The sequence below is a fragment of the Ruegeria sp. HKCCD7181 genome (assembly GCF_057221055.1).
Map to the genome: position 1 here is coordinate 1 of NZ_JBWVBC010000010.1, position 56,705 is coordinate 56,705.

At 57.4% G+C, this 56,705-nt stretch carries 54 protein-coding genes, 1 other RNA gene and 1 riboswitch (1 of these 56 running past the window's edge); of the genes, 17 read left to right on the forward strand and 38 right to left on the reverse strand.

The window, feature by feature from the left end; genetic code table 11:
• Positions 1 to 115: 115 nt before the first annotated feature.
• From fusA to rpsL, 3 genes are read right to left on the reverse strand one after another with little or no spacing between them, the layout of a single operon-like run.
• Entirely contained in the window at positions 116 to 2,233 is a 2,118-nt protein-coding gene (fusA, locus tag AC2TCY_RS17620; protein ID WP_480849330.1) for an elongation factor G, read from the reverse strand.
• A gap of 18 nt (positions 2,234 to 2,251) precedes the next feature.
• The gene (gene rpsG, locus AC2TCY_RS17625) at positions 2,252 to 2,722 is read right to left on the reverse strand and encodes a 30S ribosomal protein S7 (RefSeq protein WP_008756926.1); all 471 of its coding nucleotides are present in this window, start codon (positions 2,720 to 2,722) and stop codon (positions 2,252 to 2,254) included.
• 15 nt (positions 2,723 to 2,737) lie between these two features.
• The gene (rpsL, locus tag AC2TCY_RS17630) at positions 2,738 to 3,109 is read right to left on the reverse strand and encodes a 30S ribosomal protein S12 (protein ID WP_005621086.1); all 372 of its coding nucleotides are present in this window, start codon (positions 3,107 to 3,109) and stop codon (positions 2,738 to 2,740) included.
• A gap of 396 nt (positions 3,110 to 3,505) precedes the next feature.
• Here rpsL and AC2TCY_RS17635 point away from each other — a divergent pair, with 396 nt between their 5' ends.
• A complete protein-coding gene (locus AC2TCY_RS17635) occupies positions 3,506 to 4,312 on the forward strand; it encodes a putative rhamnosyl transferase (RefSeq protein WP_480849332.1) in 807 nt (268 codons plus the stop codon).
• On the opposite strand, the gene AC2TCY_RS17640 is transcribed toward AC2TCY_RS17635, so the two are convergent.
• From AC2TCY_RS17640 to rplJ, 7 genes are all read right to left on the reverse strand, one after another.
• Entirely contained in the window at positions 4,297 to 5,166 is an 870-nt protein-coding gene (locus AC2TCY_RS17640) for a DMT family transporter (protein ID WP_480849636.1), read from the reverse strand. The two genes, AC2TCY_RS17635 and AC2TCY_RS17640, sit on opposite strands and share 16 nt — an antisense overlap.
• Before the next feature lie 114 nt (positions 5,167 to 5,280).
• Positions 5,281 to 5,736 (reverse strand): macro domain-containing protein, encoded by a 456-nt coding sequence (locus AC2TCY_RS17645; RefSeq protein ID WP_480849333.1) that lies wholly within the window; start codon positions 5,734 to 5,736, stop codon positions 5,281 to 5,283.
• On the reverse strand, positions 5,717 to 6,205 hold the full coding sequence (gene ybiA, locus AC2TCY_RS17650) for a riboflavin biosynthesis intermediates N-glycosidase (protein WP_480849334.1): 489 nt from the start codon (positions 6,203 to 6,205) through the stop codon (positions 5,717 to 5,719). Before ybiA ends, AC2TCY_RS17645 begins: the two co-directional genes overlap by 20 nt.
• Positions 6,206 to 6,324: 119 nt before the next feature.
• Positions 6,325 to 10,566 carry a DNA-directed RNA polymerase subunit beta' gene (gene rpoC / locus AC2TCY_RS17655; RefSeq protein WP_480849336.1) on the reverse strand — a complete coding sequence of 1,414 codons (4,242 nt, stop codon included), beginning with the start codon at positions 10,564 to 10,566 and terminating at the stop codon, positions 6,325 to 6,327.
• Between the two features lie 50 nt (positions 10,567 to 10,616).
• A complete protein-coding gene (rpoB, locus tag AC2TCY_RS17660; RefSeq protein ID WP_480849337.1) occupies positions 10,617 to 14,753 on the reverse strand; it encodes a DNA-directed RNA polymerase subunit beta in 4,137 nt (1,378 codons plus the stop codon).
• Positions 14,754 to 15,004: 251 nt separating this feature from the next.
• The gene (rplL, locus tag AC2TCY_RS17665; RefSeq protein ID WP_170350962.1) at positions 15,005 to 15,379 is read right to left on the reverse strand and encodes a 50S ribosomal protein L7/L12; all 375 of its coding nucleotides are present in this window, start codon (positions 15,377 to 15,379) and stop codon (positions 15,005 to 15,007) included.
• Positions 15,380 to 15,458: 79 nt separating this feature from the next.
• Entirely contained in the window at positions 15,459 to 15,977 is a 519-nt protein-coding gene (gene rplJ / locus AC2TCY_RS17670; protein ID WP_074737768.1) for a 50S ribosomal protein L10, read from the reverse strand.
• Positions 15,978 to 16,478: 501 nt separating this feature from the next.
• Here rplJ and AC2TCY_RS17675 point away from each other — a divergent pair.
• A complete protein-coding gene (locus AC2TCY_RS17675) occupies positions 16,479 to 17,249 on the forward strand; it encodes a class II glutamine amidotransferase (RefSeq protein ID WP_480849339.1) in 771 nt (256 codons plus the stop codon).
• Positions 17,250 to 17,307: 58 nt separating this feature from the next.
• Here AC2TCY_RS17675 and rplA read toward each other — a convergent pair whose 3' ends face one another.
• The 10 genes from rplA to AC2TCY_RS17725 form a co-directional block, all read right to left on the reverse strand.
• On the reverse strand, positions 17,308 to 18,006 hold the full coding sequence (gene rplA, locus AC2TCY_RS17680; protein ID WP_480849341.1) for a 50S ribosomal protein L1: 699 nt from the start codon (positions 18,004 to 18,006) through the stop codon (positions 17,308 to 17,310).
• A gap of 1 nt (position 18,007) precedes the next feature.
• Positions 18,008 to 18,457, reverse strand: coding sequence for a 50S ribosomal protein L11 (gene rplK / locus AC2TCY_RS17685; protein WP_480849343.1), 450 nt, complete (start codon positions 18,455 to 18,457; stop codon positions 18,008 to 18,010).
• A gap of 213 nt (positions 18,458 to 18,670) precedes the next feature.
• Positions 18,671 to 19,375, reverse strand: a complete 705-nt coding sequence (locus AC2TCY_RS17690) for a hypothetical protein (protein ID WP_480849344.1) — start codon at positions 19,373 to 19,375, stop codon at positions 18,671 to 18,673.
• A gap of 169 nt (positions 19,376 to 19,544) precedes the next feature.
• On the reverse strand, positions 19,545 to 20,078 hold the full coding sequence (nusG, locus tag AC2TCY_RS17695) for a transcription termination/antitermination protein NusG (protein ID WP_170385962.1): 534 nt from the start codon (positions 20,076 to 20,078) through the stop codon (positions 19,545 to 19,547).
• Between the two features lie 213 nt (positions 20,079 to 20,291).
• Complete coding sequence (secE, locus tag AC2TCY_RS17700; RefSeq protein ID WP_170350969.1) at positions 20,292 to 20,489, reverse strand: preprotein translocase subunit SecE; 198 nt, start codon at positions 20,487 to 20,489, stop codon at positions 20,292 to 20,294.
• 80 nt (positions 20,490 to 20,569) lie between these two features.
• Complete coding sequence (ccoS, locus tag AC2TCY_RS17705) at positions 20,570 to 20,728, reverse strand: cbb3-type cytochrome oxidase assembly protein CcoS (RefSeq protein ID WP_480849346.1); 159 nt, start codon at positions 20,726 to 20,728, stop codon at positions 20,570 to 20,572.
• A gap of 5 nt (positions 20,729 to 20,733) precedes the next feature.
• The gene (locus AC2TCY_RS17710; RefSeq protein WP_480849347.1) at positions 20,734 to 22,911 is read right to left on the reverse strand and encodes a heavy metal translocating P-type ATPase; all 2,178 of its coding nucleotides are present in this window, start codon (positions 22,909 to 22,911) and stop codon (positions 20,734 to 20,736) included.
• Between the two features lie 4 nt (positions 22,912 to 22,915).
• Entirely contained in the window at positions 22,916 to 23,374 is a 459-nt protein-coding gene (locus AC2TCY_RS17715; protein ID WP_480849349.1) for a FixH family protein, read from the reverse strand.
• A gap of 2 nt (positions 23,375 to 23,376) precedes the next feature.
• A complete protein-coding gene (gene ccoG, locus AC2TCY_RS17720) occupies positions 23,377 to 24,804 on the reverse strand; it encodes a cytochrome c oxidase accessory protein CcoG (RefSeq protein WP_480849351.1) in 1,428 nt (475 codons plus the stop codon).
• 103 nt (positions 24,805 to 24,907) lie between these two features.
• Entirely contained in the window at positions 24,908 to 25,783 is an 876-nt protein-coding gene (locus AC2TCY_RS17725; protein WP_480849352.1) for a LysR family transcriptional regulator, read from the reverse strand.
• A gap of 100 nt (positions 25,784 to 25,883) precedes the next feature.
• Between AC2TCY_RS17725 and AC2TCY_RS17730 the strand changes: the two genes are divergently transcribed.
• Positions 25,884 to 26,042, forward strand: coding sequence for a hypothetical protein (locus AC2TCY_RS17730; RefSeq protein ID WP_480849353.1), 159 nt, complete (start codon positions 25,884 to 25,886; stop codon positions 26,040 to 26,042).
• A gap of 151 nt (positions 26,043 to 26,193) precedes the next feature.
• On the opposite strand, the gene ccoP is transcribed toward AC2TCY_RS17730, so the two are convergent.
• The 4 genes from ccoP to ccoN are packed head-to-tail and all read right to left on the reverse strand — an operon-like array spanning position 26,194 to position 29,600.
• Entirely contained in the window at positions 26,194 to 27,057 is an 864-nt protein-coding gene (gene ccoP, locus AC2TCY_RS17735) for a cytochrome-c oxidase, cbb3-type subunit III (protein WP_480849354.1), read from the reverse strand.
• Complete coding sequence (locus AC2TCY_RS17740) at positions 27,054 to 27,239, reverse strand: cbb3-type cytochrome c oxidase subunit 3 (protein ID WP_480849355.1); 186 nt, start codon at positions 27,237 to 27,239, stop codon at positions 27,054 to 27,056. Before AC2TCY_RS17740 ends, ccoP begins: the two co-directional genes overlap by 4 nt.
• Before the next feature lie 10 nt (positions 27,240 to 27,249).
• Positions 27,250 to 27,978, reverse strand: a complete 729-nt coding sequence (gene ccoO / locus AC2TCY_RS17745) for a cytochrome-c oxidase, cbb3-type subunit II (RefSeq protein ID WP_480849357.1) — start codon at positions 27,976 to 27,978, stop codon at positions 27,250 to 27,252.
• Positions 27,979 to 27,992: 14 nt separating this feature from the next.
• A complete protein-coding gene (gene ccoN / locus AC2TCY_RS17750) occupies positions 27,993 to 29,600 on the reverse strand; it encodes a cytochrome-c oxidase, cbb3-type subunit I (protein WP_480849358.1) in 1,608 nt (535 codons plus the stop codon).
• A 192-nt stretch (positions 29,601 to 29,792) separates the two neighbouring features.
• Between ccoN and AC2TCY_RS17755 the strand changes: the two genes are divergently transcribed.
• Positions 29,793 to 30,632: a universal stress protein gene (locus AC2TCY_RS17755; RefSeq protein ID WP_480849638.1), complete on the forward strand. Its 840-nt coding sequence runs from the start codon at positions 29,793 to 29,795 to the stop codon at positions 30,630 to 30,632.
• Between the two features lie 44 nt (positions 30,633 to 30,676).
• On the opposite strand, the gene AC2TCY_RS17760 is transcribed toward AC2TCY_RS17755, so the two are convergent.
• Both AC2TCY_RS17760 and fnrL read right to left on the reverse strand, forming a co-directional pair.
• Positions 30,677 to 30,931, reverse strand: a complete 255-nt coding sequence (locus AC2TCY_RS17760; protein ID WP_480849360.1) for a GlsB/YeaQ/YmgE family stress response membrane protein — start codon at positions 30,929 to 30,931, stop codon at positions 30,677 to 30,679.
• Between the two features lie 45 nt (positions 30,932 to 30,976).
• On the reverse strand, positions 30,977 to 31,720 hold the full coding sequence (gene fnrL / locus AC2TCY_RS17765; RefSeq protein ID WP_480849361.1) for a transcriptional regulator FnrL: 744 nt from the start codon (positions 31,718 to 31,720) through the stop codon (positions 30,977 to 30,979).
• Between the two features lie 61 nt (positions 31,721 to 31,781).
• Between fnrL and hemN the strand changes: the two genes are divergently transcribed.
• Both hemN and AC2TCY_RS17775 read left to right on the forward strand, forming a co-directional pair.
• Complete coding sequence (gene hemN / locus AC2TCY_RS17770; protein WP_480849363.1) at positions 31,782 to 33,137, forward strand: oxygen-independent coproporphyrinogen III oxidase; 1,356 nt, start codon at positions 31,782 to 31,784, stop codon at positions 33,135 to 33,137.
• Positions 33,138 to 33,350: 213 nt separating this feature from the next.
• Positions 33,351 to 35,276 carry an elongation factor G gene (locus AC2TCY_RS17775; RefSeq protein ID WP_480849364.1) on the forward strand — a complete coding sequence of 642 codons (1,926 nt, stop codon included), beginning with the start codon at positions 33,351 to 33,353 and terminating at the stop codon, positions 35,274 to 35,276.
• 24 nt (positions 35,277 to 35,300) lie between these two features.
• On the opposite strand, the gene AC2TCY_RS17780 is transcribed toward AC2TCY_RS17775, so the two are convergent.
• The 5 genes from AC2TCY_RS17780 to AC2TCY_RS17800 form a co-directional block, all read right to left on the reverse strand.
• Entirely contained in the window at positions 35,301 to 36,878 is a 1,578-nt protein-coding gene (locus tag AC2TCY_RS17780; RefSeq protein ID WP_480849366.1) for an ABC transporter ATP-binding protein, read from the reverse strand.
• The gene (locus AC2TCY_RS17785; protein ID WP_480849367.1) at positions 36,875 to 37,981 is read right to left on the reverse strand and encodes an ABC transporter permease; all 1,107 of its coding nucleotides are present in this window, start codon (positions 37,979 to 37,981) and stop codon (positions 36,875 to 36,877) included. The genes AC2TCY_RS17780 and AC2TCY_RS17785 overlap by 4 nt, the downstream gene beginning before the upstream one ends.
• Positions 37,982 to 39,076, reverse strand: coding sequence for a microcin C ABC transporter permease YejB (locus AC2TCY_RS17790; protein ID WP_480849369.1), 1,095 nt, complete (start codon positions 39,074 to 39,076; stop codon positions 37,982 to 37,984). It abuts the gene before it with no gap.
• Position 39,077: 1 nt separating this feature from the next.
• Complete coding sequence (locus tag AC2TCY_RS17795; protein ID WP_480849371.1) at positions 39,078 to 40,988, reverse strand: extracellular solute-binding protein; 1,911 nt, start codon at positions 40,986 to 40,988, stop codon at positions 39,078 to 39,080.
• Positions 40,989 to 41,161: 173 nt separating this feature from the next.
• Positions 41,162 to 41,671 carry a c-type cytochrome gene (locus AC2TCY_RS17800; protein ID WP_480849640.1) on the reverse strand — a complete coding sequence of 170 codons (510 nt, stop codon included), beginning with the start codon at positions 41,669 to 41,671 and terminating at the stop codon, positions 41,162 to 41,164.
• 119 nt (positions 41,672 to 41,790) lie between these two features.
• On the opposite strand from AC2TCY_RS17800, the gene AC2TCY_RS17805 reads away from it, so the two are divergent.
• Positions 41,791 to 42,624, forward strand: a complete 834-nt coding sequence (locus tag AC2TCY_RS17805; RefSeq protein WP_480849372.1) for a prephenate dehydratase — start codon at positions 41,791 to 41,793, stop codon at positions 42,622 to 42,624.
• A gap of 9 nt (positions 42,625 to 42,633) precedes the next feature.
• Here AC2TCY_RS17805 and AC2TCY_RS17810 read toward each other — a convergent pair whose 3' ends face one another.
• From AC2TCY_RS17810 to nudC, 3 genes are read right to left on the reverse strand one after another with little or no spacing between them, the layout of a single operon-like run.
• On the reverse strand, positions 42,634 to 43,101 hold the full coding sequence (locus AC2TCY_RS17810; protein WP_480849374.1) for an N-acetyltransferase family protein: 468 nt from the start codon (positions 43,099 to 43,101) through the stop codon (positions 42,634 to 42,636).
• 32 nt (positions 43,102 to 43,133) lie between these two features.
• Entirely contained in the window at positions 43,134 to 43,601 is a 468-nt protein-coding gene (locus AC2TCY_RS17815) for an SRPBCC family protein (protein ID WP_480849375.1), read from the reverse strand.
• A gap of 41 nt (positions 43,602 to 43,642) precedes the next feature.
• Positions 43,643 to 44,626, reverse strand: coding sequence for an NAD(+) diphosphatase (nudC, locus tag AC2TCY_RS17820; protein ID WP_480849376.1), 984 nt, complete (start codon positions 44,624 to 44,626; stop codon positions 43,643 to 43,645).
• A gap of 138 nt (positions 44,627 to 44,764) precedes the next feature.
• On the opposite strand from nudC, the gene AC2TCY_RS17825 reads away from it, so the two are divergent.
• From AC2TCY_RS17825 to rsgA, 3 genes are all read left to right on the forward strand, one after another.
• A complete protein-coding gene (locus AC2TCY_RS17825; protein WP_480849378.1) occupies positions 44,765 to 46,684 on the forward strand; it encodes a bifunctional 2',3'-cyclic-nucleotide 2'-phosphodiesterase/3'-nucleotidase in 1,920 nt (639 codons plus the stop codon).
• Positions 46,685 to 46,723: 39 nt separating this feature from the next.
• An RNA gene (gene ffs / locus AC2TCY_RS17830) (signal recognition particle sRNA small type) lies at positions 46,724 to 46,822 on the forward strand.
• Positions 46,823 to 47,003: 181 nt separating this feature from the next.
• Entirely contained in the window at positions 47,004 to 48,032 is a 1,029-nt protein-coding gene (gene rsgA / locus AC2TCY_RS17835) for a ribosome small subunit-dependent GTPase A (RefSeq protein ID WP_480849380.1), read from the forward strand.
• A gap of 29 nt (positions 48,033 to 48,061) precedes the next feature.
• Here the strand turns inward: rsgA and AC2TCY_RS17840 are convergent, their stop codons facing one another.
• Positions 48,062 to 48,922, reverse strand: a complete 861-nt coding sequence (locus AC2TCY_RS17840; protein ID WP_480849381.1) for an alpha/beta hydrolase family protein — start codon at positions 48,920 to 48,922, stop codon at positions 48,062 to 48,064.
• A gap of 165 nt (positions 48,923 to 49,087) precedes the next feature.
• A riboswitch (cobalamin riboswitch) is annotated at positions 49,088 to 49,310 on the forward strand.
• 92 nt (positions 49,311 to 49,402) lie between these two features.
• Here AC2TCY_RS17840 and AC2TCY_RS17845 point away from each other — a divergent pair.
• Positions 49,403 to 49,810 (forward strand): hypothetical protein, encoded by a 408-nt coding sequence (locus AC2TCY_RS17845; protein WP_480849383.1) that lies wholly within the window; start codon positions 49,403 to 49,405, stop codon positions 49,808 to 49,810.
• A gap of 1 nt (position 49,811) precedes the next feature.
• Here AC2TCY_RS17845 and AC2TCY_RS17850 read toward each other — a convergent pair whose 3' ends face one another.
• Positions 49,812 to 50,315, reverse strand: coding sequence for a protein-tyrosine phosphatase family protein (locus AC2TCY_RS17850; protein ID WP_480849385.1), 504 nt, complete (start codon positions 50,313 to 50,315; stop codon positions 49,812 to 49,814).
• A 138-nt stretch (positions 50,316 to 50,453) separates the two neighbouring features.
• On the opposite strand from AC2TCY_RS17850, the gene AC2TCY_RS17855 reads away from it, so the two are divergent.
• From AC2TCY_RS17855 to recR, 3 genes are all read left to right on the forward strand, one after another.
• The gene (locus AC2TCY_RS17855) at positions 50,454 to 52,211 is read left to right on the forward strand and encodes a DNA polymerase III subunit gamma/tau (protein WP_480849386.1); all 1,758 of its coding nucleotides are present in this window, start codon (positions 50,454 to 50,456) and stop codon (positions 52,209 to 52,211) included.
• 153 nt (positions 52,212 to 52,364) lie between these two features.
• Entirely contained in the window at positions 52,365 to 52,709 is a 345-nt protein-coding gene (locus tag AC2TCY_RS17860) for a YbaB/EbfC family nucleoid-associated protein (RefSeq protein ID WP_480849388.1), read from the forward strand.
• 64 nt (positions 52,710 to 52,773) lie between these two features.
• Positions 52,774 to 53,367: a recombination mediator RecR gene (gene recR, locus AC2TCY_RS17865; protein WP_480849389.1), complete on the forward strand. Its 594-nt coding sequence runs from the start codon at positions 52,774 to 52,776 to the stop codon at positions 53,365 to 53,367.
• 85 nt (positions 53,368 to 53,452) lie between these two features.
• On the opposite strand, the gene AC2TCY_RS17870 is transcribed toward recR, so the two are convergent.
• Positions 53,453 to 53,785, reverse strand: coding sequence for a hypothetical protein (locus AC2TCY_RS17870; protein WP_480849390.1), 333 nt, complete (start codon positions 53,783 to 53,785; stop codon positions 53,453 to 53,455).
• Positions 53,786 to 54,245: 460 nt separating this feature from the next.
• On the opposite strand from AC2TCY_RS17870, the gene AC2TCY_RS17875 reads away from it, so the two are divergent.
• The gene (locus AC2TCY_RS17875) at positions 54,246 to 54,734 is read left to right on the forward strand and encodes a hypothetical protein (protein ID WP_480849391.1); all 489 of its coding nucleotides are present in this window, start codon (positions 54,246 to 54,248) and stop codon (positions 54,732 to 54,734) included.
• Here AC2TCY_RS17875 and AC2TCY_RS17880 read toward each other — a convergent pair.
• Positions 54,731 to 55,372: a ribonuclease T2 family protein gene (locus tag AC2TCY_RS17880; protein ID WP_480849393.1), complete on the reverse strand. Its 642-nt coding sequence runs from the start codon at positions 55,370 to 55,372 to the stop codon at positions 54,731 to 54,733. The genes AC2TCY_RS17875 and AC2TCY_RS17880 overlap by 4 nt on opposite strands.
• Before the next feature lie 130 nt (positions 55,373 to 55,502).
• Between AC2TCY_RS17880 and AC2TCY_RS17885 the strand changes: the two genes are divergently transcribed.
• Both AC2TCY_RS17885 and AC2TCY_RS17890 read left to right on the forward strand, forming a co-directional pair.
• The gene (locus AC2TCY_RS17885; protein ID WP_480849394.1) at positions 55,503 to 56,264 is read left to right on the forward strand and encodes a DUF1013 domain-containing protein; all 762 of its coding nucleotides are present in this window, start codon (positions 55,503 to 55,505) and stop codon (positions 56,262 to 56,264) included.
• A gap of 52 nt (positions 56,265 to 56,316) precedes the next feature.
• Positions 56,317 to 56,705 carry the 5' portion of a hypothetical protein gene (locus AC2TCY_RS17890; RefSeq protein WP_480849395.1) on the forward strand. Its footprint extends 1 nt past the window's final position, so 389 of the gene's 390 nt are visible here — the first part of the coding sequence; it begins with the start codon at positions 56,317 to 56,319; only part of the stop codon is in view: it crosses the right edge, with 2 bases visible at positions 56,704 to 56,705.

A 56,705-nucleotide genomic window follows, 5' to 3' on the forward strand; every position in this document is an offset into this window, starting at 1 on the left:
CAATCGTGCCGATGTTGACGTGCGGTTTTGTACGCTCAAACTTTTCCTTTGCCATGATGGCCTCCTTTTTCGGTAATGAAGGGAGCCCGTTACCCGAGCTCCCTCAAATCTTCGCTTATGCGTATTTCGCCTGGATCTCGTCCGAGATGTTCTGCGGAACCGGATCGTAGTGGTCGAACTGCATGGTGAACTGGGCACGGCCCGACGACATCGAACGCAGAGTGTTGATGTAGCCAAACATGTTCGCCAGCGGAACGAACGCGTCGATCGCGATCGCGTTGCCGCGCGGCTCTTGTCCAGATACCTGGCCCCGACGCGAGGTCAGGTCGCCGATGATACCGCCGGTGTATTCTTCCGGGGTGATCACTTCGACCTTCATGATCGGTTCCAGCAGCTTCGCGCCAGCTTTGCGCATGCCTTCACGCATACACATCCGCGATGCGATTTCGAACGCCAGAACGCTCGAGTCAACGTCGTGGAACTTACCGTCCAGCAGGGCAACCTTGAAGTCGATCACAGGGAAGCCAGCCAGCGGGCCGCTATCCATGACCGAGTTGATGCCTTTTTCAACACCCGGGATGTATTCCTTCGGAACGGCACCACCAACGATGCGGCTTTCGAACGAATAGCCTTCGCCCGCTTCGGTCGGCTGGATCTCCAGCTTGACTTCCGCGAACTGACCCGACCCACCCGACTGTTTCTTGTGGGTGTAGGTGTGCTCGACCGGCATCGAGATGGTTTCGCGATAGGCCACCTGCGGTGCACCGATGTTCGCCTCGACTTTGAACTCGCGCTTCAGACGGTCCACCAGGATGTCCAGATGAAGTTCGCCCATGCCCTTCATGATGGTCTGACCAGATTCCAGGTCGGTTTCCACGCGGAAGGACGGGTCTTCGGCGGCCAAACGGGCCAGACCCTGAGACATCTTCTCTTGGTCGCCCTTGGTCTTGGGCTCAACCGCGATCTCGATCACCGGATCGGGGAAGGTCATGGTTTCCAGAACCACCGGGTCTTTCGCATCACACAAGGTGTCACCGGTCGTCGTGTCTTTCAGACCCGCCAGCGCGATGATGTCGCCTGCAAACGCTTCTTCGATCTCTTCCCGGTTGTTCGAGTGCATCATCATCATACGACCGATGCGCTCTTTTTTACCTTTGGTCGAGTTCAGGATCGAGTCACCCTTGTTCATGGTGCCCGAGTAGATCCGAGTGAAGGTCAGCGAGCCAACAAAGGGGTCGTTCATGATTTTGAACGCCAGACCCGAGAAGGCCATGTTGTCGTCCGCACGACGTGCGATGTCACGAACTTCTTCTTCGTCGCCGGGTTTGAAGCCCATGTAATCGACAACGTCCAGCGGGCTGGGCAGATAGTCGATCACAGCGTTGAGCAGCGGTTGAACGCCTTTGTTCTTGAACGCCGAACCACCCAGAACCGGAACGAACGCGATTTCCAGAGTACCTTTGCGCAGCAGGGCGCGCAGGGTCGGAACGTCGGGCTCATTGCCTTCCAGGTATTCCATCATCGCGTCGTCGTCCATTTCGACGGCCGCTTCGATCATTTTACCGCGCCATTCGTCAGCCATGTCTTTCAGGCTGTCACGGATCGGAGCTTTGACCCAGCTTGCGCCCAGATCTTCGCCCTGCCACAGCCATTCTTCCATGGTGACCAGGTCAACCAGGCCTTCCAGCTCGGTCTCTGCGCCGATCGGGATACCAACCGGAACAGCACGTGCACCGGTGCGGTCTTCGATCATGCGAACGCAGTTGAAGAAGTCGGCGCCGATCTTGTCCATCTTGTTGACGAACACCATACGCGGAACCTTGTAGCGGTCAGCCTGACGCCACACGGTTTCGGTCTGGGGCTCAACACCAGCGTTTGCGTCCAGAACGCAGACTGCACCGTCGAGAACCGCCAGCGAACGTTCGACTTCGATCGTGAAGTCAACGTGGCCGGGGGTGTCGATGATGTTCAGGCGGTGCTTGGGCGAGTCAGCAGTCTGACCGTCCTCGGTGCGTTCCCAGAAAGTGGTGGTCGCAGCCGAAGTGATGGTGATGCCGCGTTCCTGCTCCTGCTCCATCCAGTCCATGGTGGCTGCACCGTCGTGCACCTCACCAATGTTGTGGGATTTGCCAGTGTAATACAGGATGCGCTCCGAGCAGGTGGTTTTACCTGCATCGATGTGCGCCATGATACCGAAGTTACGGTAGTGATTGAGTGTATATTCGCGTGCCATTTTGATAAGCCTCTGGAATTACCAACGGTAATGGCTGAAGGCTTTGTTCGCCTCGGCCATCTTGTGGGTGTCTTCGCGCTTTTTCACGGCAGTACCGCGGGACTGTACGGCGTCCAGCAGTTCGCCGGCAAGGCGTTCTTCCATGGTGTTTTCGTTGCGGCCGCGTGCAGCAGTGATCAGCCAGCGGATGGCCAGTGCTTCACGGCGCTCGGGGCGCACTTCGACCGGAACCTGATAGGTTGCACCACCAACCCGGCGCGAGCGAACCTCGACCGACGGTTTGATGTTGTCGAGTGCTTCGTGGAACACTTCGACAGGAGCGCGTTTGATCTTGCCTTCAACGCGGTCAAAGGCGTTGTAGACGATGCGCTCTGCGACCGACTTCTTGCCGTCGATCATCAGGTTGTTCATGAATTTGGTCAGTACCTTGTCGCCAAATTTGGCGTCAGGCAGGACTTCGCGTTTTTCGGCGGCGTGACGACGTGACATATCAGCCTCTCCTTCTTACTTGGGACGCTTCGCGCCGTATTTCGAACGACGTTGCTTACGGTCTTTGACGCCCTGGGTATCCAGAACACCACGCAGGATGTGGTAACGGACACCGGGAAGGTCTTTTACACGGCCGCCACGGATCAGAACAACCGAGTGTTCCTGCAGGTTGTGGCTTTCACCGGGGATGTACGAGATGACCTCGAACCCGTTGGTCAGGCGCACTTTGGCAACCTTACGCATAGCCGAGTTCGGCTTTTTCGGTGTGGTTGTGTAAACACGTGTGCAGACACCGCGTTTCTGCGGGCACTGCTCCAGGTGCATGGACTTCGAGCGTTTTACTTTCGGCTGCCGCGGCTTGCGGATCAGCTGTTGGATCGTTGGCATTCCGGTTATATCCCCGTTTTGCAACACACATGACATGCACGCGCGATGCGTGCGGTTAAATTCGCTGCACTCATGCGTCCACAAGCGCAAAACCCGCGAACGTTCCCATTCCGAGGTGAACGTCGCGGTTTGTTATCAGAGGGCGCGAACGGCAAAATTGTCCGGGCCTTGACCAGTTCATTACTGGAATCGGTTGCGGGGCGGCCCCCGGCACCGAGATGACGCGCGTATAGGGGGAGTCGGCCTGACTGTCAACAGCACGCCAGGCTTGGGTATCGTCAGGCTGGATCGCGTTGGGTTATAAAAGCCGGTTACGCACATTCAAGACCCTTGATCGGTTGCGGGGCGGGTAGCACGCGGGCATAGTCTGATGGTGCCAAAATCCAGGGATGAACTATGCAAGTCATCGGTCTGTGCCGCTTTTCCTATCCAGCCATTGGCGGTTTTCAAATCGAACACGACACGATCGATGATCGTCGGGACTATCTTTATGCCCCCAAGCGCCTAGACGAACGGTTCCGCTTGTTCGAAGCCATCACCTTGCCCGGGCTGCGGGCGCAAACGGATGAAGATTTCGATTTTGTCATCGTGATTGGGGATTGCCTGCCCAAAGATGCGTCCGACAAGTTGCGTGATCTGACCGCAGAAATAAAGCAAGTCCGCATCATCGCGCAGCCTCCCGATGAGCATCGCAAGGTCATGAAGCGTATCTTGAACCGCGCACGCTCCAGTCCAGAGAAACCGTGCATTCAATTCCGGTTGGATGACGACGACGCAGTCGCCGTGGATTTCGTTGAAAGGCTACGGCACGCGGCACGCGATTGCACGGGGCTTATTCAGGCCAATCACACCGTCGCCATCGATTTCAGTTGTGGATATCTGGCGGAGTTAAGGGCGGACGGCATTCATGCTATGCACCTCTATCGTGGCCTGATTTCGGCTGGTTTGGGGATGTATGTCGGCGCAGGATGCGATTTGACGATCATGAACTTTGCGCATCAGCGCATGGGCCGCTTCATGCCCGTTGTCAGCTATCCGGATGCACCGATGTGGATCCGATCTCTGAACGGGTTCAACGATTCCCCAAACGCGCGCAAAGGCAAACTTAAATTGGAACCTTTGGACGAAGATCATAAGGGCACGTTTGCAAATCGCTTTGGCGTGCAAGCGGATGCCGTGCCACAGGTTTACTCCGACGCCTGAACGGCGCGTTCCCGGAACAGGGTGAATAAGCCCGCCCCGACGACCAAGGTCGCGCCAATCATCGTCACCTTGTCTGGCCAATCACCAAAAACCAGCCAACCCAAACCCAGCGCCCAAAGCAAACTGGAGTAACGAAACGGCGCAACGAACCCAACCTCTCCTACCCTCATAACCAAGACGCTGAAGACGTATCCCATCAGAACGAAAATCGCCGCCGAAGCCACGAGGCTTCCAGTTACAAGAGGAACTGGCGCCCAACCCTCGAACGCCGAAACTACGGCCGCTGTTACGGTTATCGACAGCGATGTCGCCAGAGTGACCACCATCGAGGGAACGTCCGCAGACATGCGACGGGTGATCAGATCTCGGGCGGTGACGGACATCATGGCGATCAACGCATAGATCGCATAGAGGCTGAACCCGTCCGGGCCGGGTCTGACGATTAGCAACATACCCGCAAAACCCATTCCTATCGCCACCATTCGCCGCCAGCCTATGCTCTCCTGGAAAAAAAGCGCCGCGCCCAGAGTTACCGTCAGGGGCAAGGCCTGCAGTACCGCCGTCACATTCGCCAACGGCATGTTCTTCAGAGCGGTCAGGAAAAAGAATGTGGCCGACAGCTCGGTCAGGCAACGAAGTATAACCAGCCATTTATCATGTCTCGAAAAGCTCAGATGCAGGGTGCCCAGGTGTCGCGCCAGCAAATACACGAGGATCGTTGCCAGAACTCCACGCATGGCGATCAGTTGAAATAGCGGCAAGTCCTGCAACGCCGATTTCACCAGTGTATCATTGACGGTAAAAGCCGCCATGCTGCCCATCATCAGCAGCGCGCCTTTGACATTTGGAGTCATACTGGTGGAATCCGCCATTCAAATTTCCGGCTCATTGGCCGAAAACCGAAGCGGGTTGTCAACTGGCATCGTCCAGCGGTCTGCAATTTCGGATACTTACCAGTCGCAAGCGTGTCAAAATGAAAACTCGACCAGCGTGTGAGGCAGACCAGACAGAGCCTTTTCTATTCGCGGCGCAATCTCGGACCAATCGCCGCCTGCGAGGCCGGCGCCAATCAGTGGATACCCGATACGCGCGGTTGAGAAACAGCGCGCAATTTCGTCGAAACATCCTGAGATGGCTTCGTAATCGGCCTTTCTACCCCGCCCTCTCCAATCAAATTGAGTGTAGGCGTTCACGATCACGAAACTGGCCGCCTCTCGGTTAACAGAGGCCGTTGAAATGGTGCCAAGTTTTGATCTGACCCCATATTCGGTCAGTTTATCAGCCTCGTAGGCTTCCGGGAAATCTGCAGCAATGGTTTTTGCTATTCCCGCGCCCATCATGTGAAAGCAATTGCAGCCGTGGACGATGACGTCGAACTCACCATCCAAGGCCAGCTGAATAAGATCACCCTTTACCTTTTTCATCGCATTCTTCTCCCTCCAGCCGCAGCTCGTCCCGTACTTGCATCAATATCTTACCAAGCGTGTTCAACCCCTGCCCGTCTGGGCCACACCCCCAGTAGGAATCCATTGGTGCGTTTTCCACGATCTGTGCATAACCGGTTGATTGCAGAAGCTGCCTGAGATGTTCATGCGTCCTGAATTTGACCTGCACCGCATCCAGCATGATCTGGTCTTTCACTTCTTCCCAATCTTCCCGGAGCGGTACTTTCCGCGTCATGCCAAGCGCTTTGGCATCTTTTGGCCTGCTACACGCTCTGATGCGTTCACGGTAAACTACGTCTCGAAACTTCTGGGCCTGAAAGAAGTGTTCTACCGTGCGCCACCACTGGTCGTCGATGGCCACGCCATAAGCCGCAAAGTTTGAAAACTCCGCATATGGATCGGATTGAGCATAAAAGTAGATGACGGGATCAATATCGTTTTCAGCCATGTGGTACTAGCACCGGAAAACCCTGGAAACGCAATATCCGGTTCGCAGGCTGAACGTTATGCAGCAAAAGAAAAGGCCCCGCGAAATCGCAGGGCCTGATCTTTGCAATGTACAGTCGCTTACTCGCGGCTTTCCGGTGTTTCTACCAGAACGTCCAGCTCGTCTCCGACCATATCGTCGTCGATCATCGGAGCAGCCAGAGCAGCGGCCGCTTCGGCCTCTTCCCGACGGGCTTCGATAACCACATTGTCGCGTGATTGGGCGATGTGGCGGACACTTTGAGTGGCCCCACCGGTACCGGCCGGGATCAAGCGACCAACGATGACGTTCTCTTTCAGGCCAACTAGCTTGTCCTTTTTGCCCTGAACCGAAGCTTCAGTCAGAACACGCGTGGTTTCCTGGAACGACGCCGCCGAGATGAACGAACGTGTCTGCAGCGAGGCCTTAGTGATACCCAGCAGGATCGGTTCGCCCTGAGCCGGACGGCCACCACGCGAGATCGTCTTCTCGTTGGCTGCGTCAAACTCCTGCTTGTCGACATGCTCGCCTTTCAGCAGGGTGGTGTCACCTGAATCCAGGATCTCCCACTTCTGCAGCATCTGGCGCACGATAACCTCGATGTGCTTGTCGTTGATCTTCACGCCCTGCAGACGGTAGACGTCCTGCACTTCGTCGATCATGTAGTTTGCCAATGCCTCGACACCCATGATGGACAGGATGTCATGCGGTGCAGGATTGCCGTCCATGATGTAATCACCCTTCTGAACGAAGTCACCTTCCACGACGGGAATGTGCTTGCCCTTGGGCACCATGTACTCGATCGTTTCCATCGACTCGTCAGCTGGTTCGATGCTGATGCGGCGCTTGTTCTTGTAGTCGCGGCCAAAGCGCACGTAACCATCGGCTTCTGCGATGATCGCGTGATCTTTCGGACGGCGGGCTTCGAACAGTTCGGCCACACGCGGCAGACCACCGGTGATGTCCTTGGTTTTGGCGCCTTCACGCGGGATACGCGCGACAACGTCACCGGCTTCGATGGTCTGGCCATCTTCAACCGACAGGATCGCATCCACCGACATCGGATAGTGAACCGGGTTGCCCGCATCGTTGCGGACCGGCTCGCCATCTTCGCCAACCAGAATGATCTCGGGCTTCAGGTCGCTGCCTTTGGGGGCGGCGCGCCAGTCAACCACGATCTTCTGGGTCATGCCGGTTGCTTCGTCGGTCTCATCACGAACCGCGAGGCCCGAAACAAGGTCAACGTATTTAGCGGTACCGGCTTTCTCGGCGATGATCGGCAGGGTGTAGGGGTCCCATTCGAACAGCTTGTCGCCACGCGCCACCTTGGTGCCATCCTTGACGAATAGCTTGGAACCGTAACCCAGCTTGTGGCTGGCACGTTCCTCACCGTGCTCATCGTTGATCACCAGCTTCATATTCCGGCCCATGACCAGGCTTTCACCTGCGGCATTGACCAGTATCTGCGGGTTCTCGAACGAAACAACGCCGTCCTGGCTGGCTTCCTGGAACGACTGTTGACCACCCTGGGCAACACCACCGATGTGGAAGGTCCGCATTGTCAGCTGTGTTCCGGGTTCACCGATCGACTGAGCGGCGATGATGCCGACAGCCTCACCCGTGTTGACCATGGTACCGCGCGCAAGGTCACGACCGTAGCAGGTGGCACAGACGCCTTCCTCAGACTCACAGGTCAGGGGCGAACGGATGCGCATCGACGCAACAGCGGCCTCATCAATAGTGTCCGCCATGCGCTCGTCAATCAGCTGACCAGCGGCAACGATCACTTCATCCGTTCCCGGACGCAGAACATCGTCGGCAGCTACACGACCCAGCACACGTTCGGCCAACGATGCAACAACCTCGCCATCGTTAACGGCTGCTTCTGCAGTGATCGCGCGCTCGGTTCCGCAGTCAATATCGCGAACGATGCAGTCCTGCGCCACGTCCACCAGACGACGGGTCAGATAACCCGAGTTCGCCGTCTTCAGAGCGGTATCCGACAGACCCTTACGGGCGCCGTGGGTCGAGTTGAAGTATTCAAGAACGGTCAGACCTTCCTTGAAGTTCGAGATGATCGGCGTTTCGATGATGTCGCCATTCGGCTTCGCCATCAGGCCGCGCATCCCGCCCAGCTGCTTCATCTGCGTGACCGAGCCACGCGCACCCGAGTGGGCCATCATGTAGACCGAGTTCGGTTCCTGTTCAGACCCGTCCGCTGCCCGATCCGAAGACGAGATCGTGCCCATCATCGCGTCGGTGACGCGGTCGTTACACTTCGACCAGGCATCAACGACCTTGTTGTACTTCTCGCCCTGAGTGATCAGGCCGTCCATGTACTGCTGTTCAAAGTCCTTCACCTGACTGCGGGTTTCGTCCACGATGCCCCACTTGTCATCCGGGATCACCATATCGTCCTTGCCGAAGGAAATACCGGCTTTGAACGCCTCTTTGAAACCCATCGACATGATCTGGTCACAGAAGATCACCGACTCTTTCTGACCGCAGTAACGGTAGACGGTGTCGATCACCTGCTGCACTTCTTTCTTCCGCAGCAGACGGTTGACCAGCTCGAACGGAGCTTTGTTATTCATAGGCAGCAAGGCACCCAGACGCAGACGGCCTGGGGTGGTCTCGAAACGCTTCTGAACTTCATTGCCTTCGTCGTCGATCTGCGCGATCCGCGCAGTGATCTTGGTGTGCAAGTGCACTTCGCCGGAATCCAACGCGTGCTGAACTTCGTCGATCGAACCAAACACCTTGCCTTCGCCCGGCATGCCTTCACGTTCCAGGGTCACGTAGTACAGACCCAGGATCATGTCCTGAGACGGAACGATGATCGGCGCGCCGTTTGCAGGCGACAGAACGTTGTTCGTCGACATCATCAGAACACGCGCTTCCAGCTGCGCCTCAAGGCTCAGCGGGACGTGAACGGCCATCTGGTCCCCGTCGAAGTCAGCGTTGAAGGCCGAACAGACCAGCGGGTGCAGCTGGATGGCTTTACCTTCGATCAGAACCGGCTCGAACGCCTGAATGCCAAGACGGTGCAGCGTCGGCGCACGGTTCAGCATGACAGGGTGTTCGCGGATCACCTCGTCGAGGATATCCCACACTTCGGGACGCTCTTTCTCGACCAGTTTCTTCGCCTGTTTCACGGTCGAAGACAGACCCTTGGCTTCAAGGCGCGAGTAGATAAACGGCTTGAACAGCTCCAGCGCCATCTTCTTGGGCAGACCACACTGGTGTAGCTTCAACTCCGGACCGGTCACGATGACCGAACGGCCCGAGAAGTCGACGCGTTTACCCAAAAGGTTCTGACGGAAGCGGCCCTGCTTACCTTTCAGCATGTCCGACAGCGATTTCAGCGGACGCTTGTTGGCGCCGGTGATCACGCGGCCACGGCGGCCATTGTCGAACAGAGCATCCACGGATTCCTGCAGCATCCGCTTTTCGTTGCGGACGATGATGTCAGGCGCGCGCAGTTCGATCAGACGCTTCAGACGGTTGTTCCGGTTGATGACGCGGCGATAGAGATCGTTCAGATCCGAAGTCGCGAAACGGCCGCCATCCAGCGGAACCAGCGGACGCAGTTCCGGCGGGATGACCGGGATCACGGTCATCACCATCCACTCGGGCCGGTTGCCCGACTCGAGGAAGGATTCAACAACCTTCAGGCGCTTGATGATCTTCTTGGGCTTCAGTTCGCCGGTCGCTTCGGCCAGATCAGCGCGCAATTGCTCGGCTTCGGCTTCCAAGTCGATCTGGGCCAGCATCTCACGGATGGCTTCGGCACCGATATTCGCTGTGAACGCGTCCATGCCGTAGGCATCCTGAGCGTCCATGTACTCTTCTTCGGTCAGCATCTGGCCATAGGTCAGGTCAGTCAGACCGGGCTCGATAACGACATAGTTTTCAAAGTACAGAACACGTTCCAGATCGCGCAGCGTCATGTCCAGCATCAGACCGATGCGGGACGGCAGCGATTTCAGGAACCAGATGTGTGCGACGGGCGCGGCCAGTTCGATGTGACCCATACGCTCGCGGCGGACTTTCTGCAGGGTGACTTCCACACCACATTTCTCGCAGACAACGCCGCGATATTTCATCCGTTTATATTTGCCGCACAGGCATTCGTAATCTTTGATCGGGCCAAAGATACGCGCGCAGAACAGACCGTCACGTTCAGGCTTGAACGTCCGGTAGTTGATGGTTTCGGGTTTCTTGATCTCGCCATAGGACCAAGACAGAATCCGCTCGGGCGACGCCAGCGAGACCTTGATCTCGTCAAAGACCTTCGGGGGCGTCAGCGGGTTGAACGGGTTGTTGGTGATTTCCTGGTTCATTTGTTACCTCAAATCTTGCGGAAGGGGGGACGGGAGAAAGGGCAGCGCCCTTACTCCTCAACCTCCGCATCCAGGAGTTCCATATTCAGGCCGAGGCCACGGACTTCTTTCACCAGAACGTTGAACGATTCCGGTACGCCCGCTTCAAAGTTATCCTCGCCCTTGACGATCGACTCATAGACCTTGGTCCGGCCGGCGACGTCATCCGATTTCACGGTGAGCATCTCCTGCAGGGTGTAGGCGGCGCCGTAAGCTTCCAGAGCCCAGACTTCCATCTCACCAAAGCGCTGACCACCGAACTGCGCCTTACCACCCAGCGGCTGCTGGGTAACAAGGCTGTAGGGCCCGGTCGAACGCGCGTGGATTTTGTCGTCCACCAGGTGGTGCAGTTTCAGCAGGTACTTGATGCCCACGGTCACCGGACGCGCGAATTGCTCACCGGTACGACCGTCGAACAGAACCGACTGACCGCTTTCCGAGAAACCCGCACGCACCAGCGCGTCGTTGACGTCGGCCTCTTTGGCACCGTCAAAAACCGGGGTCGCGATCGGAACACCGCGGGTCACATTGCCCGCAGCCTCGATCAGGTGATCCTCGTCCATGCCAACAATGCCTTCTTCATAGACATTCTCGCCATAGGCCAGCTTCATCGCTTCGCGAACCGGGGTCAGGTCGCCGGAACGGCGGTATTCGCCAAGTGCGTCGTCGATGTTCAGACCCAGACCGCGCGCGGCCCAACCCATGTGGGTTTCAAGAATCTGACCAACGTTCATACGCGAAGGCACGCCCAGCGGGTTCAGACAGAAGTCAACCGGAGTACCATCGGCCAGGAACGGCATGTCTTCCATCGGAACAACCTTGGAGATCACACCCTTGTTCCCGTGACGACCGGCCATCTTGTCGCCCGGCTGAAGCTTACGCTTCACGGCGATGAAGACTTTGACCATCTTCATCACACCCGGCGGCAGGTCGTCGCCACGACGGACCTTCTCGACCTTGTCTTCGAAACGAGCGTCCAGAGCGCGCTTTTGCACTTCGTACTGCTCGTTCAGAGCTTCGACGATCTGGGCGTCCTGCTCGTCTTCCAGCGCCAGCTGCCACCACTGACCACGGGTCAGCATGTCCAGCAGTTCCTCGGTGATCACCGAGCCCGGCTTGACGCCTTTTGGGCCTTTGACAGCGGTTTTCCCAAGGATCAGGCCCTGCAGACGCGCATAGATGTTGCGGTCAAGGATGGCCAACTCGTCGTCCCGGTCACGGGCCAGACGTTCGACTTCCTCACGCTCGATCTGCAGCGCACGCTCGTCTTTCTCGACACCGTGACGGTTAAAGACGCGGACTTCCACGACCGTACCGTAATCGCCCGGCTTCACGCGCAGCGAGGTGTCACGCACGTCAGATGCTTTTTCACCAAAGATGGCGCGCAGCAGCTTTTCTTCCGGGGTCATCGGGCTTTCGCCCTTCGGAGTGATCTTGCCGACCAGAATATCGCCCGGTTCAACATCCGCGCCGATGTAAACGATGCCCGCCTCGTCGAGGTTGCGCAGCGCTTCTTCACCGACGTTTGGAATGTCGCGGGTGATCTCTTCCGGACCCAGTTTCGTGTCACGAGCGGCGACTTCGAATTCCTCGATATGGACCGAGGTAAAGACGTCATCACGCGCAATACGTTCCGAGATCAGGATCGAGTCTTCGTAGTTGTAGCCGTTCCACGGCATAAACGCGACGACCACGTTCTTACCCAGAGCCAGCTCACCGATATCGGTGGACGGACCATCGGCAATCACTTCGCCTTTGCCAACCGTGTCACCCACTTTGACTAGCGGACGCTGGTTGATGCAGGTGTTCTGGTTCGAACGCTGGAACTTGCGAAGACGATAGATGTCAACGCCAGCGTCGCCCAGTTCCAGATCTTCGGTGGCGCGGATAACGATACGCTGGGCATCGACCTGGTCGATGATACCGGCGCGTTTCGCCTGAATCGCAGCACCCGAGTCGATCGCAACTTTTTCCTCGATCCCGGTGCCGACCAGCGGCGCCTCGGCCCGCAGCAGCGGAACCGCCTGACGTTGCATGTTCGAGCCCATCAGAGCGCGGTTGGCGTCGTCATTTTCGAGGAACGGGATCAGCGAAGCAGCGACCGAAACCAACTGCTTCGGGCTCACGTCGATCAGGTCCACATTCTCGCGCGGGGCGAGAGTGTAGTCGCCCGACTGACGGGTCGAAACCAGATCGTTGATGAACTTGCCATCCGCATCCAGTGTCGCGTTCGCCTGCGCCACGGTGTGACGCATTTCCTCGGTCGCGGACATGTAGTGAACCTCATCGGTCACCTCAGCGTCTTTGACGACGCGGTAAGGTGTTTCGATGAAGCCATACTTGTTCACGCGGGCAAAGGTGGCCAGCGAGTTGATCAGACCGATGTTCGGACCTTCCGGCGTTTCGATCGGGCACATCCGACCATAGTGGGTCGGGTGCACGTCGCGAACCTCAAAGCCCGCACGCTCACGTGTCAGACCACCGGGGCCAAGCGCCGAGAGGCGGCGTTTGTGGGTGACTTCCGACAGCGGGTTGGTCTGGTCCATGAACTGCGACAGCTGCGACGAGCCGAAGAATTCGCGGACAGCAGCGGCGGCAGGTTTCGCGTTGATCAGGTCCTGCGGCATGACGGTGTCAATCTCGACCGACGACATACGCTCTTTGATCGCGCGCTCCATGCGCAGCAGACCGACGCGGTACTGGTTTTCCATCAGTTCGCCGACCGAACGCACACGACGGTTGCCGAGGTGGTCGATATCGTCGATGTCACCTTTGCCGTCACGTAGTTCAACCAGCGCCTTGATGCAGGCCACGATGTCTTCGCGGTCCAGCGTGCGCTGTGTGTCTGGCTTTTCCAGCGCCAGACGCATGTTCATTTTCACGCGACCAACGGCAGACAGGTCATAGCGCTCGCTGTCGAAGAACAGCGTGTCGAACAAGGCCGAGGCCGCTTCGACGGTGGGCGGCTCACCCGGACGCATGACGCGGTAGATGTCCATCAGCGCGCTTTCACGGCCCATGTTCTTGTCTGCGGCCATTGTGTTGCGCATGTAGGGGCCGACATTTATGTTGTCGATGTCCAGAACCGGGATGTCGGTGACGCCGGCATCTATCAGTTCTTTCGCAGTACCGCCGATCAGCTCACCGTCTTTGTCGTATTCCAGCGTCAACTCATCACCTGCCTCGACGTAGATCGCACCGGTTTCTTCGTTGATGATGTCCTTGGCGACAAATTTGCCAACGATGTGATCGAAGGGAACCAATAGGTTTGTAACGCTGCCTTCATCGATCAGTTTCTTGACCGCGCGCGGGGTGACTTTCTTGCCCGCTTCGGCAATCACTTCACCGGATTTCGCGTCAACAAGATCATAGGTTGGACGAGTGCCACGAACACGTTCCGGGAAGAACGGCGCGATCCAGCCCTTCTTCTTGTCCAGCTTGTAGGACACGGTGTTGTAATACGCGTCCATGATCGCTTCCTGATCCAAACCCAGCGCATACAGCAGGGTTGTCACAGGCAGTTTACGGCGACGGTCGATACGGGCGAATACTATGTCCTTGGCGTCGAACTCAAAGTCCAGCCAGCTGCCGCGATACGGGATGATGCGGCAGGCAAACAGCAGCTTGCCCGAGGAATGGGTCTTGCCCTTATCGTGGTCAAAGAACACACCGGGCGATCGGTGCATCTGGGACACGATCACACGCTCGGTGCCGTTCACGATGAAGGTACCGTTCGGTGTCATCAGGGGCATGTCGCCCATGAACACGTCCTGTTCCTTGATGTCCTTGACCGACTTGGCGCCAGTGTCCTCATCGACATCAAACACGATCAGGCGCAGAGTGACCTTCAGCGGCGCGCTGTAGGTCATGTCGCGCTGCATGCACTCTTCGACGTCATATTTGGGTTTTTCCAGATCGTATTTCACGAACTCCAGAACGGAGGTTTCGTTGAAATCCTTGATCGGGAAGACCGACTGGAACACGCCTTTGATGCCTTCGCCGTCAGTCGGCACGTCAGCATCGCCGGAGCGCAGGAATAGATCATAAGAAGATTTCTGTACCTCAATGAGGTTCGGCATCTCCAGCACTTCGCGGATTTTGCCGTAGTATTTCCGAAGACGTTTCTGGCCAAGGAACGATTGAGCCATGTCAGATGTCACCTTTCGATGTTCTCAGCGGGCAAAGACACCGTCGGGCCCCGGCGCCTTGCACATTAGAGACGACACGTCCGGATCAATTCGTGGCCACCGTCCCGAATGGCGACCTCCCGATCCGCGAACCGCGTCTTAGAAAACGCCCCGATAAATGAGGCCCTTTCTAAGACAGGTTCGGCTGGACCCGGATATCTCCGGACCCAGCCAAATTTTGCGATGCATCAGCGATGCACCAGAAGACTGACTTAGGCCAGTTCGACCTCGGCGCCAGCTGCTTCCAGCTTGCCTTTGATCTCTTCGGCTTCGTCTTTCGACACAGCTTCTTTGATCTTGCCGCCAGCTTCGACCAGCTCTTTGGCTTCTTTCAGGCCCAGACCGGTGATGCCGCGAACTTCTTTGATCACGTTGATTTTCGAAGCGCCGGCGTTCTTCAGAACGACGTCGAATTCGGTTTTTTCTTCCTCAGCTGCGCCACCGGCGTCGCCACCAGCTGCGACCATTACGGCGCCGCCAGCTGCGGGCTCGATGCCGTATTCGTCTTTGAGGATGGTTTTCAGTTCTTGTGCTTCCAGCAGGGTCAGACCCACGATGCTTTCTGCGAGTGCTTTCAGATCAGCCATTTTATCAGCTCTTTCCGTTTACAGTGTGTGTTCCAACGTCAGGGTATTTACCCTACGCAGATCATTCAGTGCCAACCGCTTACGCAGCTTCCGCCTTCTCTTCGATGGTGGAAAGGATGCTTGCGATGTTGCTTGCAGGTGCGCCAATCGCGCCGGCGATATTCGAAGCAGGTGCGCCAATGCAGCCCACGATCGAAGCAATAAGCTCCTCGCGAGACGGCATTTTCGAAACTGTTTCGACGCCTTTGCGGTCCAGAGCGTTCTCACCCATTGCACCACCAAGAATCTCAAAATTCTTGTTATCCTTGGCGAAGTCCTCGGCCACCTTGGCTGCTGCCACGGGGTCCTCGGAATAGGTCAGAACGGTCATACCCGTCAGCAGGTCAGCAATGCTTTCACACGGCTTTCCGTCGAGGGCGATTTTGGCGAGCCTGTTCTTGGCAACACGCACGGCGCCACCCGCGTCACGAGCACGTGCGCGAAGGTCCTGCATCTCGGCAACTGTCAGACCGGCGTAGTGCGATACCACTACGACGCCAGAGCTTTCGAAGATCTGGCCGAGTTCCTCGACCACTTTCTCTTTCTGGGCTCTATCCACAGTTCTCTCCAAGTTTGGGACGATATCTCATCCCGGCTCATATTTGCTGCGGCTTGCGCCCCAGCGTTCAGGTCCGTTGTTACGGGATTGGCCAAAATTCGCCCGAGGGCGGGACCCTCGAAATTCTTTGGTCTTACCCGTCTCAGGCAGGGAATTAAGGAGTCAAGTGACACCACCCACCGTCTTGGACGAAATGAAATAAAGCGCACGACGAATCGCACGCTTTATTCCGTAGCTCTACTTAGGGCAGATGGCCGGGGTTTCCAAGGGGTAAATTGACAGCACCCAACAACCCGCGCAACGCGCGGTTGGCAAACCTTCATGACAGTCTACCAAAAGCTTTGACCAATTCGGCGGAACTTCGTGACCACCGTCGAAAGATGCAAAAGCAAACCGGGATCGCGACCAGTCCAGGACATAATCCAGGTTTCGCGTGACATTGTTCCATTTTCGAGACTATAATCCGACAAATTTTCTAAGATTTGCGCAAAGGCAGAACAGATGTGCAGAATTGCCGCCTATTGCGGAACCAGTATTCCCCTGGAAAACATTATCATCAGACCCAGCCACTCTTTGTTGGAGCAAAGCCAGCACGCCGCAGAAGCAAAGCTGGCCGTTAACGGGGATGGGTTCGGAATGGCATGGTATTCAGATCAAGAGCGGCCCGGGCTGTACCGGGATGTGCTGCCCGCATGGTCTGATGGCAACCTGGTTGACCTGTGTCGCATGATCAATTCTTCGTTGTTTCTGGCGCATGTCCGCGCATCAACCTTCGGCGAAGTTTCACGCTCTAACTGCCACCCGTTCGCATTTGGCAAGTGGTCCTTTATGCACAATGGCCAGATAGGCGACTTCGGACGTCTGCGCAGACGACTGGAAGCAACGCTGCCCGACGATCTTTATGCCGCACGACGGGGTTCAACAGATTCGGAGTTATTGTTCCTTTTGCTACTCTCCAACGGTCTAGACACGTCGCCTGGCGAAGCGGTTTCAACCACGCTCCAACAGATAGATGCACTTGAAGTCAATCGGGCACAGCCCGATCGCATGGCTGTCGCCTTTTCCGATGGATCGAGCTTGTACGCCTTCCGGTATTCCAGCGACCGACGCAGCCCGACACTGTATTTCGGAGAAGGGCTCGACCATGGCGGGAAGGTCATCGCATCAGAGCCTCTGGACAAAGGCACCGGCACTTGGACACCGATCAAGGACAGAAGTTTCTTTACCCTGACCGATGGGGCCGCAACACAAACAGAGTTACTGACATCCTAAACAAAAAAACGGGCAGCTACCAAAAGCTGCCCGCCTGAATTTCCGCCAATTGCGGCTATTACTCGCCCGCAGCCTCTGCCACGTCCAGCGTCACGCCAGGGCCCATTGTCGAGCTCAGCGCAATTTTCTTCATGTAGGTGCCTTTGGCACCTGTCGGCTTGGCCTTGGCCACGGCCGAAACGAAAGCACGGACATTTTCGACCAGCTTGGCTTCGTCGAAGGACGCTTTGCCAACACCGGCGTGCACAACGCCGCCTTTTTCCGCCTTGAACTGAACTTCACCGCCCTTGGCTGCTTCCACGGCTGCTTTCACATCCATGGTCACGGTGCCAACCTTGGGATTCGGCATCAGGTTGCGGGGGCCCAGAACTTTACCCAGACGACCGACGATCGGCATCATGTCAGGGGTTGCGATGCAGCGATCGAATTCGATGGTGCCGCCCTGAATGGTTTCCATCAGGTCCTCTGCGCCAACGATATCCGCGCCTGCTTCTTTCGCTTCGTCCGCCTTGGGGCCGCGAGCAAATACTGCAACGCGCATCGCCTTGCCGGTGCCGTTCGGCAGGCCGACAACACCACGAACCATCTGGTCCGCGTGACGTGTGTCAACGCCCAGGTTCAGAGCGATCTCGACGGTTTCGTCGAATTTCGAAGTTGCGTGGGCTTTAACCAGTGCAACCGCTTCTTCCACCGACAGGTCTGTCTTGCCAGCGAAAGCTTCGCGCGCAGTGCGCGTACGTTTACCGAGTTTTGCCATCTTACTTCACCTCGATGCCCATAGAGCGGGCCGAGCCCACGATGATCTGCATTGCGCCTTCGACGTCGTTGGCGTTCAGATCTTTCATTTTGGCTTCGGCGATTTCGCGAACCTGCTTTGTGGTCACGGTGGCCACGGTCTCACGACCTGGGTTTTCCGCGCCACGGGGACGGTTCCGCTTGCCAACCGGCTTCAGACCAGCTGCTTTTTTCAGGTAATAAGACGCGGGCGGCGTCTTGATGTCCATGGTAAAGGACTTGTCCTGATAATAGGTGATCACGGTCGGGCAAGGTGCGCCTTGCTCCATGTCTGCGGTCTTGGCGTTGAACGCCTTGCAGAATTCCATGATGTTGATGCCGCGCTGACCCAGCGCCGGACCAACTGGCGGCGACGGGTTCGCCTGACCTGCAGGAACCTGCAGTTTCATTGTACCAGCAAGCTTCTTGGCCATTTGGTTTTCCTTTCAACTTAGGTGAAACGCGTCTCACCCAGATTATGTTGCGTGGTCCGATCCGGGATCGCGATCCCAGCAACCTCCCACGAGAGAATCTCGCCCAAAGACGATAGAGGCGGCACTTACAGAGGAATGCGGGGGTTGGCAAGTGGCGTTCGCCACAGTCGGAAAAGACCACCTTGAGTCCGAAGCTGCCGACGTCACTCCGAACTAGAGTCTCGTTGTGTCAGCGTACATAACACGCGCGCCTTTCCGTGCCCATCTGACAATGTTGCGGCATTCTTCTTCAGTAACTTGCGCGGCCAAGTCGATGAGGTTTTCATCGGCGATTAATCTCGGGCGTGTGGCAAGCCCCACACCCAGCCTATTTGCGATTGGGTTCTCGTGCCTCAACAATCCAACAATAATATTCGGAAGCCCGGATGATGATCGGTTCGCTCTGCGTGAGAAAAAATTCCCTACGACGCCCGGAAATCTCTCGAATATTGTCCCTTTTTTGATCAACGCGGCTTCATTTATTCCGGCAATCAACATGCCAACTTCGCAATATTGGACAAAGCGCATGACTATGCGATGCACGAAAGGATCAGGATCATCGAGTAATCCAATGACCTTGCCCAAGGCAAACGTATCAAACTTCGTTGCGCATTCTTCCAAAGCCATTACTGCATTTGCACGGATATGAGCACGCTCGTTATCCAAAAGCGGAACGATATCATTTAGAAGACATCTGACATCTACACCCAATTCATAGATAAGGTAGGCCGCAAGATCCAGAATATCCGGGGTGTCCGTCAGCAGTAACGGCCTCAGGTTCTCAATAGGATAGCCGTTCCGGAAAGCTGACCACAACTCCTGACTAAAGTCGGTTTTTTCGCCCGCCATGACGAGCTCAATCATTTTTTCAGGGGACACAAAATCTTCGGCACTTAAACTGCCGCTTCAAGTTCACTATTCAGAAGAGCTATCACGCTTGACTGCAACGGACAACTTGATTGCCGGACAACAGACTTCACACAAACACATACAAAAAAAGCCGCGATGCATGTGCACCGCGGCATCGTAAAACTCGCTGCGAGCTTAATCAGCCCTGCTTCGTAACCTGCGTAAAGTCTAGCTCGACCGGGGTTTCGCGGCCAAAGATCGAAACCGAAACCTTCAGCTTCTGGTTCTCGTCGTCCACGCCTTCGACCATGCCGTCGAAATCCTCGAACGGGCCGTCGTTGACTTTGACCTTCTCGCCGACCTCGAAGGAGATCATCAGCTTCGGCGCTTCTTCGCCTTCCTGAACGCGGTTGAGGATCTGGTTCACTTCGGCGTCACGCATAGGCATCGGGCGGCCTTGCGGACCCAAGAAACCGGTGACGCGGTTGATCGAATTCACAAGGTGATAGCCCTGATCGGACATTTCCATGTGAACCAGAACGTAGCCGGGCATGAAACGGCGTTCGGTCGTCACCTTCTTGCCTCGGCGCACTTCGATCACCTCTTCGGTGGGCACCAGAACCTCGTCGATATCGTCCTCAAGGCCCTGCTCGGCCACCGACGTGCGGATCTGCTCTGCGATCTTCTTTTCGAAATTCGAAAGAACGCTGACCGAGTACCACCGTTTCGCCATGAACCTGTCGTCCTTGTTTGCCTTCGGCGCTTCCCGTTAGCTTGGGCGCACCCTGTATTGAAAATCTGCCGCGGCCTGTCCGCGTCTTCCGGAATAAAAAGCGGCGCGCAGCCCGAATCGCCACACGCCTATTCCGAATAGTCCTGCGTCAACTACTCCGACACGGCCCGCTACGCAAGAGGGCAGCGGCGTTTCCGCGCGGGTCAATCCACCTTAGCTGAACGCACCGAGGATCAACTGCAGCCCGCCGCGAATGCCCAAGTCGACCAGCGCAAAGAATACAGCCGTCAGCGCCGCCATGATGAACACCATGACCGTGGTCAGCAGCACCTCACGCCGGGTAGGCCAGACGACCTTTGCGACTTCGGCACGGACCTGCTGAATGAACTGGATCGGATTCATAGTTGCCATTTGGCTTGGTTCTCTCTGCTAGCGGATGGGCCGGACATAACCGGGCATTGCGGCAATTTCAAGGGCCGTTGGTGCCCCTGTCAGGGCTTGGGTCGATCATCCCATTCGTCGCTGAGGATGCGCCGCGCATCCCCCTCGGGATCTTCATACTGATTGGACCGAACAGTGTAGATGAACGCCACCAATCCAACGCCACCCAGGAACAGGGAAATCGGGATCAGATAAGCCAGCACTTCCATTGGGGTTACCTCAGTCTCAACGCATTCAGCGATACGGTAATGGACGAGGTCGACATTGCCAACGCAGCAATCAGTGGAGTCGCCAGACCAGCAACAGCCAGCGGGACGGCGATGACATTGTAAACGGTGGCGATGCGAAAATTCTCGCGAATCCGGCGCGTGGCCTTGACTGCCGTGTCACACGCTTCTGCAATCGGGGACAAGTCATTTCCCAAGAGCACGATATCGGACGCAACCCGTGCCGCATCCAGCGCGGATGCCGGAGAGATTGATACATGAGCCGCTGCCAATGCAGCTGTGTCGTTCAAACCATCCCCGACCATAAGAACGTGACGCCCCTGCTCACTCAATTCCTGAACTTTGGCCGCTTTGTCTTGAGGCAGCGCTTGGGCGATCCAGGTCTGGATACCCAGCTTATCCGCCAGAGCGTTAACCGCGCCGTGCGTGTCGCCCGAGATCAGAATGACTTTTTTACCGGACTTTTGAAAAGCATCCACTGCATTGGCAGCCCCTGCTCGCAATGCGTCCGTGAAGGTGAATGCCACTGGTTGATGCGTACCGATAGCCAGCCAGGCTGTGGTTTGATCACCGTCTTCTCCGCCCACCCAAGCCGTGCGACCCAGTCGGACGCGTTGATCGCGGAATGTACCTTCAGTGCCGTAACCGGGCACCTCGACGATATTGCGGAGCGTTGCTGGTCTGATGCCCGCCTCTCGTGCTGCACGTGCCAGCGCAACCGATAGTGGATGGGCCGACGCTTCGGCCAAAGCGAGCGCGACTTCCAGATCAGTGCGAGTGCGATCCCCCAGATTGGTCAGCTCGGGCGTGCCTGATGTCAGCGTACCAGTCTTGTCGAAAACAACCGTGTCCACCTCGGCCAGACGTTCCAGCGCCGTGGCGTGTTTGATCAGCATCCCACTGCGGAACAAGCGGCCCGAGGCTGCGGTGGTCACTGCAGGTACGGCCAAGCCCAGTGCACATGGGCATGTAATGATCAAAACAGCCGCCGCAATATTCAGTGCGGTTCGGACGTCGCCGGTATAAATATACCAACCCAGAAAGCTGAGCGCCGAAAGGATGTGCACGCCCGGCGCGTAAAGCTTGGCCGCCTTGTCGGCCAGCGACGTGTAACGAGAGCGGCCGGATTCAGCGATGGCAACCAGATCAGCCATACGATGCAGTGAGGTATCCTCACCCACCGCGGTCGCACGAATAATCAGCGGGCCAGTCAGGTTGACCTCACCGGCACTGACGGGATGCCCTTCTTGGGTAAAAACGGGAAGAGTCTCGCCGGTCAGCAAGGACCGGTCCAGTTCCGACTGGCCAGATACGATCTGGCCATCGACAGGCATCCGACCACCGGGCCGGACGAGGATAAGATCGCCAACATTCAAGGTAGAAACGGCGACTTCTTCCTCGGTCCCATCTGCTACTCGGACTGCCCGAGGCACTTCAAGCGCCGTCAATTCCTCGGCAGCCGAGCGGGCTACAGCACGGGTTCTATAGTCCAGATACCGCCCGGCCAGCAGAAAGAAAGTCAACGTCAGCGCGGCATCGAAATAGGCGTGCTCACCGCTTAGCGCGGTTTCCCAAAGCGATGTCACCAGTGCCAGTAAGATAGCCAATACGATCGGCACATCCATGTTCAGACGGCGTACGCGCAGGGCGCTCCAGGCGTTGGCAAAGAAGGGCTGCGCTGAGAATGCAATTGCGGGCAGCGCAATAGCCGCAGATATCCAGTGGAACATGTCGCGCGTCGCGTCGGACGCCCCGGACCAGACCGAAACCGACAACAACATTACGTTCATCGAAGCGAAGCCTGCCACTGCAAGCCGCATCAGCAGATCGCGCCCGGCTTTGTCGGATTGCGTGGCGGATAAGGCACCGGGGTCCAACTCGTGCGCCTCATAGCCTGCCCGCTCCAACACTGGGATCAGGTCAACAGCACGGATGTCGGGTGCGGCTTTGATCATCGCCCGTTTGAGAGTCAGATTGACCCGCGCGTCTTCAACTCCGGGATGGGCGTTCAACTCACGCTCAACGGTGGAGATACAGGCCGAACAGTGGATGCCGGGCAGTGATAGCGCGATCTGCACGTCCTCAGGTATGGGTCGAGCGGGTTCGACCGGCGCAGCAATGCACCCGGGGCAAGCCGCGGTGCCAGGGGATATCTGCGCCGTCATCGCATCAGCCTTTTACATATAGCGGAACACGCTGAGCGAATTCCGTTCCGTCCCGGTCTTTGGCGACAAGACGAATGTTCCAGTTGCCTTCGCCCAGCGATGCCGGCGCCGCATAAGCGATGCCATCAAACGTGAAGTCCGGTGAAAAATCGTCCTTCACATGGGTTGCGCGACCGACGATAGCTTGCAGCTCGGCCACCTCGACCGGAGCACCGGTTTGATCGGTGATGTGCAGGATCAACAGCCCTCCCGAGATTTCGGCTCGAATATCCCAGCCTAGGGCTTGCTGTTCCTGCAGTCGTTCGTTGAATTCCTGACTGGCAACGTAGGAGTTTTTAACCTCGAGTCCCGGAAATGTCTTCACGGCGCTGTAGGCTAGCAAAAGGTTCACCGCGATGATCACACCAAAGGCAGCAACAAACACCGCAAGAGCGTGTTTTCCGGTGAATTGACGTTCCGCCATAATCAGTTTCCTCGCCCGTTGAACGTCGTATCCTTGTAGGCTCGTTCACCACTGCTCAGGTCTTCGACCCAGATGCGCACCGGAGTAGCATCTGTGCCAGCCGGTCCGGTGCCCTGGGACGCGACGATATAAACGCGTGTCAATTGTGCCGTATCCGCGGTCACATTGACAGTCTCGCCTTCGACACCTTCGATCTCGACCCGCATGGCCGGATCACCCGCCAGCGACAATTTGAACAGCCTGTCCTCACCATGCTTGTTTCGCAGACGGACGTCATACGTATTGCGGATTGTCCCATCGGACAGTGTCACAAAGGTCGGATTTCGAACTGGCGCAACAGTCAGGTCGATATCGGACCGTATGAACAACGCAAACAGCAACGCAAAGCCGACAAGCGACCATAGCGAGGTATACATGATCGTACGCGGGCGCAGGATGTGCTTCCAAATGCTTTTGGGAGGCTGCCCCGCGCGTTCACGGGTCTCATCACTCAGGGCCATATAGTCGATCAGTCCGCGCGGTTTGCCGACCTTGACCATCATATCATCGCAGGCGTCAATACACAGTGCACAGGTAATGCACTCCAATTGCTCCCCGTCACGGATGTCGATCCCCACCGGGCAAACGTTCACGCAGGCCATGCAGTCTATGCAATCTCCCAGCTCTGTATCTGCGGTTCGTTTACCCTTGCCTCGCGGCTCACCCCGCCATTCGCGGTAACCGACGACCAGAGTATCCTCGTCCATCATTGCGGCCTGGATACGTGGCCAGGGGCAGGCGTAGATACAAATCTGTTCGCGTGCGAACCCACCGAATAGGAATGTCGTTCCAGTCAGGATCAGAACGGTCGTATACGCCACTGGGTGCGCGTTTCCGGTGACCAAATCCCGCATCAGCGTCGGCGCATCGGCAAAATAGAAAACCCATGCGCCACCCGTCGCCAGGCCGATCAACAACCAGACCACCCATTTGGTCAGCCGCAACCGGGCTTTGCGGAAATCCAGTTTTTTCTGCCGGTGCAGACGCAAACGCGCGTTGCGGTCACCTTCGATCCAGCGTTCGACCAGAATGTACAGGTCGGTCCAAACAGTCTGTGGGCAGGCATACCCACACCAGACCCGACCAAGTGCGGACGTAAACAGGAACAGCCCCAACCCGGCCATGATCAGCAATCCGGCGACAAAATAGAACTCATGTGGCCAGATTTCGATCCACATGAAATAAAACCGCCGGTTGGCCAGGTCCAGCAGCACGGCCTGATCCGGCAGGCTCGGCCCCCGGTCCCATCTGAACCAGGGTGTCACATAATAAATGCCCAGCGTGATCGCCATGATGATCCATTTGAGATTGCGAAAGGGACCAGACACCCGCCTCGGGAAGATCGGCTCTCTCGCGGCATAGAGACTGGGGGGAGGGCTGGAATCGCTCACGGGCTGGCTCCAAAATGTAGCTCTTCTGACTGCGTCTTGTCTCAGATCACGGTTTGGCAAACATTGACATGGGTCAAAACGCGCATCGTACAGACACCTTTTATCACGCCTGACGCGCCTGACGCTTCAACCAAGCCACAAATGTTTTTACGGCAGGTCTAAGTGCGGTTTTTGCCGTTACAATATGGTATCCGCGCGTGTCCGGCTCAGCGTAGAGTTCGACAATACGTCCAGCCTGAATGTCAGACTCGACGAAATGTCGCACTGTGACAGTGACACCCTGCCCTGAGCGCAAACCATCTAGCACCAGATTGCCCGGCAATTTCGTGCGACCGGCGCCGCGTTGTGGCCCGGCGCCGTGCTCTGCCAGCCAGTTGGTCGCCTCAGTGGTGCCAATCTCCTCCAGCCACGGCAGATGGGCCAGCTCGGCTGGCGTCCATTTGGTTTTTTCGCCCAGCAATTCGGGGGCGGCAACGATCACCACCGGAGTTTGCAGCAACATCTCGGACTGGACGCCAGGCCAGCCGCCCGGACCATACCGAATGGCAAGATCAACCCCGCCGGGCCGTAGTTCGACAATCTCGGCGGTGGGATCAAGGACCAGATCCACTTCAGGATGGGCGGCGCGAAAGGCTGGCAAACGGGGCATCAACCATGACGCTGCAAATGACGATGTCAGCGAAACATGCACAGGGCGTTCTGTTCCGGACCGGTTCAAGTCTCGTACCGCAGTTTCAATAGCGCCAAAGCCCAGATGCAGGGCACGAGCCAGATGCTCTCCGTCCACTGTCAGTGCCAACGCTTTGCCGGAACGGTCCAGCAGCGCCACGCCCAGATGCCTCTCCAACGTCCGCAGTTGCTGGCTGATGGCAGCGTGGCTGACATTCAGCGCTGCGCCAGCTTCGACAACGTTGCGCTTGTCAGCAAAGGCCGCAAATGCGCGCAGCGAGGCGAGCGGAGGAAGTGTCAGCCAATCCATATGTAATCCACACTTACACGACAGAATGGTTATTGAGTCGCATTCGGTGGTCCGAAGGTCAATCTTTTAAGCAGAGACAACATCACATAGGAGAAACGCCATGCTGACCGTTTTTGCCAGATTTTTCATGACCGCCACTCGCATAAATGCACCGCACATTCGCGAAGTACCCAAACCGGGCAGCCGCAAACGGCATTGGTTACCTGACAGTCACTTGTGGAAAGAAAATCCGCGCGCGGTCGATCTGACCGATCTTTGATTGTCAATTTCAAAGCCAATTCTGGACCGCAGCAAATCTCGGCCCTATTCTTTGAAAATCAGCACCGGCTGTTCAGGAAACGCGCGAACAGATGGAACAGCCGGTGCCTCAACCTCCGGGCGGGAGACCGCCCGGAGGTATTCTTCAGACCTTACTGACCGCCACCCAACTGGTGGACATAGGCAGACACGGCGCGAACCTGCGCCTCGGTCAGACGGTTTTCCCAAGACGGCATGACACCGAAGCGGCTGTTGGTGACAGTCTCGGTCAATGCCTCTTCACTGCCGCCATAGAGCCAGATCGCGTCGGTCAGGTTCGGTGCACCTTGAGTGACGTCGCCCTTGCCGTCCTCGCCGTGGCAGGCCGAGCAGTTGTCTTCAAAAACAACCTTACCAGCCTGCGCCGCCGCATCGTCGGTCTGCGCATTGGTCAGCGACATGACGTACTGAACCACCTGAGTGATTTCGTCCTGCTCGAGGATTTCGCCAAAGGCCGGCATCTCGGAATAGCGCGCATCGTCGCTTTCCTCGTTGCGAATGCCATAGGCGACTGTGGTCTCGATGTCTTCAAGCGTACCGCCCCACAGCCATGCATCGTCCAGCAGGTTCGGGAAACCCGGCGCGCCTTGCGCACCCGAGCCGTGGCATTGCGCGCACCAGGTGCGGAACACCGCGCCGCCTGCGTTGACTGCGTATTGCTGCAGTTCGGCATCTTTAGCGATGTCATCCAGCGGTGTTTCCACCAGCTTGGCGTTCCATGGTGCGTTGGCCTCTTCGAACGCAACCATTTCTTCCTGCACCAACGCCCGCGAAGACCAGCCCAGTACACCAGCTGTCGCCGACTGAACCAAAGGCCACGCCGGATACATGATCGTGTAGATCACGCCCCAGATGATGGTGACGTAGAAGGTCCATAGCCACCAGCGGGGCATCGGGTTGTCAAACTCTTCGAGACCATCCCAGGAGTGTCCGGTTGTTTGCGGGTCACCCGGTAGTTTTTCAGGTGTCTTGCTCATTGCCCAGCCTCCTTGGATGTGGCGGGTTTATCTTGATGCCGGAACGGGATGTTGGCGGTGTCCTTGTATTCCTTGCTGGCACCGGGGCGAAAAACCCAGACGACGATACCGACAAAGAAGACAAACAGCGCGAGCAACATCCAGCTATCCGCGAACTGCCTGAGGATTGTGTATTCTTCCATCACACCCTCCTTAGCGGCTTGCGTCCGGGGTGAAGGTCGAGAAGTCGACCAGCGTGCCCAGCATCTGCAGATAAGCGATCAGCGCATCAGCTTCGGTCAGATCGGACTGACCATCGAAGTTACGCACGTTGACCTTGTCACCATAACGTTCCAGCAGACCGTCATAGTCGCTGTCCGGATCGGCCTGTGCCCGGAAATCCGCCACGGCGTTTTCCAGCATCTCGTCGGTGTACGGTGTCCCGACCAGAGCATTAGCTGCCATGATGTCCCCGATATACTTACCGTCGATCTTGCGATGCTCGAGGAAGCCATATTTCGGCATCACCGATTCAGGCACCACTGACTGAGGATCACGCAGGTGATCCATCTGCCACTGATCCGAATACCGGCCTCCAACTCGCGCCAGGTCGGGCCCGGTGCGCTTGGAACCCCACTGGAACGGGTGGTCATACATCGACTCGGCCGCCAGCGAGTAGTGACCGTAGCGTTCGACCTCATCCCGCATCGGGCGGATCATCTGGCTGTGGCAGGTGTAGCAGCCTTCGCGGATGTAGATCTCACGTCCCGCCATTTCGAGAGGGGTGTAAGGGCGCATGCCCTCCACCTTCTCGATGGTGTTCTCAAGGTAGAACAGGGGTGCGATCTGAACGATGCCACCGATGGTCACGACCAGAAAGCTGAACACCAGCAGGAGGGTCGCGTTGGTCTCGAGGATCTTGTGTTTGTCGAGAATTGCCATTGCTCCGGCCCTCCTTATTCAGCCGGGACTGCGACGGTCAGGCTGGCCTCTTTAGCCGGTGCCTTCCGCACAGTCATCCACAGGTTGTAGCACATGATCAGGGCACCGGCGACGAACATGACGCCACCCATTGCACGCACCACATACATCGGGAACTTGGCAGCCACAGTGTCGGCGAACGAGTTCACGAGGAAGCCGTTGGCATCCACTTCACGCCACATCAGGCCTTCCATGATACCGGTCACCCACATCGACGCGGCGTAGAGCACGATGCCGATGGTGGCGAGCCAGAAGTGCCAGCTGACCATCTGAAGTGAGTACAGACGCTCGCGCTTCCACAGGACAGGTACCAGGAAGTACAGCGCACCAAAGGTGATCATGCCGTTCCAGCCCAGCGCGCCCGAGTGCACGTGACCAATGGTCCAGTCGGTGTAGTGGCTCAAAGAGTTCACGGCGCGGATCGACATCATCGGACCCTCAAACGTGGACATGCCGTAGAAGCCAACCGAGATCACCATCATGCGGATCACCGGGTCGGTACGCAGCTTGTCCCAAGCGCCCGACAGGGTCATCAGGCCGTTGATCATGCCACCCCAGGACGGCATCCACAAGATTACCGAGAACACCATGCCCAGCGTCGAGGCCCAGTCAGGCAGCGCGGTATAGTGCAGGTGATGCGGTCCGGCCCAGATATACAGGAAGATCAGCGCCCAGAAGTGGATGATCGACAGTTTGTACGAGAACACCGGACGTTCGGCCTGTTTCGGGATGAAATAGTACATCATGCCCAGGAAGCCCGCGGTCAGGAAGAAGCCCACGGCGTTGTGGCCGTACCACCACTGAATCATGGCGTCTTGCACGCCCGACCAGACAATGACCGATTTCGACCCCCAGACACTGACCGGGATGGTCATGTTGTTGACCAGGTGCAGCATGGCTACGGTGACGATGAAGGCCAGATAGAACCAGTTGGCCACATAGATGTGAGGCTCTTTTCTTTTGACGATCGTGCCGAGGTACACGGCCAGGTAGGCCACCCAGACAATGGTCAGCCACAGATCGACGTACCATTCGGGTTCCGCGTATTCCTTGGACTGGGTTCCACCCAGAACATAACCGGTCGCCGCCAGGACGATGAACAGCTGATAGCCCCAGAACACGAACCACGCCAGGTTACCGCCCCAAAGACGCGCGGCGCTGGTGCGCTGAACAACGTAGAACGACGTCGCGATAAGCGCGTTGCCACCAAAGGCGAAAATCACCGCCGATGTGTGCAGCGGCCGTAGTCGGCCGAAGTTGGCGTAGCCCTGGGCCCACTCGAAATTGAGCGCCGGAAAGGCCAGCTGGAACGCAATGAAAGTTCCGGCCAGGAACCCTACCACCCCCCAAAAGGCAGTCGCGATCACGCCATAGCGGATCACGCCATCCATGTATTCACCTGAACGGTCAACAAGAATATCTGGCTCGTCTGTGTTTCTCAGCGTCCAGATGAATAGACCACCGGCGATCAGCATCACCAGTATCGCATGCACCTGATACGCCAAATCTCGTGCATAATTGGTCCCGATCGCTGCGAACAGCACGACCAGACCAAGCACGATCAGCTTGATGTAATTTGACATATTGCGTCCCTTTGCCATGCCCCGCGCGATTCTTGGCGCCGCGCGAAACCCGTTTGACTGCGTGTTTTAATGCAGTGAGCTTGGTAAACTTGCTTTGATCTGTGTCAAGACAAACGGCTGTTTTCTGTGACAGGTGTTTCCGAAGAAGCAGGTGTAAGCCCGACCGGCGGCACCTCGAAACACGAGGACGACATGGCATACAAATCCCTCTTGACGGTCATGACAGAGACCAGATTGGCCAGCTCGGCATTAAACCAGATGATAGCTCTGGCCGAAGAGCTGGACGCCCATGCCGAAGCTCTGTGTCTTGGCGTCGACCGCAGCCAGACCGGGTATTACTACGCTGGTGCCAATGCACTTATCCTGCAAGAGACCCTGAGCCGCGCCAATGCCGAATCGGATGAGATCCAGGCTTTTGCCCAGGACGTGCTGGGTAAATCGAATGCCCGATGGTCAACGGAAAGCGGTGTGGCGCAAATCGCCGACATCGGACGGCACGTAGCGCGCCGCGCCAGTTTCTCTGACCTGGTCATCCTTCCGCGCCCCTACGGTAAGGACCGCGACGCAGAGGCGGAACCGATTGTCGAAGCCGCAATGTTCGAAGGCCACGCCCCCGTGTTGCTGGTACCTGATCAGGCGCAGCCATTGACCAGGCCTCGGACCGTTCTGATCGGTTGGAACGAAAGCCCTGAGGCGATGCGGGCAATCCGTCGCTCCCTGCCCTTCCTAAAGCAGGCCGATTTGGCGCGCATCGTCGTCATCGACCCGCCCCGACACGGGCCGGACCGCTCGGATCCCGGAGGTATGTTGTCGCAATTGCTGGCCCGTCATGGCGTGAAGTGCGAGATTGACGTACTCAGCAAGACAATGACCCGTGTTTCGGACATCCTCAACCGTCACGCTTCGGACACAGACGCCGACATGATCGTAATGGGCGCTTATGGCCATTCACGCTTTCGCGAAGCCATTCTGGGCGGTGCAACGCGAAACATGCTGGAACAATCAGACGTGCCGGTTTTCCTGGCCCATTGATTGGTCGAAGTCTTACGGCCGCGGCCCACGGAGCATGTCGGATTCTATGCCTTGCGCACTAATCCGATAAGGAACAACAAGATCACCGCGCCGATCGTCGCGAAGATAATCGAGGAAAACAACCCGCCCCCGACGGCGAAGCCCAATGCCGGAAAGATGGTCCCTGATAGAAAGGCGCCGACCACGCCGACGATGATGTTGCCGATCAGGCCGAACCCGCGCCCTTCCATGATTTTGCCCGAGAGCCAACCGGCGATCGCGCCGATAGAAATCATCGCTAATATGCTGCTGAATTCCATAACCCGCTCCTGATATTGTCTGGCAAGGACCGTTACGGTTAGCCGTTAAACTAGGAAACCGCCATCCGTGTCATCGCCCGCCTCTTCCATCAGGCGGCCCATGTCGGGGATGGTCACATGTCGCTTACCTTCGAGGGTGATGATCTGGTCCTTTTTCAAGGCAGATATCTGCCTGCTGACAGTTTCCAGTGTCAGCCCCAGGTAATCCGCCATCGCCTCACGGGTCAGCGGTAGATCGAACACAATCGGCCCGGACATGCCTTTCAGATGAATCGATGCGTCCCTGCGGGCAATGATCGACAAAAGGCTGGCGATCTTTTCACGCGCTGTCTTGCGCCCCAAAACCAGCATCCATTCGCGTGCGGCATCCAACTCATCCAGCGTCATCTGAAGCAGGCGGTGCGCAATATGAGGCGTCTTGCCCATCAGCTCTTCAAAGGGTTTTTTCCTAAAACAGCACATCACCAGATCGGTGGTGGCGATCACGTCGTAGGCGGCAGATTCGCGCCCTGGGCGCCCGACGAAGTCGCTGGGCAACAAAAGACCCACCATTTGGGTCCGCCCATCTTCCATCGTCTGCGTCAGTGATGCGATACCTGATACAACTGTGCCGACAAAATTCATCGGATCGCCAGACCAGATAATCGTCTGGCCAGCTTCGAAGCTGCGGTAATATTTAATGCCTTCAAGCTCTTCGAGCTCGTCTTTTTCGCAGTGTGCACAAACCGCCCGATGCCGGATAGGACACTCGTCGCATGTCGTGTGCTCATACAGGGCCTTAAGTGTCATTCGCGTTTCCACTTGATCTCGGTCAAAGTATCTGAGCCCCTCCCGGTATACCCGTAACTTCATGACAACGAAACCGCAACTGGCACGGCTTGGACTTTTTGACGCGAAAGTACCGCGTTATACAAGCTATCCCACCGCCCCGCACTTCAATAACGACGTGGGGGCCGATCTTTTTGGCGACTGGATTTCCGGCATCGCGCCCGGCAGCTCTGTTTCGCTTTACATCCACGTGCCCTTCTGCCGCAGGCTGTGCTGGTTCTGTGCCTGCAGAACGCAGGGCACACAGACCGACAACCCAGTCATCGCCTACGTCGACGTTCTGAAGGCCGAGTTGGACCTGCTGGCCGCGCGTCTGCCCGAAGGTGTGAAACTGTCGCGTCTGCATTGGGGTGGCGGTACGCCTACCCTGTTGAATGCCGATCTGATGCGTGATCTGGCCGGACGCATTCTGGAAATCGTTCCCCTTGGCCCTGACGCCGAGTTTTCCGTTGAAATCGACCCGAACGAGATCGACGAAGCGCGTCTGGACGCACTGGCAGAGGCCGGGATGAACCGTGCCTCGATCGGGGTGCAGGATTTCGATGAAGAAATCCAAAAGACCATCGGACGCATTCAAGGCTATGATATCACCCGCGATGCCGTCGACATGATCCGTGCGCGCGGCATTACCAGCCTGAATGCTGACATTCTCTACGGCCTACCGCACCAGACAAAAGCGCGCATGACCGAGAGCGTGCAAAAACTACTGTCATTGTCCCCGGATCGCGTCGCGCTCTACGGATATGCGCATGTGCCGTGGATGGCCAAACGTCAGCAACTGATCCCGTCGGATGCCTTGCCCACGCCAGAACAACGGCTGGAGCTGTTTGATACCGCACGGCGTCTGTTCCTGTGGGACAATTATGCCGAGATCGGCATTGACCACTTTGCGACACAGGATGACGGCCTGACCCACGCACTACGCGCCGGACGGCTAAAGCGGAATTTCCAGGGTTATACCGATGATCAGGCTGATATTTTGATCGGTGTAGGCGCCAGTTCAATCTCACGCTTCCCGCAAGGCTATGCGCAAAACGCACCCGCTACATCGGCTCACACAAAAGCAATCCGTGCAGGACAGTTCTCGACAACGCGGGGGCACCTGTTCAAGGGGCAGGACATCGTGCGCGCACGCCTGATAGAGGCATTGATGTGCGATTTTCGGATCGACACGGCCGAGATACTGCGCGACCACGACATCTCGAGTTCAGAGTTGCAACAGATGTACACCGATGCGAACGCCGCGTTCGAGGGATTGCTGCAGGTCGATGAAACAGGCCTGTTCATACCGCCCGAAGCGCGCGCGCTGACCCGCATGATTGCAGGCAGCTTTGACGCTTACGACCTGAGCAAAGCCGGACACAGCTCGGCGATCTGAGACCAGTTCGGCGGACCGATATTCGGCCCGCCCGATTCAATACGGCACGGGGGCTTGACGCACGCCTTCGGTTTTCTCCAAACTCAAGGAGTGGAGAGGCCGCCTCTTCACACCCTGAGGCAGGCGAATTCGCAGACAGTTCTTGCCGGCGCGAACGCGTTCGACAGCCCTTTTCGTGCAGCTATTCTGCAACCTGCAAGAGGGACAGCACCTATGCGCGTTTTCACCGTCCTCGGCCCCAGCCAATCGGGCAAATCCACTCTGGTCGAGGCCATCAGCCGCCTCGACAGCCGACCCACCACATTCGATGTTTCCGGGACCGTGCATTTGCACGGTTTTTCTTACTTGGACGAGCCTTGGTGCGCGATTGATGTGGACGGAGGCGGCGACGCGTTGGCCTATGCCGGGCCTGCGATGGCGATCTCGGACGCAGCGGTCGTGGTTGTACCGCCCGACCCGGATGCGGCGGTCCTATGCGCCCCGTATCTAAGGCTGGTCGAGGAAGCGGGTATACCCTGTTTCCTGTTCATCAACCGGATGGACAACCCAAATGGCCGCATTCGCGACATCATTTCAGCGCTGCAAACTTATTGCACACATCACATCGCCCTACGTCAGGTTCCGATCCGAGAGGGCGAAACGATCATCGGTGCCGTGGATCTGATCTCGGAACGCGCGTGGAAGTATCAGGAAGGGCAACCCTCGGCTTTGATCGAACTGCCGCAATCGGCCGAAGACCGTGAGCAGGAGGCCCGCACCGAGTTGCTCGAAACGCTGTCGGATTTCGATGACCATTTGTTGGAGCAGCTGATCGAGGACAAGCAGCCACCCAGCGAAGAGATTTATGGTCTGGCGGCGCAAGTACTGCAGAACCATCAGTTAATCCCGGCCTGCCTCGGTGCGGCGAGCCATGGAAACGGATTGACTCGCCTTATGAAGGCCCTGCGACACGAGGCGCCCGAGTTTGATATCGCAGCCGGCCGCGACGAAGCCGCAGAAGACGCGCGCGCCATTGCCGGCTTTGCGGATGTCAAGAAACACATCGGCAAGATCATTGTCCTGCGTGGCCTGGGCGACGGCGTCAAAGCGCATGAAGCCTTGGGCGGTGAGACCGTCGGCAATCTGACAACGCTCGACGCCAAGACTCAGATCAGCGTTCTTGAAGCCGGGCAAATCGGGCTGGCGGTGAAATCCGACCACTTGAACCCCGGTTACTTGTACGACAGCACTTCGGCAACGCCGCTTCCGGAATGGGCGGCCTCACACCCCATAGCTCATCGTCAGGTCGTGTCGCCCGCACACGAACGGGACGACGTTCGCTTGTCCAACGCGCTGACACGTCTGGTCGAGATCGACCCGGGCCTTCATCTGGAACATGATGAGCTGAGCGGCCACGCGATCCTGGGCTCGCAAGGGCCCCAGCATATGCGTCGTGTCACCGCAAAACTGGCCGAGGATTTCGGCATCGAAATCGAAGCTGACGCTACCGAAACCGCCTATCGTGAGACAATCCGCTCGTCTGTCGAATATCGCCACCGCCACCGCAAGCAATCCGGCGGGGCCGGTCAGTTCGCGGATGTGGTCATCACCGTCGCGCCATTGCCGCGCGGTTCGGGTTTTCAGTTCGAGGAAGTGGTCAAGGGCGGCTCAGTGCCCAAGAATTACATTCCTTCGGTCGAGCACGGCGCAAAAGACGCACTGGCACAGGGTCCCCAAGGATTCCCGGTAGTGGACGTCAAGGTCACGCTGAGCGACGGCAAACACCACAATGTGGACAGCTCGGATTATGCCTTCCGCACCGCGGGCAAGAACGCGGTACGCGAAGCTCTGCCCGAAGCGAAGCCGGTTGTCCTGCAACCGATCCTGAACGCGGAAATCCACCTGCCCTCGACCTTTGTAGGTGATCTGGTGCCGACGATCAGTTCATTGCAAGGGCAGGTATTGGGGTTCGAGGGCAACCCGAACGCTTCGGGTTGGGAAATTTTTAACGCTCAGCTGCCCGCTGTAGCTCAGGACGAACTGCACCGCACCCTTGCAAGCGCCACCCGGGGCACGGGCTGGGTAAAGCTGCAATTCGATCACTACGAGGAGCTGCGCGGACCGGTGCCCACGCCCACACAACGCAAGGAAATCGCCTAGACAATTTGGGCGCGCGGGCTGGCTTCAGCCCGCCGCCGCGATCAGTTCACGGGTGTATTCGGTCTGAGCGTTTTCGAACAGATCCTCTGCCTTGCCCATTTCGATCACGTCTCCGTTCCGCATCACGATGACATTGTGCGACATCGCGCGCACGACTTTGAGGTCATGACTGATGAACAGATAGGCCAGCCCATATTTCCGCTGCAGGTCACGCAGCAGGTCGACAATCTGCACTTGTACCGTCATGTCCAGCGCGCTCGTCGGTTCGTCCAGAACCAACAATTTGGGCCGCAGCACCATCGCCCGTGCAATGGCAATACGCTGCCGTTGTCCGCCTGAGAACTCATGCGGGTAACGATCCATCGCTGCCGGGTCCAGGCCAACTTCGGTCATCACTTCGGCCACAAGCTCGCGCGGGGCACGATGTGGGTCCACTTTGTGGATTGCGAGCCCTTCGGCAATGATTTGTTGGCAAGTCATGCGCGGGCTGAGGCTGCCGAATGGGTCCTGAAACACAATCTGCATGTCCTTACGCAGCCGCCGCAGCTCTCTCGTTGACCAGCGGCGTACATCCTGATCGCGGAAGGTGATCCCCCCCTCGGAAGAAATCAGGCGCATGATGGCCAACGCCAAGGTCGTTTTGCCCGAGCCGCTTTCCCCCACAATGCCCAGCGTCTCACCTGCGCGCACAGTCAGAGTCGCATCATTGACGGCCTTCACATAGCCAACGGTTCTTTTCAAGAACCCACGCTGGATCGGGAACCAGACTTTCAAACTATCCGTCCGGGCCACCTCTTCGGCGTCCAAAGCGACCGGGTCGGGGTGACCAGACGGCTCAGCCGCCAACAGCTTACGCGTATAAGGGTGCTGAGGGTTGTCGAATATCTCGGTCGTCACCCCGGTTTCGACAATCTCGCCATCTTTCATGACGCAAACCCGATCCGCAATTCGGCGCACAATACCCAGATCGTGTGTGATGAACAGCATCCCCATGTTTTCGGACTTCTGCAATTCAGCCAGAAGCTCCAGAATTTGCGCCTGAATGGTTACGTCCAGAGCAGTCGTTGGCTCGTCTGCGATCAGGATGTCCGGCTTGTTGGCCAGTGCCATTGCGATCATGACACGTTGGCGTTGCCCACCTGACAATTGATGCGGATAGCTGTCCAGACGCTCCTCTGGGTCACGTATACCCACTTTGGTCATCAATTCGACAATCCGATCACGCGCAGCAGCACCAGCCAGCCCCTGATGCAGTGCCAGCGACTCTGCCATCTGCTTCTGAATCGTGTGCAGCGGGTTGAGCGAGGTCATCGGCTCCTGAAAGATAAAACTGATATCATTGCCGCGCACGTCCATCAGGCGCTGGTCCGAGGCGCCGATCATCTCCTGCCCGTCATACTGAACCGAACCCTCGACGATCGCGCTGTCGCCAAGCAAGGACACTGTGCTAAGTGCGGTAACGGATTTACCTGACCCTGACTCGCCCACCAAGGCAACCGTTTCGCCGCGGTCGACGGTAAAGGAGACACCCTTGACCGCTGCGCTGACCTGCCCGTCCTGCCGGAACGAGACCTTGAGGTTGTTCACATCCAACAGGCTCATGAAAAGGTCTTTCTCGGGTCGAACGCATCGCGGACGCCTTCAAAGATAAAGACCAGAAGCGATAGCATGATGGCAAAAGTGAAGAAGGCAGTGAAGGCCAGCCACGGCGCCTGCAGGTTCTGCTTGGCCTGCAAGGTCAATTCTCCCAACGACGGAGCCGAAGACGGCAGGCCAAAACCCAGAAAGTCCAGACTGGCGAGCCCGCCGATTGTCCCCGTTACGATGAACGGCATGAAGGTCAGCGTGGCCACCATCGCATTGGGCAGCATGTGGCGGAACATGATGGTCATGTTGCCGACACCCAGCGCTCGGGCCGCACGCACGTATTCCAGGTTTCGCGCCCGAAGGAACTCGGCGCGCACTACTCCGACCAAGCCGGTCCAACTGAACAGGATCATCAGAGCGACAAGCAACCAGAAACTTCGCCCCAGAATGGCGAACATGATGATAATCACATATAGCGACGGTGTTGCGGACCAGATTTCGATGATGCGCTGGAAAACCAGGTCCAGCCAACCACCGAAAAAGCCCTGGATGGCTCCGGCGAAGATACCGATCAGACTGGCCACCCCCGTCACCATTAGCGTGAACAGGATCGACAGCCGGAAGCCGTAGATCACCCGCGCCAGAACATCGCGCTTGGTGTCATCCGTACCCAGCAGATTCTGCTTGTTCGGCGGCAGCGGTGCCGCACCGGGGCGATCTACGCTGGTGTTGAAGGAATACGGGATCAGTGGCCAGATCGCCCAGCCGCGTTCGAACCCTTCGGCCTGAAAAGTTCCGGCCTCGATCTGTTCGATGATGCCTTCGGGATCGTCGAAGCACTGTTCCAGCCCACCGCTGTCGATCAGGCACTGTACCTCAGGGTCGCGGTAAATGGCTTCGGTCTGGAAATCTCCACCAAACTCAGTCTCCGCGTAGAAGTTGAACACTGGAGTATAAAACTCCCCTCGGTACTTCACGAGGATCGGTTTGTCATTGGCGATGAACTCGGCGAACAGAGACAGACCGAACAGAACACTGAAGATAATAAGGGACCAGAACGCCCGTCCATTTCGGCGAAAATTACGCCAGCGGCGTTGATTGAGAGGGGAAAGTGTCATCTAACCCTCCCGCTTTTCGAAATCGATGCGCGGATCGACGAGGACGTACATCAGGTCGCTGATAATTCCGACGACGAGGCCCATCAGGCCAAAGATAAAGAGTGTTCCAAAGATCACTGGATAATCGCGAGCTACTGCAGCCTCGAACCCAAGACGGCCAAGGCCATCCAGCGAAAAGATAGTCTCGATAATGATCGAACCGCCAAAGAAAACGCCGATGAACACCGCCGGGAAACCGGCTATCACGATCAGCATCGCATTACGGAAGACATGGCCGTACAGTACTTTTTGCTCGCTCAGGCCCTTGGCGCGCGCCGTCATCACATATTGCTTTTTTATTTCATCCAGAAAAGAGTTCTTGGTCAGCAAAGTCAGCGTCGCAAACGCCGAGATTGTCAGCGCAATGATTGGCAAGGCTATGTGCCAGAAATAGTCCATGATCTTGCCAAACACGCTCAGGCTGTCCCAGTTGTCCGAAGTCAGTCCCCGCAGCGGGAAAATCTGCCAGTAAGAGCCACCTGCGAACAGTACCAGCAGCAGGATCGCAAACAGGAAACCGGGAATGGCATAGGCCACGATAATGGTTCCACTGGTCCAGGTGTCAAACTTAGATCCGTCCTTGACCGCCTTACGAATGCCCAGCGGGATCGAAACCAGATAGGCGATCAGGGTCGACCAGAGGCCCAGCGAAATCGAAACCGGCATCTTTTCCAGCACCAGATCAATCACGCTGATCGAGCGAAAGTAGCTCTCTCCGAAATCCAGTGTCAGGTAGTTGCCCATCATACCCAGAAAGCGTTCGAGCGGCGGCTTGTCGAACCCGAATTCCTTTTCAAGTTCTGCGATGAACTCTGGTGGAAGGCCACGTGCGCCAACATATTTGTCGTCAAAAGACCCACCGGCCGGTTCGGCACCCGCGCCAGCATCGCCGCCACCCGCGAACCCGGCAAAGACGTCGCCCTGCCCTTCGATCTGAGCGATGATCTGTTCGATCGGCCCACCCGGCACGAACTGCACCAGAGTGAAATTGACGATCATAATGCCCAGAAGGGTCGGAATGACCAGCAGCAGGCGTCTTAGAATATAGGCGCCCATGTTACCGCAGCGCGCCTTTCGCTTTCAGGTCGGCCTCTTTATCCGGGTTTACCCACCACAGATCCAGGTAGCCCAGCGTGAATGGAGGCAGGTTCTCAGGGTATTCATACATGTCGTAATAGGCTGTCCAGTAGTCCGCCACATAGCCATCCGGGATGACGAAGAACTCATAACGCAGTACACGATCAAGCGCCATAAGGGCGGCGTCTTGTTCAGCCTGATTAGTAGTGTCGAAAGACGCCTCGATCACAGCATCCACCAACGGGCTGGCCAATCCCGCCGGGTTGAAAAGGCTGAACGCAGCTTCTTCTGAGCCATACATCTGACTCAGACCGCCGCCCGTCGACAGGAAAGAACCGTATCGGGTCGAATAGACCATGTCATAATCCCGCTCTCGACGTCGTAGCGTGTATTGGGACGGGTCTACCTTTTCCGCAGTTGCATCTACGCCTATCGATTGCAGGTTTTGTACGAAGGTCTCGATCATCGTCGCGGTCGACGTTGGGATACTGGACGCGTAGGGGATATTCACCCTGAGCGTCTGCCCTTGTTCGTTTCGACGCAGATTACCATCGGCCACCGGCCAGCCTGCTTCATCCAGCAGTTTGGATGCTTTGCGCAAATTTCGGCGGTCGTTCAGACGTGCCGGGTTGGATTCATGTGTCAAAAGTGCCGGTTCATTCAAAACTTCGGCCGGCACAACGTCACCCAAGGTTTCCAAAAAGGCCAGCTCTGCGCCTTCCGGTACATCTTTGGCTTCGAGATGCGTCCCCTGTACAAACGAATTGCGCGCTGAATTCAAACCAAACATCAGCGATTCATTCGCCCACTCGAAGTTGAACGCCAACGCAATCGCCTGCCGGACTTTCTTGTCGGCGAATTGCGGTTTGCCCAGGTTGAACACAAATCCCGAAGGAGTCGGTGGGCTGCCATCCGTAATTTCATCGCGGACAACTGAACCCTCGCTCAGCTTCGGAAAGTCGTAGTTCGATGCCCAAATCTTCGGATCGCTTTCAATCCGCATAGTGTATTCACCGGCTTTGAATCCTTCGAATGCTGCGGTCTGGTCGGCAAAATACTCGACACGGATCGTGTCGTAATTGTTGCGCCCAACATTGATCGGTAAATCCTGCCCCCAGTAATCATCGCGACGTTTGTAGACGATACGGCGGTTGATATCGTAGCTGTCCAGTTTGTAGGGGCCCGACCCGACCGCAACTTCGAGTCTGGGTTCATCCAAGCGCCGCTCTTCATCTGCTTCGAACCATGACTTGGAAAATACTGGCGTGGATCCGACGGTTTCGATCAGCCCGCGCCGAGTCACTTCGGGGCTGAAGGTAAATTTGACGGTGTGGTCATCCAGCGCTTCGGCACCCGTGACCATCCTCCCAACGGCCTGCGCATAAGATGGCAACCCCTGTTCGATAAACAATCGGTGGCTGTAAACTACGTCCTCTGCGGTAACCGGAGTGCCGTCCCAGAATGTCGCCTCGGGACGCATGTGAAAGATCACATAGTTCCGCCCTTCGTCGTACTCCATGCTTTCAGCCAGAACGCCGTAGTATTGCCCTACGCTGTCTGCCGTGCTGTCGATCAGCGAATCATATTGCAGAGTTGTAAGCGCGCCAGCCCGCCCTTTTCGTGAATACGGGTTCAGAGAGTCGAACGTCCCAGATCCAGCCAGTGAAAGCTCACCACCCTTAGGCGCTTCAGGATTGACATAGTTGAGATGCGGGTAGTCCACTGGGTAATCCAGATTGCCAAAATAAGAATAACCGTGACTGCGCGTAACATTATCCTCAGTCGCAGCAGCCAGACCGCCGCTGCCCAGTACTATCGCAGCCGTTATCCCCAAGACCCCCGCCAAGGACCGAACATTCGATACGCTTATCGCGGGCAGGAGGGGTTTCATATGGCTCATCCTCTGGATCGTTTCGTTCTTTATCTTATGCGCGCCAGCTAAATGACCAGCACTGTCAGGTGCAAGTTTAGAATGCGTGAACGCTTTGTGAAGTTATTCTTAGGCAAAAATAAAGCCGCTGCGTAGGGCAGCGGCTTTGAAACTTGTCGAGGCTGATCAAAAGATCAGTTGCCGATCGTCTGAAGATACGCAATCAGGTCGGCGCGCTCTTGCGGTTTTTTCAGACCGGCAAAGCTCATGGAGGTGCCCGAAATATAGGCGCTGGGGCGTGTCAGGAACGCATCCAGAGCTTCAGGCGTCCAGTTGCCGCCGTGCGCCTGCATCGAGGCAGAATAACCAGTGAACCCTTTGGCCGAAGCGACGGGGCGATCCACAATCGCGTACAGGTAGGGGCCTGTGCCATTCGCGCCGTCTTCCAGCTTGTGGCAAGCGGTGCATTTGCGGAACACGCGCGCGCCTTTCTCAGGGTCGGCGGCGGCCAGCATATCTTCGAAGACGACTTCTTCGCCGTCAGCGCTCTCGCCCGAGCTTTCGGTTTCAATAACGTAGGCGGCTTCGGCACCATGCCCACCCACATAATAGAGGACATCACCCCCCCACTTGGCGAGAAGAAGCACCAGGAAGGTGCCAAACAGGCCGGCGGCGGCCTTGGTAACTGTCATCGTGTCGAACATTGATCGCGAGTCCATTTCAGCTGTCTGCGGGGTGTCTAAGGCTTCCCCTTGCAAGAGGCAAGGTATAGACACCGCGACTAATCGCCCAAATCAAGAACTTGTTGCACGGAAACGACCAAATGACCAAACGCATCGCATTTCAGGGAGAACCCGGCGCTTACAGCCACGAAGCCTGCCGCAATGCACGGCCCGACATGGACGCCCTGCCCTGCCGCACGTTCGAAGACGTGATCGAATCGGTGCGCTCGGGCGCGGCAGACCTGGCAATGCTTCCGGTAGAAAACACCACCTATGGGCGGGTGGCCGATATTCACAGGCTGCTGCCGCATAGCGGGCTGCACATCATCGACGAAGCTTTTGTCCGCGTGCATATCAACCTTCTGGGCGTGCCCGGCGCAACTTTGACCGACGTGACCGAGGCACATTCCCATCTCGTTCTACTCCCCCAATGCGAAGGCTTTCTGAAAGAGCACGGCATTCGAGGTCGGGTCAGCCCCGACAACGCGCGTGCGGCCCGCGAGGTGGCCGAGGTCGGGGACAAGCACTCGGCCGCGCTCGCCAGCGAGCTTGCCGGTGAAATCTATGGCCTGAATGTGCTGGCGCGCCACATCGAAGATCACGGCGACAATACCACCCGTTTTCTGGTCATGTCGCGCGAGGCTGACGAATCGCGTCGAGGTGAGCATGGAATGATCACCAGCTTTGTGTTTCAGGTCCGCAACATTCCTGCAGCGCTGTACAAGGCGATGGGCGGATTTGCCACCAATGGCATCAATATGACCAAGCTGGAAAGCTACATGCTAGACGGGTCGTTCACGGCCACGCAATTCTACGCGGACATCGTGGGGCATCCCGATGACCGGAATGTCCAACTGGCAATGGACGAATTGGAGCATTTCACGACGAATGTCGAGATTCTGGGCGTCTATCCGGCGGCACAGCCGCGCGGTTGATGCAAAAAATCAGATCGAAAACGACTTAGACACCGATCCTTGCTGTCGTCGATACTCTCTAAAGCCCATGGCCTCGTAATAGGCCAAACCTTCTACATTGGTAGCACCGATTGTCGCGTCGATCGCAGGTAAGTTTTGATCTCGCGCGACGGCCAAAGTAGATTGGAACAAGGCGCGCCCGATACCGTTTCTCGCCGCCGTGGGACAGATATGCGTGCCGATTACGCCCCATCCGACCGGCGCACCGTAGGGATTGTTTTCAACGGCTCGCTTGAGAGATTGAAAACCCAGGATATGCCCAACCGTGTCAACGGCGATTGTACATCGAATTTGGTCGGGGTGGCGGATGTAATGGCCCATAACGAAGTCAACATCGCTGTCCTTCCGCCGTTTTCCCGCTTTGACAAGATTTTGCAGAACCGAAGAAATACCCTCGGCATCGCCATCCTCGGCCGGTCTGAGGTTCAGATCGTTCACGAGTTGCCCCCTGTTTCTGCGCCAGCCAAACTTCACACCCCGTGCAAGTGGCGTTCTTCCAGTTCCCGAGCAAAATCACCCAGGCGCTGCTGAAACTGGCGGCGGAAACGGGACTGTCCCAATTTCAGAGATTGCAGTAGCAACCGGGCCGGCAGAGTTTTTGCGGTCAACGACATATCGATGCTCAGGCGTGTCCTGCGCTGGGAAAGGGCCAGCAGCTCGATGGTTGTTGCGCCGTTCATACCCTTGCTGCCAGCATAAAACCGGATCAAAGCGGGACGGTCGCAATCTGTCATTTCCACAGTGATATGCCGCGGCTTGCCACGTATCGTGAACACGGTTTCCCAGACAGTACCTGCACCTGGCTGAACTGGTCCGCGCGCGCGCTGCACGTCGACACCACGCCGCATTGCCATACGCTCAAACCGCTCGAAGTCGGCAACCATGTCGAACACGATGTCGATCGGAGCTTCAATATCCTCTTGTGCTGAAAACTGCATCTTGGGTTCGGGCCGTCCTTGATTTTAACTCCAGTGTTTCGTCAGTCCAATGTATCCGCAAGCCAGTGCTGCAATAAAAAATGAGCAATTGCACCTTTTCGCGCCGGCAGCAGTCTCGGGTGATCGCCAGCAAAGGCCTGCATCATCTCGGCCTTGCTGACCCACATTGCCTCTTCGATTTCCACCGGGTCGATCTGGATATCGCGCGACAACGCCTCACCCGCACATCCGAACATAAGAGAGGCCGGAAACGGCCAGGGTTGGCTGGACAAATACCGAACAGCACCCACAGGCACACCCGCCTCTTCCATAACCTCCCGTCGCACGGCAGCCTCGAGCGTTTCGCCCGGCTCAACAAATCCTGCCAGCAACGAGAACATCCCCTCGGGCCAGCCGGGGGAACGCCCCATGAGCACAGAATTGCCGTGCGTGATAAGCATGATGACCACCGGGTCCGTGCGCGGAAAGTGCTGCCCGCCACACTCCGGACAGCTACGCTGCCACCCGCCCTGAGATATTTCGCTGCGGGCCCCGCATCGGGCGCAGAATTTATGCGTTTCGTGCCATCCGATGACGGCTTTGGCTGTCGCGGCCAGTTCCGCATCGCGCGGCGACAGGCGCGCCATGATGCGGCGCAACTCGGCAAAAACGTGACCTTCCGGCAGGTCCGGGTGCTGCTGTTCGGTGCGATCGACAAAATCACCGACGCCGGTCAAGTCCAGCCCTTCCGCCGCCCATCCGGAAATGTCCATCGCAAAAACCGGGGCGTTGCGATCTGTCTGCCCAAGGAAAATAGGAGAGGCGACCACCCCACCTGGACCCTCACGCAACAAATCATGGTTCATTGGAATAAATGACAGCCGATTCAGGTGTTCCCCTTGAACCAGCAGCTTGCCACGCCACAACAAAAGGCAACGCGCGGAGGGGTCTTCCTGTGCTTGTGCCAGCTGCTCTGCATCGCCGCGACGTAGCGCCGCCCGATCCAGACCGGATCCGCCAAATGTCACTTGCTCCGCGTGTTTCATTCCTGCCTTCCCTGCCTGTCGGCAAAGGGCTGCCACGTCTTTGTCTTAGGCGCAACGTGTTTTCAACGCGCGGCAAAACAGCGCTGCCGTTGAAAGACCGCAAGAATGCCCCGGAATTTGCACGTATTCTACTAGTTGGTGAATTCAACCGTACAACAACATCCCGAAGCTGATAGTTTGACAATTAGTACATCGCCAGATCAGAAACCGTCACCGGTCGCGCATATCCAGATTTTGGCAACAAGCGATCTTCACATGAATCTGACCGGGTTCGATTATTACGCGGATCGCTCAGACCCCCGAATAGGCTTCACGCGGACTGCCAGTCTAATCCGCCTAGCGCGCAAACAGGCCCGGCAGAAGCGCGCGCTCAGCCTATTGTTCGACAACGGAGATTTCCTTCAGGGAACACCGTTCGGAGATTGGGCCGCCGAAAACGTGACGGAAGATCACCCCATAGCAAGGGCGTTCAACGCGTTGGACTACGACGCGGTAGGACTAGGGAATCATGATTTTAATTTTGGGGTTCGACTGATTGACCGGATTGCCGACCAAATCTCGTGCCCGTTGGTCAGCAGCAACCTCAGACGCACATCACCTGCCCAAAACCCTCGGAAAAGCGTGGTGTTGCATCGTTTCGTTCAATGGAACGGCGCCGATTTGCCAATCCGCATCGGCGTGCTGTCTGTCCTGCCCCCTCAGACCACTCAATGGGAAGCGCACCGGCTGGAGGGGAAGGTCGAGATCGACGACATTCTCGACGCTGCTAAAGAAACTGCCAACGCGTTGCGTCGACAGGGCTGCGATATCATCGTCGCGCTGGCTCATTCAGGGTTGCGCGAAACGCAGGCTAATGCGGGGTTGGAAAACGCGGTCGTTCCGCTAGCCGCCTTGAAAGAAATCGACGTCATAATCGCCGGCCACACTCACCTGACGCTGCCGGGAAAATCGCATGCCAACATCGCTCATGTCGACGGCACCAAAGGGTTGGTGCATGGCAAACCCACGGTTATGCCAGGGTTTGCCGGTTCCCATCTGGGTGTCATCAACCTGATGCTGGAACCCGACGGCGCTGAAAGCTGGCGTATCGTCAAAGCCAAAGCCGAGCTGCAGTCCGCCTACCCCGCCAATCATGCCGACCCTGTGCCGGAAGATCCTGAGATGATGCGCCTGTTCGCTGCGGGTCATACGGCAACCCGCATCCGCGTCGCAGAACCCGTTGGGAGCATCTCTGCCCCGGCTCACAGTTATTTCAGTTTTTGCGCCCCTGATCGCGGACTTGCGCTGCTGGCGGCCGCTCAGGCGGCTGCGGTTCGGCCAATTCTGGCAGGGACAAGCTTGGAATCCCTTCCGCTCATATCAGTTTCGGCGCCTGCCAAATTCGGCGGTCGTGCAGGGCCGAGATATTACACCGACGTCCCGGCAGGCGAGATTTCAATGCGACATGTGGCTGACATCCACATTTTTCCTAACGAAGTGCGGGCCGTGGTAGTAACGGGTGCTCAGGTCCGGGAATGGCTCGAAATGTCAGCCGGGCTGTACAATCAAGTCTTGGCGGACCAATGCGACACTTTGATAAATCCTGGTCGGGCGGGTCACAATTTTGATGTGCTTCACGGGCTGAACTATCAGATCGACCTGTCCCAGCCGCCCCGGTATGCAGCCGCCGGCGGTGTGGCCGATCTCTCCGCCTCACGCATCCGCAATCTGACATTGGAAGGCCGTCCTGTCACCGACAGCCAGAGATTTGTCGCCGCGCTAAACAATTACCGGGCAAATGGCGGCGGGAACTTTCCAATGGCCGGACAGATGCAGCCGATCAAATTGCCGACTCTGCTTATTCAGGACATTCTGCGGGATTACCTAGCCGGAAAGCTGCCGAGCGATCCTTTGGAGCGCACGCCAAACCCGTTCAGCCTCTCCCCGCTTGGTGGAGCCAGTGCCATGCTGGAGACCGGCCCAGGTGCCGAGGCGCATCTTGACGAATTGTCTGCTTATACTCCTCATATACATGGCTTGAACTCTGCGGGATTTCTCCAGATTGAACTGACGCTCTGACGGGTTGTCATTTCCGCTTCACACACCTATATCCATCATCGAGAGGTTGGCGCGGGCGAGCGCCTCGCCAACCTGGTCAGGTCCGGAAGGAAGCAGCCACAACGAGCCCCGCTTGGGTCGATGTCCAACCTCTCACTTAGTGCCTGAAAAGGTGCCAACCTGAACCCCACAGCCGCAGGAGGGCTTTTATGATTGTAGCAATGGCCCTTCAGGCAACGCGGTTCTGATCTTAGCCATCATCCCGACTGCCTGAACACATTGCCAGTGGATACGCGCCCGCCATCCGCAAGGCTTGTTGATTCTGAACACAGGCAGACCAATGTCTCTTACCCTTTCGGACCTTGGATGGTCCTCTCATTTTGCCGCGCAACACGCGGTCGACCCAAAATTGATTCCTCTCCGCGTGACAGCCGTTCACCGTGATCGGTTGATCGGACAATGTTCTGGCGTCGAAATACCATTGCTGACCGGAGATCGCCTGACTGGTGAATTTGCCGTTGGTGACTGGGTGCTTTGCGACCCACAATACCGAGTTAAACGTTTGCTGGACCGTCGCAGCCTGCTAAAACGCCGCGCTGCCGGAACCGGGGTCGACGCGCAATTGATCGCCGCCAATGTGGATGTTCTGTTCATCGTCAGTTCCTGCAACGCGGATTTCAACCTCGCCCGCTTGGAACGCTATCTCGCGCTGGCCCATCAGGCGGGATGTTTCCCAGTCATCGTATTGACCAAAGCGGATACCATCAAAGACCCAGAGCAATATGTGAACCAGGCCCAGGCCACATCTACATTTCTGACCGTCCTGCCGGTGAACGCGCTGGACGCGCAAGACGTACAGCGCGTTCTGGATTGGTGCCCGTCTGGTCAGACGGCTGCTTTGGTCGGCTCTTCCGGCGTAGGTAAAACGACACTCGCAAATGCCATGACCGGATCGCAGGACGCAACTGCTGGCATCCGCGAGGACGATGCGCGCGGTCGGCACACAACGACCGCAAGAGCCCTGCACCGAATGAAAAACGGTGGATGGCTAATCGATACCCCGGGAATGCGCGCGCTGCGGTTACTGGACGCCAAGGAAGGTGTGAACGAGGTCTTTGCAGACATCGTTGAGCTGGCCCAGGAGTGCCGCTTCTCCGATTGCAGACACCACAGCGAACCGGGCTGCGCTGTCCTGTTCGCAATTAATGAAGGTGCTCTGAGTCCTGACCGGCTGGACCGGTGGCGCAAACTGCGGCGAGAGGACATGCGTAATTCCGAATCCGTGGCGCAAGCCCGTGCGCGCGATAAAGCATTCGGAAAAATGGTGCGGAGTGTGACACGCGGAAAGTCTTCGCGCACCGAATTCTGACAGGAGGGGGCGCCAGGTTTTGGCGTCCCTCACCTTTCGATCAAACGGGGCCAGACTGTCGCGTTTTTACGTGAAAAAACACCTATATGGCCAATACCGCTCAGTCCGAAGTCTTGAGGGTCAATCAGGTGACGTTTCGCGTCCGGTCCGTATAGATCGGCCAGTCTCCAAACCGCATCAGGTGGAACCATTTGATCGTCAGTGAACGCGAATAGGTCAACCGGTCCGCTAGCCCGAGACCAATTTGCCATCGGTAGGCTGGTACCAACCTCAGGCACATAGCTTTTTAGTGAGGTGCACCACTTGCGCCATTGCCAGTAGACCTGAGGAGGCAAGTCTGAACCGAAGCCAAGCGCTCTACCTGGCAAATATCCCATCATGCGCACGACCAAAGGCGCGTGGCCGTACCAGAACAATCCGGCAAGCCCGCGGTAAGGCCACGGATGATCCGACAGCGTGACCAAGCCCGAACAGACACAGATCATCCGGTCGATCGCGTCTATATCCGGCTGCACGGGGCCGAGCATTCCGCCAACCGAATGACCGATTGTCCAATGCTGCGAATTTGGGAACCGTCGCCGCATCTCGGCACGGGCAGCGGGCATGTCGACCAAGGCCCAATCTGCCATTGTGACCGCTGAGTCCTTCAATCGCCCCTCAAGGGAATGGCCGAAATCCCGATAATCATATGTCAGGCAGGCCATACCTTGTTCAGCTGCAAGCCATTGGGCGAAATGCTGATAGTAGTCTCGCGGCACCCCGGTTGCGCTGTTCAGAACAACGACTGTCTGCGGTTCGGACACCGGCAGGTACAAGCGGCCCGACAGCATTGCCGCCGCCGAAGGGAACCGAATATTCTCGGTAAGAACCGTTTGCCGAGCGTCTAACATCTCTTCTCCAGTCGCAACTGAACCGATCAGTTCACCTCCTCAATCGGCCCTATCTGTCGTTTCGAGTCAAGGCAGGACTTGGTTGACCAAACGTCCACTTGCCGTGCCGAAGCAATGGAGCGAGCAAATGAATGTCCAATCTGCTTGACTCGGTCACACCGCAACCGCTAGCGATTGCGTGATGGTTTCCGCGCCCTCCAACAAGGGCCGGGATGAAAAGGGAACACGGTGCGGTCCAACCCGGTTGACCCGGTACGGACTAATTCCGCGACTGCCCCCGCAACTGTAAGCGGCGAGCGATGCCAAAACACCACTGACCGAAAGGTTGGGAAGGTCGGCAAAGCAACGACCCGCAAGTCAGGAGACCTGCCATCGGAAACTAAAACCGAAACTCGGGCGGGGTGTCCGGGCAGGGTTTGGCAGCTCTGAGGCTTCCTTTCCTTATCTCTCACCCTTCGTCCCGCGCGCGGAGGGCGCAGCATGATCTGGAAGACTGACACACATCAATTCACCGCGACTATTTGCCAGCACACGGGCAAAACCTGCCCCGCACTTGCCCGTATGGCACGTGCAATGGTGCAGGCCGTAGCGACCGCAGGTCCTGCGACCACGCGCGAGTTCGAAATCGAGGGCAACACCGACCTGACGCATTGCCTAAAGGGATGCACCGCCCGCTTTCGCGCCCGGCCTGATCAGGTGCGGGTCTATTGCGGCGCAGACCCCGAGATCGGTTCTGACACGTTGGACGACTATGCCGAGCTGATGTTTGGCACGGAAATTACGTCCCTTCCTTCTCAGGCGATCAGCAGCCCGCCTTGCGCGTTGCTGGAGGCCGTAGCGCTTGCGCCAAGCCAACCGGCTCGGGCCGAGTCTTTCGCGGCAGTTTGACCTATTTCAAAGAATGCGCGCGGGCCTTTCCCATGGCCCAGCGCATCTGCCCGTCGGTCTCGACGGCGCAGGGGCGAATTTCACGGAGCCGGGACAAAGCCGCCTCTGATGCTTCACCGCATTCCACCATCAAACGCAAAACCACCATCCCTGACCGACCACATCCACCGCGGCAATGCACCAGAACCCGGCCTTTATTTGACAGAGTCGTCAGAACTCTTGCGCTGACCTCGGCCCATCGCTCGGTTATTTCAGGCGGCGGTGATCCAAAATCCTCGATGGGCAAATGGATCCATTCGATCCCGCGTTCCGTCAGGTCCTGCCCGAAATTCCCCGCACCTTCCTGCCCCATCTCAGCCGCAGTAGTCATTGAGAGTACAACATCCGGTGCCCAGCCTCTGATCACCTTCAGATCGGCCAAATAAAACCCGCCCCGGCCCGGCATAGGTGACAGTGCAAGCGAACCACCGCCGACCTGCAAAGTGTGAACTCCAAACTGCGGCATCGATCCCCCTGATTTGCTGTGCCCGCAAGTTCTATACCGTCGTACCAACATCCAAAACAAAATTCGTTCAGACCTGCGGTGGACGCGGAGGGCAGCGCGCTCTACGCTGCCGCATAACTCGAATCCGCCAGAGCAGACATGACCGACACGCCCAGCCCCGCCTATCAGGTTCTCGCCCGCAAATATCGCCCCGAAACCTTTGCCGACCTGGTTGGCCAGGATGCGATGGTGCGCACGCTGAAAAACGCGTTCGAGGCGGATCGGATCGCACAGGCCTTCATCATGACCGGTATTCGTGGCACCGGTAAAACCACAACGGCGCGAATTATTGCCAAGGGCATGAACTGCATCGGCCCGGACGGAAATGGCGGCCCCACAACTGAACCCTGTGGCCAGTGCGAACACTGCGTAGCGATCATGGAAGGCCGCCATGTCGACGTGATGGAAATGGACGCCGCCAGCCGTACCGGTGTGAATGACATCCGCGAGATCATCGACAGCGTCCGCTACCGTGCCGCCAGTGCGCGCTACAAGATCTATATCATCGACGAAGTTCACATGCTGTCGACCAGCGCCTTTAACGCGCTGCTCAAAACGCTGGAAGAACCCCCGGAACATGTGAAGTTCATCTTTGCAACCACAGAGATTCGCAAGGTCCCGGTAACGGTTCTGTCTCGGTGTCAGCGCTTTGACCTGCGGCGCATCGAACCCGAGGAAATGCTCGGCCTGCTGCGCAAAATAGCTGCGTCGGAAAACGCACAGATCGCCGAAGATGCGCTGGCGCTGATCACCCGCGCCGCTGAAGGATCTGCGCGCGACGCGACCTCGTTGCTGGATCAGGCCATTTCACACGGCGCAGGCGAGACCAGTGCCGATCAGGTACGCGCCATGCTGGGATTGGCGGATCGGGGCCGGGTGCTGGATTTGATGGACATGATCCTGCGCGGAGATGCGGCTGGAGCCTTGACCGAACTCGGTGCCCAATATGCCGAAGGGGCCGATCCCCTTGCGGTCTTGCGCGATCTGGCTGAGATCACTCACTGGGTCTCTGTCGTAAAGATCACTCCCGACGCCGCCGAAGACCCTACGGTTTCCCCCGACGAACGTGCCCGGGGGCAGCAGATGGCCGAGGCTCTGCCGATGCGCGTTCTGACGCGGATGTGGCAGATGTTGCTCAAAGCGCTCGAAGAAGTGTCCGCAGCGCCAAACGCAATGATGGCTGCGGAAATGGCGGTCATCCGGCTGACCCACGTCGCTGATTTGCCAAGTCCGCAGGAACTGCTGAAACGCCTTCAAGATACACCTCCGCCACCGAATGGAGGTCCCGGCGGCGGGGTTGCAATTCCAGGGACTGCCGCACCCGCGTCGCAAGCCTCGACGCAACCTGCCTATGCCGCGACGACAACAGGAAACGGTGGCGGACCTACGGCGGCGCTGGCACAGGACGTTCAGGCCGCGCTGGCGCGCTATCCGACCTTCGATCACGTGGTCGAGTTGATCCGCGCAAACAGAGATGGCGTTTTGCTGGAAGAGGTCAAAAGCTATCTCAGACTGGCGGCCTACCAGCCCGGCCGGATCGAGTTTCAGCCCACCGAGCGCGCCTCGGCCAACTTGGCCCAGCGGCTTGGATCTGCAATGCAAAGGTGGACGGGCAATCGGTGGGCCGTGACGGTTGTAAATGAAGGCGGCGGTGAGACTATCTATGAAAAAGAGAACGCGGCCGAAGAAGCGCTGAAAAACGAGGCCAAGGAACATCCGTTGGTGCAGGCGGTTTTCGCTCATTTCCCTAAAGCCAAGATCACTAAGATCGAAACGCCAGAACAACGTGCAGCCAAAGTTGAGACCGAGGCATTGCCCGAGGTTGAAGACGAGTGGGACCCGTTCGAAGAAGACTGATCCGTCACCCCGAAAACTGGAAACCCTGCCGGACCCTACGAGATGACAGGGCCCGAAAAAGACCGTGACGACAGGCGGGAGCAACTCTGGCCCCTTGTGCCGCGCTGTTGGCGTCCGTATTTAGTCGACAAACCGATTTACAGGAGATTACCGATGCTCAAAGGACTCGGCGGATTGGGCGATATGGCCAAGATGATGAAATCCGCGCAAGATCTGCAGACCAAGATGACCGAAATGCAGGAAGAGCTGGCCAACATGACGGTTGTCGGCGAATCCGGCGCAGGTCTGGTAAAGGCCACCGCAACGGCGAAAGGCGAGTTGAAAGGTCTGGACATCGACCCGTCCATCTTCAACGGCGACGATAAGGAAGTGGTTGAAGACCTGATCCTGGCCGCCATCAAAGACGCTCAGTCCAAGGCTGCCGAGCGCTCGCAGGAAGAGATGGGTCGGCTGACCGAAAGCATGGGCTTGCCGAAAGACATCAAGCTGCCGTTCTGATACACACTCCTGACGGATCATTGGCCGGGCGCAAGAGCCCGGCCCTTTTGCAGGAGCGCGAGCGTTGAGTTCAAACAGCGACATCGACATTCTGATCGACCTGATGGCCAAGCTGCCGGGCCTCGGCCCCCGCTCGGCTCGCCGCGCAGTCCTGCACCTGATCCGCAAGCGCGCCTTGTTGCTGACGCCCCTGTCGGACGCAATGCAGCAAGTGGCCGCGACCGCCCGCGAATGCCTGAATTGCGGCAACGTGGGCACTACCGATATCTGTGACATCTGCGACAGCGAAGCCCGCGCAACCGGAGAGCTATGCGTGGTCGAGGACGTCGCCGACCTCTGGGCGATGGAGCGCGCAGGGGTCTTCAAAGGCCGCTATCACGTTCTGGGCGGCACACTGTCCGCCTTGGATGGGGTTGGCCCGGACGAGCTGCGCATTCCCCGCCTCAAGGATCGCGTGACCACCGAGGGGATCACCGAGATCATCCTCGCCCTGAACGCCACCGTCGACGGCCAGACCACAGCCCACTATATCGCCGATCAGTTGGAGGGGCAGGTCCGCCTGACCTCACTGGCGCAGGGTGTGCCGATTGGCGGGGAGCTGGATTATCTGGATGACGGGACGATTACAGCGGCATTGAGGGCGCGGAAGGAGTTGTAGGCGATTGCAAAGCCGTTGCGGCCAAACCACTGCCCGAATACCTTCGCTGTTTCTCGGTTTTACGAACTCTGGCAGGGTCGCCGCCTTACTCCTCTTCATCCAGAGGCGGGTATGTCAAACGCAATGCGATGCCATAGAAATAAAACAGAAAGATCGGCAACAACGAAAACGTGGCGATACGTGCTCCCAACGGCGCTTCTATTTTGACCAAAGTTTCGTTGACGATCAGAGCCAGAAACGCGGCAAACGCCTGCAATTTCAGAATATTCTCACGAAATGCGGTTGAAACTTTAGCGTCTTTTGGTGCCGGGGCAAATCGGTCCAGAAAAACTGCGTCACCAGCCGCGCCGTAAACCATGACGATGATGTAAAGCCCGCAGTAGATGCTGACTATGCGGTGGCTGATCAAAGGATTCATAAAACAAATCTGTACGGCCAGAACACTCAGCCAAATTGTCAGAACCACACACATATTGGTTCTAAGGTCTTTGGTGACCTTTCCCTGCCTGCGCACGGTGGTAGGCAAGATTCGCCAGATCAGAGCCACTTGCGCCAATACGCAAGCCCAAACAAACGACTTGGCTGCCGGGACTCGCAAGAACGTTAAAGCAGTCCAGACGCTGATAAGCACTAAAGCCGGAAGCAATCGCCGCCAACCTATCAGTGGTAGGTCGCTCACGATCAGCCAGACATATAGGGAAAAGCGTCGCAACGGGTCCATGCGGCTACTGAAAGCTCAAATTGCGGCGAAATAACGACGCGGGTGCAAGTAGTTATTCAATTTGTAAAGCAGTCACAACTTGTTGGATTTTTTGCTATTCGACCATACTAGTTTGCCGGTAGAATAAATGACAGCTTGATTTCAAAAGGATTTTTGCGTGCCCCGCCTTCTCGCCCTCACCTTCGCCGCCTTCACCGCAACCGCTGCCCTGTCGCAAGAACTTGTCGACAAAGGCTTCGTCGAAGGCTGGAACATCATGATGGACCCCGCGCTTGGCAACGGGTGCCTGATTCAGACGATCTATCAGGACCTCTCGGTTGTGCGACTGGGCTATGACGCGCTGGGCAATCGCGGGTATTTCACCGTCTACAACAAGGCCTGGGGCGATATCGAACCGGGACAAAGCTATCCGATCCGGTTCGAGCTGGACGGCAAGAGCTTTGATGCCACAGCTATCGGGTTCAAAAAGGACCGTGTGCCGGGCGCGACGGTATTCTTCACCGACCGGAGTTTTGTCAACGCAATTGCACAGAACAAGACGATGACCGTCTACAACCCCGCCGGTGAGACGGTGATGGCAATTGACCTCAAAGGTACGACCAAGGCGCTGGAATATGCGCGGGATTGTCAGAACAAAAAGCTCTAGCGAATCGGATCGAACAGCGCGTCCTTAGCCTCACAGTCGCGGATCACGTCGCGGCCACAGGGAACCGGTGCAAGATCGTTCGAAAGGCACAGCCGAACCTCTTCGATGTATCCGTCGCGGCAGGTGATCGTAATCATATCCCGCTCAAGCCCCGGATTGGCTTTCAGGAACGCGTCCTCGACAACCGACGCGGGCAGTTTGACCGAAGTATCCAGCTTGCGGAAAATCTCCGGGCGCCTGACCTGCTCATACGCCTGACGTGACAGGGCAAAGTAGTCAGGCGCTGAAAGGCCCGAACAGGTGCCGTGTTTCTTCCACTGATGCCAGGCAAGGCCGGAACTGCCCTGAATATCGGTCATTTCCCGCGTCATGCGCCGGGTCGGTGGTGCCTTCGGCGTGCGGCAGTAGGCAGGCCAACCCTGATGGTATTGCGGCCAGAGACCATGCAGGATCCACCCATGGTCATGCCGTGCATCGCACTGGTCAGACTCGCGTGCGTCACCCTCGCGCGCGCACCAGTTGGGCGACCAGCTCAGCGACAGGACGTAGTAGTCAAACTCGCCCGCCTTCTCTCCATCGGCAAGTGCTGCCATTGCACTGAATATCCACAGAACCAGCCCCAATTTCATCTGGCGCATTCGCCTCTTCCCTTCTTGCCTTGCCGGGACTATATACAGCCCAAGTTCCCCGACAACGGAAACCTGCCCCAAGACCTCGGGGCCGCCGAATTCCGGCGACGGGATAGATGTATTCAAAGGAGACGGGCTGATGGCAAAACCGCTGATGGCCAAGGCGACAGCCGTATGGCTGGTGGACAATACCACGATCAGCTTCAAGCAGATCGCGGATTTCGTGGGCATGCACGAGCTTGAGGTGCAAGGCATCGCAGATGGCGATGTTGCAGCAGGCGTGAAAGGGTTTGACCCGCTCGCAAACAATCAGCTGACCCAGGAAGAGATCGACACGGCGCAGAACAACCCACTGCACAAGCTGAAGCTCAAGTTCAATCCGGCCGCTTCGGGCGAGGAAAAGCGCCGTGGCCCGCGCTATACCCCGCTGTCCAAACGTCAGGACCGTCCGAACTCGATCCTGTGGCTGGTCAAGTTCCACCCGGAACTCAGCGATGGTCAAATCGCCAAACTGGTCGGCACCACAAAGCCGACGATCCAATCGATCCGCGAACGGACCCACTGGAACATCTCGAACATGCAGCCAATCGACCCGGTCGCTTTGGGTCTCTGCAAACAGTCGGAACTGGACGCCATTGTTCAGAAGGCCGCTGCGAAAAAGGCCGCCGAAGGTGGTGTGATGAGCGACGATGAGCGCCGTCGTCTGGTATCGACCGAGCAGTCGCTCGAGATGGACGCTGCACCCAAAATCCCGACTGCAATCGAAGGCTTGGAGACCTTCTCGCTTTCGGACGACGGGGAAGAAGAAAAAGACGACGAGCCGATCCTCGACGCCGACAGCTTCTTCAACCTGCCCAAAGGCGACGGTGCGGATGATGAAGAAGACGACAAGCGCCCTTGATGCGTTGATGGCCCCGGTCTGAACGGTCCGGGGCGATTACTATGAGAAAACTATGCTGAACGTATTGTCTGCTCTTCTTGGCCCGCATCGTGCTGTGACTGTCTACGCCTTTCTCAGAACATGGGGTCTGGGGCTAGCGGGCGGCGCGGTCATGATCGCCATTGTCGCCGGGTTGTTTTTTCTGGGCGACGACGGCAAGCACGAGCATCATTCGTTCCTAACTGTCCCGGTCTTGTCGGCAACGCCGATCAATGGGGACCTTAAGAATGGGGTCATTGCCTCTGTCAGGTTGCCGGATGGGACAGCCACGTCGATTACCTCGACCGAAGCGCCCATTTCGCAGACCGTCAGCACCAGCGCTTGTATAGAAAAACGGGTCTACGTCGAAAGCGGCGAACCTCGCTACAGGTTCAAGCTGCCGCGGTTTTGCGCGGCAAGCTG

What these genes read in the sequence shown, in the direction of transcription:
- fusA (WP_480849330.1), bottom strand. Translation starts at nt 2,233, where the DNA reads ATGGCACGCGAATATACACTCAATCACTACCGTAACTTCGGTATCATG.
- rpsG (WP_008756926.1), bottom strand. Translation starts at nt 2,722, where the DNA reads ATGTCACGTCGTCACGCCGCCGAAAAACGCGAAGTCCTGCCTGACGCC.
- rpsL (WP_005621086.1), bottom strand. Translation starts at nt 3,109, where the DNA reads ATGCCAACGATCCAACAGCTGATCCGCAAGCCGCGGCAGCCGAAAGTA.
- AC2TCY_RS17635 (WP_480849332.1), top strand. Translation starts at nt 3,506, where the DNA reads ATGCAAGTCATCGGTCTGTGCCGCTTTTCCTATCCAGCCATTGGCGGT.
- AC2TCY_RS17640 (WP_480849636.1), bottom strand. Translation starts at nt 5,166, where the DNA reads ATGACTCCAAATGTCAAAGGCGCGCTGCTGATGATGGGCAGCATGGCG.
- AC2TCY_RS17645 (WP_480849333.1), bottom strand. Translation starts at nt 5,736, where the DNA reads ATGAAAAAGGTAAAGGGTGATCTTATTCAGCTGGCCTTGGATGGTGAG.
- ybiA (WP_480849334.1), bottom strand. Translation starts at nt 6,205, where the DNA reads ATGGCTGAAAACGATATTGATCCCGTCATCTACTTTTATGCTCAATCC.
- rpoC (WP_480849336.1), bottom strand. Translation starts at nt 10,566, where the DNA reads ATGAACCAGGAAATCACCAACAACCCGTTCAACCCGCTGACGCCCCCG.
- rpoB (WP_480849337.1), bottom strand. Translation starts at nt 14,753, where the DNA reads ATGGCTCAATCGTTCCTTGGCCAGAAACGTCTTCGGAAATACTACGGC.
- rplL (WP_170350962.1), bottom strand. Translation starts at nt 15,379, where the DNA reads ATGGCTGATCTGAAAGCACTCGCAGAAAGCATCGTGGGTCTGACCCTG.
- AC2TCY_RS17675 (WP_480849339.1), top strand. Translation starts at nt 16,479, where the DNA reads ATGTGCAGAATTGCCGCCTATTGCGGAACCAGTATTCCCCTGGAAAAC.
- rplA (WP_480849341.1), bottom strand. Translation starts at nt 18,006, where the DNA reads ATGGCAAAACTCGGTAAACGTACGCGCACTGCGCGCGAAGCTTTCGCT.
- rplK (WP_480849343.1), bottom strand. Translation starts at nt 18,457, where the DNA reads ATGGCCAAGAAGCTTGCTGGTACAATGAAACTGCAGGTTCCTGCAGGT.
- nusG (WP_170385962.1), bottom strand. Translation starts at nt 20,078, where the DNA reads ATGGCGAAACGGTGGTACTCGGTCAGCGTTCTTTCGAATTTCGAAAAG.
- secE (WP_170350969.1), bottom strand. Translation starts at nt 20,489, where the DNA reads ATGGCAACTATGAATCCGATCCAGTTCATTCAGCAGGTCCGTGCCGAA.
- ccoS (WP_480849346.1), bottom strand. Translation starts at nt 20,728, where the DNA reads ATGGAAGTGCTGGCTTATCTGATCCCGATTTCCCTGTTCCTGGGTGGC.
- AC2TCY_RS17710 (WP_480849347.1), bottom strand. Translation starts at nt 22,911, where the DNA reads ATGACGGCGCAGATATCCCCTGGCACCGCGGCTTGCCCCGGGTGCATT.
- AC2TCY_RS17715 (WP_480849349.1), bottom strand. Translation starts at nt 23,374, where the DNA reads ATGGCGGAACGTCAATTCACCGGAAAACACGCTCTTGCGGTGTTTGTT.
- AC2TCY_RS17725 (WP_480849352.1), bottom strand. Translation starts at nt 25,783, where the DNA reads ATGGATTGGCTGACACTTCCTCCGCTCGCCTCGCTGCGCGCATTTGCG.
- AC2TCY_RS17730 (WP_480849353.1), top strand. Translation starts at nt 25,884, where the DNA reads ATGCTGACCGTTTTTGCCAGATTTTTCATGACCGCCACTCGCATAAAT.
- ccoP (WP_480849354.1), bottom strand. Translation starts at nt 27,057, where the DNA reads ATGAGCAAGACACCTGAAAAACTACCGGGTGACCCGCAAACAACCGGA.
- AC2TCY_RS17740 (WP_480849355.1), bottom strand. Translation starts at nt 27,239, where the DNA reads ATGGAAGAATACACAATCCTCAGGCAGTTCGCGGATAGCTGGATGTTG.
- ccoO (WP_480849357.1), bottom strand. Translation starts at nt 27,978, where the DNA reads ATGGCAATTCTCGACAAACACAAGATCCTCGAGACCAACGCGACCCTC.
- ccoN (WP_480849358.1), bottom strand. Translation starts at nt 29,600, where the DNA reads ATGTCAAATTACATCAAGCTGATCGTGCTTGGTCTGGTCGTGCTGTTC.
- AC2TCY_RS17755 (WP_480849638.1), top strand. Translation starts at nt 29,793, where the DNA reads ATGGCATACAAATCCCTCTTGACGGTCATGACAGAGACCAGATTGGCC.
- AC2TCY_RS17760 (WP_480849360.1), bottom strand. Translation starts at nt 30,931, where the DNA reads ATGGAATTCAGCAGCATATTAGCGATGATTTCTATCGGCGCGATCGCC.
- fnrL (WP_480849361.1), bottom strand. Translation starts at nt 31,720, where the DNA reads ATGACACTTAAGGCCCTGTATGAGCACACGACATGCGACGAGTGTCCT.
- hemN (WP_480849363.1), top strand. Translation starts at nt 31,782, where the DNA reads ATGACAACGAAACCGCAACTGGCACGGCTTGGACTTTTTGACGCGAAA.
- AC2TCY_RS17775 (WP_480849364.1), top strand. Translation starts at nt 33,351, where the DNA reads ATGCGCGTTTTCACCGTCCTCGGCCCCAGCCAATCGGGCAAATCCACT.
- AC2TCY_RS17780 (WP_480849366.1), bottom strand. Translation starts at nt 36,878, where the DNA reads ATGAGCCTGTTGGATGTGAACAACCTCAAGGTCTCGTTCCGGCAGGAC.
- AC2TCY_RS17785 (WP_480849367.1), bottom strand. Translation starts at nt 37,981, where the DNA reads ATGACACTTTCCCCTCTCAATCAACGCCGCTGGCGTAATTTTCGCCGA.
- AC2TCY_RS17790 (WP_480849369.1), bottom strand. Translation starts at nt 39,076, where the DNA reads ATGGGCGCCTATATTCTAAGACGCCTGCTGCTGGTCATTCCGACCCTT.
- AC2TCY_RS17795 (WP_480849371.1), bottom strand. Translation starts at nt 40,988, where the DNA reads ATGAAACCCCTCCTGCCCGCGATAAGCGTATCGAATGTTCGGTCCTTG.
- AC2TCY_RS17800 (WP_480849640.1), bottom strand. Translation starts at nt 41,671, where the DNA reads ATGTTCGACACGATGACAGTTACCAAGGCCGCCGCCGGCCTGTTTGGC.
- AC2TCY_RS17805 (WP_480849372.1), top strand. Translation starts at nt 41,791, where the DNA reads ATGACCAAACGCATCGCATTTCAGGGAGAACCCGGCGCTTACAGCCAC.
- AC2TCY_RS17815 (WP_480849375.1), bottom strand. Translation starts at nt 43,601, where the DNA reads ATGCAGTTTTCAGCACAAGAGGATATTGAAGCTCCGATCGACATCGTG.
- nudC (WP_480849376.1), bottom strand. Translation starts at nt 44,626, where the DNA reads ATGAAACACGCGGAGCAAGTGACATTTGGCGGATCCGGTCTGGATCGG.
- rsgA (WP_480849380.1), top strand. Translation starts at nt 47,004, where the DNA reads ATGTCTCTTACCCTTTCGGACCTTGGATGGTCCTCTCATTTTGCCGCG.
- AC2TCY_RS17840 (WP_480849381.1), bottom strand. Translation starts at nt 48,922, where the DNA reads ATGTTAGACGCTCGGCAAACGGTTCTTACCGAGAATATTCGGTTCCCT.
- AC2TCY_RS17845 (WP_480849383.1), top strand. Translation starts at nt 49,403, where the DNA reads ATGATCTGGAAGACTGACACACATCAATTCACCGCGACTATTTGCCAG.
- AC2TCY_RS17850 (WP_480849385.1), bottom strand. Translation starts at nt 50,315, where the DNA reads ATGCCGCAGTTTGGAGTTCACACTTTGCAGGTCGGCGGTGGTTCGCTT.
- AC2TCY_RS17855 (WP_480849386.1), top strand. Translation starts at nt 50,454, where the DNA reads ATGACCGACACGCCCAGCCCCGCCTATCAGGTTCTCGCCCGCAAATAT.
- AC2TCY_RS17860 (WP_480849388.1), top strand. Translation starts at nt 52,365, where the DNA reads ATGCTCAAAGGACTCGGCGGATTGGGCGATATGGCCAAGATGATGAAA.
- AC2TCY_RS17870 (WP_480849390.1), bottom strand. Translation starts at nt 53,785, where the DNA reads ATGAATCCTTTGATCAGCCACCGCATAGTCAGCATCTACTGCGGGCTT.
- AC2TCY_RS17880 (WP_480849393.1), bottom strand. Translation starts at nt 55,372, where the DNA reads ATGCGCCAGATGAAATTGGGGCTGGTTCTGTGGATATTCAGTGCAATG.
- AC2TCY_RS17885 (WP_480849394.1), top strand. Translation starts at nt 55,503, where the DNA reads ATGGCAAAACCGCTGATGGCCAAGGCGACAGCCGTATGGCTGGTGGAC.